51 protein-coding genes (2 of these 51 only partly in view) are annotated in these 57,671 nt (G+C 56.1%); 10 read left to right on the top strand and 41 right to left on the bottom strand.

The features are described 5' to 3' along the window. The 6 genes from C814_RS07510 to murA form a co-directional block, all read right to left on the bottom strand. On the bottom strand, positions 1 to 704 hold the 5' portion of the coding sequence (locus C814_RS07510; protein ID WP_016315037.1) for a DNA gyrase/topoisomerase IV subunit B. Its footprint begins 1,279 nt before the window's first position; only the first 704 of its 1,983 coding nucleotides appear in the window; the start codon lies at positions 702 to 704; its stop codon lies beyond the left edge, outside the window. Between the two features lie 293 nt (positions 705 to 997). Continuing rightward, on the bottom strand, positions 998 to 3,223 hold the full coding sequence (ppk1, locus tag C814_RS07505; protein ID WP_016315036.1) for a polyphosphate kinase 1: 2,226 nt from the start codon (positions 3,221 to 3,223) through the stop codon (positions 998 to 1,000). Positions 3,224 to 3,301: 78 nt separating this feature from the next. After that, positions 3,302 to 4,420 carry a cell division protein FtsZ gene (ftsZ, locus tag C814_RS07500; protein ID WP_016315035.1) on the bottom strand — a complete coding sequence of 373 codons (1,119 nt, stop codon included), beginning with the start codon at positions 4,418 to 4,420 and terminating at the stop codon, positions 3,302 to 3,304. Positions 4,421 to 4,612: 192 nt separating this feature from the next. Next, positions 4,613 to 5,839: a cell division protein FtsQ/DivIB gene (locus tag C814_RS07495; RefSeq protein WP_016315034.1), complete on the bottom strand. Its 1,227-nt coding sequence runs from the start codon at positions 5,837 to 5,839 to the stop codon at positions 4,613 to 4,615. A 315-nt stretch (positions 5,840 to 6,154) separates the two neighbouring features. After that, a complete protein-coding gene (locus C814_RS0103705; RefSeq protein WP_022788204.1) occupies positions 6,155 to 6,502 on the bottom strand; it encodes a hypothetical protein in 348 nt (115 codons plus the stop codon). 112 nt (positions 6,503 to 6,614) lie between these two features. Then, positions 6,615 to 7,868 (bottom strand): UDP-N-acetylglucosamine 1-carboxyvinyltransferase, encoded by a 1,254-nt coding sequence (gene murA / locus C814_RS07490; protein WP_031219419.1) that lies wholly within the window; start codon positions 7,866 to 7,868, stop codon positions 6,615 to 6,617. A 543-nt stretch (positions 7,869 to 8,411) separates the two neighbouring features. Between murA and C814_RS07485 the strand changes: the two genes are divergently transcribed. From C814_RS07485 to C814_RS07470, 4 genes are all read left to right on the top strand, one after another. Beyond that, positions 8,412 to 9,452: an ABC transporter substrate-binding protein gene (locus tag C814_RS07485; RefSeq protein ID WP_016315032.1), complete on the top strand. Its 1,041-nt coding sequence runs from the start codon at positions 8,412 to 8,414 to the stop codon at positions 9,450 to 9,452. Positions 9,453 to 9,486: 34 nt separating this feature from the next. Next, positions 9,487 to 10,374, top strand: coding sequence for an ABC transporter permease (locus tag C814_RS07480; RefSeq protein WP_016315031.1), 888 nt, complete (start codon positions 9,487 to 9,489; stop codon positions 10,372 to 10,374). Next, entirely contained in the window at positions 10,367 to 11,161 is a 795-nt protein-coding gene (locus C814_RS07475) for an ABC transporter ATP-binding protein (protein ID WP_016315030.1), read from the top strand. The genes C814_RS07480 and C814_RS07475 overlap by 8 nt, the downstream gene beginning before the upstream one ends. Positions 11,162 to 11,576: 415 nt before the next feature. Further along, complete coding sequence (locus tag C814_RS07470; protein WP_016315029.1) at positions 11,577 to 14,228, top strand: calcium-translocating P-type ATPase, PMCA-type; 2,652 nt, start codon at positions 11,577 to 11,579, stop codon at positions 14,226 to 14,228. Between the two features lie 52 nt (positions 14,229 to 14,280). Here the strand turns inward: C814_RS07470 and C814_RS07465 are convergent, their stop codons facing one another. Then, positions 14,281 to 14,502 (bottom strand): hypothetical protein, encoded by a 222-nt coding sequence (locus C814_RS07465; RefSeq protein WP_016315028.1) that lies wholly within the window; start codon positions 14,500 to 14,502, stop codon positions 14,281 to 14,283. A 118-nt stretch (positions 14,503 to 14,620) separates the two neighbouring features. Beyond that, the gene (locus C814_RS23390) at positions 14,621 to 14,785 is read right to left on the bottom strand and encodes a hypothetical protein (RefSeq protein WP_016315027.1); all 165 of its coding nucleotides are present in this window, start codon (positions 14,783 to 14,785) and stop codon (positions 14,621 to 14,623) included. A gap of 272 nt (positions 14,786 to 15,057) precedes the next feature. Here C814_RS23390 and C814_RS07460 point away from each other — a divergent pair, with 272 nt between their 5' ends. Beyond that, positions 15,058 to 16,542: a DUF1846 domain-containing protein gene (locus C814_RS07460; RefSeq protein WP_016315026.1), complete on the top strand. Its 1,485-nt coding sequence runs from the start codon at positions 15,058 to 15,060 to the stop codon at positions 16,540 to 16,542. A 90-nt stretch (positions 16,543 to 16,632) separates the two neighbouring features. Here C814_RS07460 and C814_RS07455 read toward each other — a convergent pair whose 3' ends face one another. From C814_RS07455 to citD, 7 genes are all read right to left on the bottom strand, one after another. Next, positions 16,633 to 17,574: a D-2-hydroxyacid dehydrogenase gene (locus C814_RS07455; protein ID WP_016315025.1), complete on the bottom strand. Its 942-nt coding sequence runs from the start codon at positions 17,572 to 17,574 to the stop codon at positions 16,633 to 16,635. 207 nt (positions 17,575 to 17,781) lie between these two features. Further along, positions 17,782 to 19,176, bottom strand: coding sequence for a citrate lyase holo-[acyl-carrier protein] synthase (gene citX, locus C814_RS07450; RefSeq protein ID WP_016315024.1), 1,395 nt, complete (start codon positions 19,174 to 19,176; stop codon positions 17,782 to 17,784). A 12-nt stretch (positions 19,177 to 19,188) separates the two neighbouring features. After that, positions 19,189 to 20,229 (bottom strand): [citrate (pro-3S)-lyase] ligase, encoded by a 1,041-nt coding sequence (gene citC / locus C814_RS07445; RefSeq protein WP_016315023.1) that lies wholly within the window; start codon positions 20,227 to 20,229, stop codon positions 19,189 to 19,191. 159 nt (positions 20,230 to 20,388) lie between these two features. After that, positions 20,389 to 21,756 carry an SLC13 family permease gene (locus C814_RS07440; RefSeq protein WP_016315022.1) on the bottom strand — a complete coding sequence of 456 codons (1,368 nt, stop codon included), beginning with the start codon at positions 21,754 to 21,756 and terminating at the stop codon, positions 20,389 to 20,391. Positions 21,757 to 21,786: 30 nt separating this feature from the next. Then, positions 21,787 to 23,346 carry a citrate lyase subunit alpha gene (gene citF / locus C814_RS07435; RefSeq protein ID WP_016315021.1) on the bottom strand — a complete coding sequence of 520 codons (1,560 nt, stop codon included), beginning with the start codon at positions 23,344 to 23,346 and terminating at the stop codon, positions 21,787 to 21,789. Next, positions 23,343 to 24,257, bottom strand: a complete 915-nt coding sequence (locus C814_RS07430) for an aldolase/citrate lyase family protein (protein WP_016315020.1) — start codon at positions 24,255 to 24,257, stop codon at positions 23,343 to 23,345. Before C814_RS07430 ends, citF begins: the two co-directional genes overlap by 4 nt. Then, positions 24,254 to 24,556 carry a citrate lyase acyl carrier protein gene (gene citD, locus C814_RS07425; RefSeq protein ID WP_016315019.1) on the bottom strand — a complete coding sequence of 101 codons (303 nt, stop codon included), beginning with the start codon at positions 24,554 to 24,556 and terminating at the stop codon, positions 24,254 to 24,256. Before citD ends, C814_RS07430 begins: the two co-directional genes overlap by 4 nt. 220 nt (positions 24,557 to 24,776) lie before the next feature. On the opposite strand from citD, the gene C814_RS07420 reads away from it, so the two are divergent. Then, positions 24,777 to 25,688 (top strand): LysR family transcriptional regulator, encoded by a 912-nt coding sequence (locus tag C814_RS07420; RefSeq protein ID WP_016315018.1) that lies wholly within the window; start codon positions 24,777 to 24,779, stop codon positions 25,686 to 25,688. 51 nt (positions 25,689 to 25,739) lie between these two features. Here the strand turns inward: C814_RS07420 and C814_RS07415 are convergent, their stop codons facing one another. Continuing rightward, positions 25,740 to 26,684, bottom strand: coding sequence for a LysR family transcriptional regulator (locus C814_RS07415; protein WP_016315017.1), 945 nt, complete (start codon positions 26,682 to 26,684; stop codon positions 25,740 to 25,742). Between the two features lie 219 nt (positions 26,685 to 26,903). Here C814_RS07415 and C814_RS07410 point away from each other — a divergent pair, with 219 nt between their 5' ends. The 3 genes from C814_RS07410 to C814_RS07400 all read left to right on the top strand — a co-directional run bounded on the left by C814_RS07410 (position 26,904) and on the right by C814_RS07400 (position 30,116). Then, positions 26,904 to 28,304 (top strand): YfcC family protein, encoded by a 1,401-nt coding sequence (locus C814_RS07410; protein WP_016315016.1) that lies wholly within the window; start codon positions 26,904 to 26,906, stop codon positions 28,302 to 28,304. A gap of 104 nt (positions 28,305 to 28,408) precedes the next feature. Next, complete coding sequence (locus tag C814_RS07405; protein WP_016315015.1) at positions 28,409 to 29,584, top strand: M20 family metallopeptidase; 1,176 nt, start codon at positions 28,409 to 28,411, stop codon at positions 29,582 to 29,584. 271 nt (positions 29,585 to 29,855) lie between these two features. After that, positions 29,856 to 30,116 carry a hypothetical protein gene (locus tag C814_RS07400; RefSeq protein ID WP_016315014.1) on the top strand — a complete coding sequence of 87 codons (261 nt, stop codon included), beginning with the start codon at positions 29,856 to 29,858 and terminating at the stop codon, positions 30,114 to 30,116. Positions 30,117 to 30,263: 147 nt separating this feature from the next. On the opposite strand, the gene C814_RS22015 is transcribed toward C814_RS07400, so the two are convergent. The 12 genes from C814_RS22015 to C814_RS07345 form a co-directional block, all read right to left on the bottom strand. Beyond that, complete coding sequence (locus C814_RS22015) at positions 30,264 to 31,541, bottom strand: hypothetical protein (RefSeq protein ID WP_016315013.1); 1,278 nt, start codon at positions 31,539 to 31,541, stop codon at positions 30,264 to 30,266. Between the two features lie 433 nt (positions 31,542 to 31,974). Continuing rightward, complete coding sequence (locus tag C814_RS07390) at positions 31,975 to 33,462, bottom strand: lactate racemase domain-containing protein (RefSeq protein WP_016315012.1); 1,488 nt, start codon at positions 33,460 to 33,462, stop codon at positions 31,975 to 31,977. 12 nt (positions 33,463 to 33,474) lie between these two features. Then, on the bottom strand, positions 33,475 to 34,632 hold the full coding sequence (locus C814_RS07385; protein WP_016315011.1) for a class II fructose-bisphosphate aldolase: 1,158 nt from the start codon (positions 34,630 to 34,632) through the stop codon (positions 33,475 to 33,477). Between the two features lie 25 nt (positions 34,633 to 34,657). Beyond that, complete coding sequence (gene nagA / locus C814_RS07380) at positions 34,658 to 35,818, bottom strand: N-acetylglucosamine-6-phosphate deacetylase (protein ID WP_016315010.1); 1,161 nt, start codon at positions 35,816 to 35,818, stop codon at positions 34,658 to 34,660. Positions 35,819 to 35,958: 140 nt separating this feature from the next. Continuing rightward, the gene (locus C814_RS07375) at positions 35,959 to 36,774 is read right to left on the bottom strand and encodes a sugar phosphate isomerase family (RefSeq protein WP_016315009.1); all 816 of its coding nucleotides are present in this window, start codon (positions 36,772 to 36,774) and stop codon (positions 35,959 to 35,961) included. Positions 36,775 to 36,896: 122 nt separating this feature from the next. Continuing rightward, entirely contained in the window at positions 36,897 to 37,562 is a 666-nt protein-coding gene (locus C814_RS07370) for a response regulator transcription factor (RefSeq protein ID WP_016315008.1), read from the bottom strand. Beyond that, a complete protein-coding gene (locus tag C814_RS0103700) occupies positions 37,559 to 39,562 on the bottom strand; it encodes a sensor histidine kinase (protein WP_016315007.1) in 2,004 nt (667 codons plus the stop codon). The genes C814_RS07370 and C814_RS0103700 overlap by 4 nt, the downstream gene beginning before the upstream one ends. A gap of 191 nt (positions 39,563 to 39,753) precedes the next feature. After that, positions 39,754 to 40,857: an aliphatic sulfonate ABC transporter substrate-binding protein gene (locus C814_RS07365; protein ID WP_016315006.1), complete on the bottom strand. Its 1,104-nt coding sequence runs from the start codon at positions 40,855 to 40,857 to the stop codon at positions 39,754 to 39,756. A 214-nt stretch (positions 40,858 to 41,071) separates the two neighbouring features. After that, positions 41,072 to 41,863 carry an ABC transporter ATP-binding protein gene (locus C814_RS07360; protein WP_016315005.1) on the bottom strand — a complete coding sequence of 264 codons (792 nt, stop codon included), beginning with the start codon at positions 41,861 to 41,863 and terminating at the stop codon, positions 41,072 to 41,074. Then, on the bottom strand, positions 41,839 to 42,627 hold the full coding sequence (locus C814_RS07355; protein ID WP_016315004.1) for an ABC transporter permease: 789 nt from the start codon (positions 42,625 to 42,627) through the stop codon (positions 41,839 to 41,841). Before C814_RS07355 ends, C814_RS07360 begins: the two co-directional genes overlap by 25 nt. Positions 42,628 to 42,766: 139 nt before the next feature. Continuing rightward, complete coding sequence (locus tag C814_RS07350) at positions 42,767 to 44,038, bottom strand: glucose-6-phosphate isomerase (protein WP_016315003.1); 1,272 nt, start codon at positions 44,036 to 44,038, stop codon at positions 42,767 to 42,769. Then, on the bottom strand, positions 44,035 to 45,213 hold the full coding sequence (locus C814_RS07345; protein ID WP_016315002.1) for a diphosphate--fructose-6-phosphate 1-phosphotransferase: 1,179 nt from the start codon (positions 45,211 to 45,213) through the stop codon (positions 44,035 to 44,037). Before C814_RS07345 ends, C814_RS07350 begins: the two co-directional genes overlap by 4 nt. 74 nt (positions 45,214 to 45,287) lie before the next feature. Between C814_RS07345 and C814_RS07340 the strand changes: the two genes are divergently transcribed. Next, the gene (locus C814_RS07340; protein WP_016315001.1) at positions 45,288 to 45,512 is read left to right on the top strand and encodes a hypothetical protein; all 225 of its coding nucleotides are present in this window, start codon (positions 45,288 to 45,290) and stop codon (positions 45,510 to 45,512) included. 162 nt (positions 45,513 to 45,674) lie between these two features. Here C814_RS07340 and C814_RS07335 read toward each other — a convergent pair whose 3' ends face one another. The 13 genes from C814_RS07335 to metG form a co-directional block, all read right to left on the bottom strand. Next, positions 45,675 to 46,217: a hypothetical protein gene (locus C814_RS07335; protein WP_016315000.1), complete on the bottom strand. Its 543-nt coding sequence runs from the start codon at positions 46,215 to 46,217 to the stop codon at positions 45,675 to 45,677. Between the two features lie 4 nt (positions 46,218 to 46,221). Continuing rightward, the gene (gene rsmI, locus C814_RS07330) at positions 46,222 to 47,067 is read right to left on the bottom strand and encodes a 16S rRNA (cytidine(1402)-2'-O)-methyltransferase (protein ID WP_016314999.1); all 846 of its coding nucleotides are present in this window, start codon (positions 47,065 to 47,067) and stop codon (positions 46,222 to 46,224) included. Positions 47,068 to 47,134: 67 nt separating this feature from the next. Continuing rightward, positions 47,135 to 47,893 carry a tRNA1(Val) (adenine(37)-N6)-methyltransferase gene (locus C814_RS07325; protein WP_016314998.1) on the bottom strand — a complete coding sequence of 253 codons (759 nt, stop codon included), beginning with the start codon at positions 47,891 to 47,893 and terminating at the stop codon, positions 47,135 to 47,137. A gap of 594 nt (positions 47,894 to 48,487) precedes the next feature. Beyond that, positions 48,488 to 48,658 (bottom strand): DUF362 domain-containing protein, encoded by a 171-nt coding sequence (locus tag C814_RS07320; protein ID WP_016314997.1) that lies wholly within the window; start codon positions 48,656 to 48,658, stop codon positions 48,488 to 48,490. Between the two features lie 176 nt (positions 48,659 to 48,834). Continuing rightward, positions 48,835 to 49,713, bottom strand: coding sequence for a PSP1 domain-containing protein (locus tag C814_RS07315; RefSeq protein ID WP_016314996.1), 879 nt, complete (start codon positions 49,711 to 49,713; stop codon positions 48,835 to 48,837). A 90-nt stretch (positions 49,714 to 49,803) separates the two neighbouring features. Then, positions 49,804 to 50,772, bottom strand: a complete 969-nt coding sequence (locus tag C814_RS07310; RefSeq protein WP_016314995.1) for a DNA polymerase III, delta' subunit — start codon at positions 50,770 to 50,772, stop codon at positions 49,804 to 49,806. After that, a complete protein-coding gene (locus C814_RS07305; RefSeq protein WP_016314994.1) occupies positions 50,772 to 51,095 on the bottom strand; it encodes a cyclic-di-AMP receptor in 324 nt (107 codons plus the stop codon). Before C814_RS07305 ends, C814_RS07310 begins: the two co-directional genes overlap by 1 nt. A 415-nt stretch (positions 51,096 to 51,510) precedes the next feature. Beyond that, on the bottom strand, positions 51,511 to 53,217 hold the full coding sequence (locus C814_RS07300) for a flagellin N-terminal helical domain-containing protein (RefSeq protein ID WP_016314993.1): 1,707 nt from the start codon (positions 53,215 to 53,217) through the stop codon (positions 51,511 to 51,513). A gap of 373 nt (positions 53,218 to 53,590) precedes the next feature. Next, positions 53,591 to 53,833: a carbon storage regulator gene (locus tag C814_RS22755; protein WP_016314992.1), complete on the bottom strand. Its 243-nt coding sequence runs from the start codon at positions 53,831 to 53,833 to the stop codon at positions 53,591 to 53,593. A 361-nt stretch (positions 53,834 to 54,194) separates the two neighbouring features. After that, complete coding sequence (locus tag C814_RS07295; RefSeq protein ID WP_016314991.1) at positions 54,195 to 55,136, bottom strand: chemotaxis protein; 942 nt, start codon at positions 55,134 to 55,136, stop codon at positions 54,195 to 54,197. 202 nt (positions 55,137 to 55,338) lie between these two features. Then, positions 55,339 to 55,911 carry an RICIN domain-containing protein gene (locus C814_RS0103680; RefSeq protein ID WP_016314990.1) on the bottom strand — a complete coding sequence of 191 codons (573 nt, stop codon included), beginning with the start codon at positions 55,909 to 55,911 and terminating at the stop codon, positions 55,339 to 55,341. Positions 55,912 to 56,079: 168 nt separating this feature from the next. Continuing rightward, positions 56,080 to 56,859 (bottom strand): TatD family hydrolase, encoded by a 780-nt coding sequence (locus C814_RS07290; RefSeq protein ID WP_016314989.1) that lies wholly within the window; start codon positions 56,857 to 56,859, stop codon positions 56,080 to 56,082. A 569-nt stretch (positions 56,860 to 57,428) separates the two neighbouring features. Continuing rightward, positions 57,429 to 57,671: the 3' end of a methionine--tRNA ligase gene (gene metG / locus C814_RS07285; RefSeq protein ID WP_016314988.1), read on the bottom strand. 1,746 nt of this gene lie beyond the right edge of the window; only the last 243 of its 1,989 coding nucleotides appear in the window; its start codon lies off the right edge, out of view; it ends in the stop codon at positions 57,429 to 57,431.

The following is a 57,671-nucleotide window of genomic DNA, read 5'->3' as shown; positions in this document are numbered from 1 at the left end:
CCCGCATAATCGACAATCCCGTTTTCATAGAGAAACTCCTGCTCGTCAAACCCTGAATCGGTCTGGCTGCGCAACAGGAAACGGGTCCCGTCGTTGACGACCGCCTGCCGTTTGATGACATCCTGAAAATATTCGAGCGGGATGTCAATATCGGTGAACACCTGCAAATCCGGCTTCCAGCGGATTCTGGTGCCGGTCTGCCGGCGGCGGGTCTCCTCCTTCTGGAGTCCTCCGATGTTTTCACCCCGCTCAAAATGCAGGGTATATTTCATCCCATCGCGGTAGATTTCCGCATCCATATACTCGGACGCATACTGGGTTGCGCACAGCCCCAGACCATTCAATCCGAGCGAATATTCGTAGCTTTCCCCCTCGTTGGTCTGGTACTTGCCGCCCGCGTAAAGTTCGCAAAATGCCAGCTCCCAGTTGTACCGTTCCTCCCGGGGGTTGTAATCGACCGGAAGCCCCCGTCCGAAATCCTCGATCTCGATCGAATGGTCGAGATAGCGGGTGATGATGATCCGGTCTCCGTGTCCTTCGCGCGCCTCGTCGATCGAATTGGAAAGAATCTCAAACATCGCGTGCTCACAGCCGTCCAGACCGTCCGATCCGAAGATCACCCCTGGACGCTTGCGAACCCGGTCGGCCCCTTTCAGCGAGGAAATACTCTCATTTCCATAATCATTTGTGGCTTTTTTTGGCATTGTATGGCCTCCGTAATAAACAGCTTGTTTTTCATCATTTCACAGGGGCTTTTTCACTCGCAAAAAATGCCCTGTTCAGCCTGTAGATTCTCCCGACAGGCTGCGGGACGGGAAACCCGAATCTGCGCGCTGGGAACCGTAGCGTTATAGCGAATGCACTCCGCAAGATTCGCTGCAACCCACAGTGCAGCGGCAGCAAAAAAAACGAGTAAAACTTTCAAAAGAGAATCGGACCGCCTCTGCAAGCGAAAACGCCCGCCCAGCTCTGCACAGCAACAGCCGGGCGGACAAGGTTATCTCTTTTTGAAGAAATCTCTCAGGCGGTCCAGCACAAACCGCTCTCTGGCCTGTTGTTGTGTGGGCGTCCTCTTTTTGAGCGCTTTTGTGGCTGCTGCGTGTTTAGACTTGGGTGCGGATGGCTTCTGCGAACTTTTTGGCGGATTTGCCGCATGTTCCGCGCGCATATACGCCGCTTTGTACAGGTCGATCTGGCTATCTATCGGGGGCTTGTCGTTTTTGACCAGCTGATACTCCCCATTTTCCAAGAGCCGCTTCCCCTTAACGTTGTCTGAAAATTCCAGATTCAGCATTGCCATAATCCGCTGTTTCAGTTGTTCGTTGTAGATCGGCGCAGCGACCTCGACCCGGCGTTCCATGTTCCGGGTCATGAAGTCAGCGGACGAGATGTACATATGGCTGCGCTCGGGCGGGCCGAACACATAAACCCGGCTATGCTCCAGAAACCGTCCTACAATGCTGACAACCTCGATGTTATCGGTATAACCGGGCACTCCCGCGCGCAGGCAGCAGATGCCGCGAACCACCATCCGGATTTTGACCCCGGCTTTTGACGCCTCGATCAGCGCATCAATCAGGTCCTTATCGGTCACCGAATTCACCTTGACGAGGATTTCAGCCGGCTGTCCCTCCCGCGCATACCGGATCTCCTGTTCGATATACCGCAGCACTGCCGGTTTCATGGTGAGCGGCGAGGCGAGCAGATGGGTGGTCGTTTCGGCGGGATGGTCGGTCAGGATGCCGTTGAAAATCCGCAGTCCATCCTCTCCGAACTCCCGGTCAGCGGTAATCAAACAGAGGTCTGTATATTGCCGCGCGGTCGATTCGTTGTAGTTGCCGGTTCCGATCTGGGTGATAAACTGCACCTTATCGCCCTGCTTGCGGGTGATGACCAGCAGTTTGGAATGCACCTTATACTCTCCAAGCCCATAGGTCAGATTGACCCCCGCTTCCTCCAGCCGCCTGGACCAGATGATATTATTTTCCTCATCGAACCGGGCGCGCAGTTCAACGACGACATGGACCTCCTTGCCGTTTTCAGCGGCCTTGATGAGTGCCGCCACCACCTGGCTCTGACGCGCAACCCGATAGAGGGTCATCTTGATGCTCAGGACACTTTCGTCCGAAGCCGCCTCGAGCAGCAGGTCGATGAACGGCTTCATCGTTTCGAAGGGATAGGACAGCAGCACATCATGATCCTCGATCTGCGGCATGATCGGCTTGCCATGCTCGAGCATGACGCTCTTCTGGGGAGTGAGCGTCGGGTAGAACAGCTCCTTTTCCCCACGGCGCTCATACCGGGCACAGAGCGAAAAACCGAATGACATATCGAGCGGGGTACGCATCTGGAAAACCCGATCATGGCTCAACTCGAGCTTTTTACAGAGCTGGTCCAGGATGGCATGGTTGGCGCCGCCCTGAATCTGGAGCCGGACCGGCATCAGCTTGCGGCGGTTTTTGACCATCTGCTCCATGACGCTCCGATAGTCGATGTCGTGGTCGTACATCGCCTCATCCACATTGATGTCCGCATTGCGGGTGACCCGCAGGATCGTCTTGGCTGTGACGACATAGCTTTCAAATACCTTGTCGCAATATTTGAGCACCAAATCTTCAATCAGAACGAATTTGTCCTTGGCAAACGGGAGGAACACCATCCGGTCGAAGCCGGTCGAAACCGGGATCATTGCCAGCTTGACAAATTCCCCTTTGGTTTGGAGCTGGGCGCAGATGTAAATTTCCTTGTTGCGCAAAAACGGGAACGGATGATGCTTGTCGATGATCTGCGGAGAGAGCATGGGCATCAGCTCATGGGTAAAATACCGTTCAAGATACTCGGCCTTTTCCCCGTCGAGCGTTTCGGGGTCGAGCTGCTCGATCCCGTGTTCCTGTGTGAGATCCCGCATCAGCAGCTGGTAGACCTCGTCTTTCTGGGCGGCTAGCGAGCGGGTCTGCGCGAAGATCGCCTGAAGCTGTTCGGCAGGGCTCATCCCCAGCTTATTGTCGGTCTCATCCGGCTCGAGCAGCGCGGCATCGGTCAGCGTGCCGACCCGGATCATATAAAATTCGTCCAGATTGCTCCCGAAAATCGAGATGAATTTCAGCCGTTCGAGCAGTGGGATTGCGTTGTCCCGCGCCTGCTCGAGTACCCGCTGGTTGAATTTCAGCCAGCTCAATTCCCGATTGTGATAGAGCAGCGGCAGATTTCCCTGATTGTCCATTGTGAAGTTCCCCTTTATTCGTTGCTGTCCAAACTGCAAAAAAGGGCATCGCCTCCCGACAATACCCTCTTTTCTGTTTTAGTTGCGCTTGTTGTTGAAGATCGACAGGATGTCAAAGAAGTTGTCGTCGTCCTCATTGGAGGATACCACAGGCGGTGTTTCCTCCTGTTGCTGCTTCTCCGGAACCGCTGCCGGCTTTTTCCCGAACCCATAGGACGGCAGCGCAAAGTTTTTGTCGTTGTCGAAGCCGGTCGCGATCACAGTGACACGGATCTCGTCGTTGAGGGTTTCGTCGAAGGTGGCGCCCCAGATCAGGTTGACATCCGGATGCGCCGACTCATGGATCATCGAAGAGGCGGTATCGATGTCATCCAGATCAATGTCAGGTGATGCAGTGATATTGACGATCACGCCCTTGGCGCCGTTGATCGAGGTTTCGAGAAGCGGAGAGGCGATTGCCGCTTCTGCCGCCAGACGCGCCTTGTCCTTGCCGGACGCCGCACCAACACCCATATGCGCATAGCCCGCGTCCTTCATGATCGCAGTGACATCAGCGAAGTCGAGGTTGACCACACCGGGGATATTCACCAGATCGGAAATGCTCTGTACGCCCTGTTTGAGCACATTGTCCGCCGCAGAGAAGGCATTCTGGAGGGTGATCTTCTCGTCCGAGATCAGCTTGAGCCGTTCGTTCGGGATGACCAGCAGCGCATCGACATGTTCACGCAGCGCGGTAACACCCATCTCCGCCTGCTCCATCCGCCGGCGCCCTTCAAAGTTGAACGGCTTGGTGACAATGCCAACTGTAAGTACACCCATCTCGTGCGCAATCTCCGCCACAACCGGGGCGCCGCCGGTACCGGTGCCGCCGCCCATGCCCGCTGTGATAAATACCATATCGGTGCCCTTGAGCGCGGCTGCGATCTCGTCCCGGCTCTCCTCCGCCGCGCGCTGGCCCTTTTCAGGATTGCCGCCCGCGCCTTTGCCGCGGGTGAGTTTATCACCAATATGCAGTTTATAGGTGGCCTGCGACCGAAGCAGCGCCTGATTATCTGTATTGATCGAGATGAATTCCACACTCTTCATCCCCGACTGGACCATCCGGTCGACCGCATTGCCGCCACCGCCGCCCACGCCAACTACCTTGATTGATACGACATTCTCCGATTCACTTGCCATATCGAAGTTCATTATCATCGCTGTTCCCCCTGTATCCGTTCCATACCTTATTTTGGCGGCATGGCTGTTTTTATGTCTAAAAAGGCGCTTCTACCCCGTCTTAGTCTACTATCGTCCCCATTTTAACAGATTTCCGCCGGTAACGCAATAGCTTTCCGGGCCAGTTTCTCAAATTGTGACAAATTCCCAGCTTTCAGCCCTTTCCGGCACTCACCCAACCGGGACTGTGGCCAGCTCGTCCCGCGAGGAGGAGGACGCCTGTTCCGGCGGCCCCGATGCCGCGGACGAGGAAGATGCCGCTGCCTTTGCTGCGGCGCTGTTGGCGGCCGCAAGCGCGTCCGGGTCGAGCGCAAGCTCAGGATTGCTGCTGTCCTGGAACCAGATGGTGGTTTCCGGCTCCTCTTCCTCCTGCGCCTCTTCGATAAACTTGCGGCGGGCGTCGATCTCGCTTTGGATATCGCCGGGACGGCTCCAGATTTCCGCCGGGGTCGAGCTGCCGACCATCGTGACATCAAGGGTACCCTCAAAGTCATCCGCAAGATTTTCCAGAGCGACCTTCTCGACCGCCTGCAGCTTCAGCGCGAGGTGCGCCTCGCTCCCCAGCTCAACCATGATCCGCCCATCATAGACGATCATCATGTTGAGCGGGTCGGAAAAGTCGATCAGGGTGATGTTTTCAAAACCGGTCTCTTCCACCGCGTCGACCAGATAGGTCAGCATCTTGAAGCCGTCCTCCTCCGCTTCCGCCGCCTCCTGACGCCGGATCCGGTCCCGCTCCTTGTTGCTGATCTTCTGGCGTTTCGCCTCTTCCTCGCGTTCGGCGGCCTCCGCCTGGTCGAACGCATTGGTCTGCTGGACCTCTTCGGGATAGATGATCTCCCCGCGCTCAACTACGGTGCCCAGCCTGCGTCCAACCGCCGGCGAACTGATATACATGCCGGTCACAACGGTCATCGCTTCGGGCAGCGAAACTGCATTCGCCTCGAGAATCCGCCCGCTCCGGCCGATGATCAGGTATCCCACCGAGGTATCCACCGCGCCGAGCGGGGTTGCCTGGGTGATCTCCAGCACCAGCTTTGCCGGGAACACCCGCTTGAAATGCACCTCTTCAACGTAGGGGAACTTTTCAATCAGGCGCTCTTCCACCTTTTTTACGCTGACCCGGAACAGATTGTCCCCGATCTGGACCCCGCTGCTTTCGATCAGCTCTTCATCGGCATACATCGCGTTCCCGGAGACCTCGACCGCTTCGATCTTGAAAAACACGGTGAGCGAGAGCACCGAAAAGATCGACAGCGCAACAAGCATCAGCAATATGTAGTTGAGGGTCTGCCGGCCTGTGCGCCTGCGCCTGCGCCGGCGCCCGGAAGCTGCCGCCTTCGCCCGACTGGGGGAGGAACGGCGCACCGGTCCGAACGATAGGATTTTCTGCTTCATGGCTGCCTCCGGCGGTTCCCGCTTCAAAAGGACGGGAACTGTTGCTGATAAAGATGATCCGGCCGAACCATTTCAGGACAACGGATCATCCTGGTAAATGGCGGACAAACGTCAGCAGGCATGTAAAACATGCCTGTCGGCCATGAAATCCGAATCAAAGCCGCTTTTCGCCGCTCCCTGCGGCCATTCTGCCGCAGGCTTCCAAAGAATCCCCATAAAACTTTGAAAGTAATTCGATTATAACGGAATCCGGGTGAGAAAAACCGGCGTTTCTGTCGAACTTCGCGCCTAATTTTAAAAAATATCTTCCAGCCCTCAAAGCGGACTGAATCGGCGGCTTTTATGAAAACTGGTTTCAAAACCAAAACGGTTTTGAAACCCGCAGCACTGCTGCGGGTAAGTATGGCTTCCAGGTAACCCCGCTGTCTGTAACGTGTCTAAAAGCCTATTCCATCTCTTTTTGCGAGGGATTTTTACCACCCGAAAAAGCAAAATCCCAAAAAGCGCTTCGTATGGAGAAGGAGTTCTTCCATAAATAGGGACCCCAAAACCATCTAAACCATGCGTTTGGTCAAAAACGACCGTTTGCGCGGCGGAGATATGCCCGGAACCCATCAAAATCTTCCCACACTTTCCCTGCCGCCGCCCGCTTTCCCAAAACATCCAGCAGAGGGAGCCTCCTTGTTTGCGCCAGTTTTCTGTTCTATTATAACACGCAGGAGCAGGCGGCGCAATCCGCTCGAAAAAAATTCAAAATTTCAGGCATTGAATTTGGTTATGCCTCCCGCCGCACCTGTGCCCCGATCGACGCAAGGTTCTCTTCAAACCGTTCGTAACCCCGGTCAATATGCCCGATCTCGAGCAGTTCACTTTCCCCCTGTGCCGCCAATGCCGCCACTGCGATTGCCGCCCCGCCGCGCAGGTCGGTGCAGTGTACCGACGCACTGTGCAGCTCCCGTACCCCGTGTACCAACGCGATCCGCCCTTCTACCTTGATATCCGCGCCCATCCGCGCAAGCTCGGGAACCTGCTTATAACGGGACTCAAAGATGTTTTCGACAAACATGCTGCTCCCGTCCGCAAGGCAGGCGGCCGCCATCAGCGGGGACTGCGCATCGGTGGGGAAGCCCGGATAGGGCATGGTCCGCACACAACGGAGCGGATGCAGCCGCTTGGGAGCTTCGAGCCGGATGGTCTCGGCTGTTGTCTCAATGCGGCAGCCCATCTCTTCAAAGCAGGGCAGAACCGCCGAGAGATGTTCGGTGCAGACCCCGGTCAGCAGCAGCTCGCCGCCGGTGATTGCCGCACAGCTCAGGTAGGTTGCCGCAGCGATCCGGTCGGAGATCACCCGGTGTTCACAGGGCGACAGGCTGCGAACCCCCTCGATCCGCACATCCCCGTTCTGCGCAATCCGCACCCGTCCGCCGCACGCATTGAGAAAATCAGCAAGATCGGAGATCTCCGGTTCACGCGCCGCATTCCGAATGACCGTCTCCCCTTCGGCCAGCGCAGCCGCGATCATAACGTTTTCGGTCGCGCCGACACTCGGGAACGGCAGCGTCACGATCCCGCCATGCAGCCGGTCCCGAACCCGGCAGTCGAGATAGCCGTGATCCTCCCCAATCTCGACCCCAAGCCGTTCAAGTGCGGCGAGATGCAGGTCGATCGGGCGCGGCCCAAGCTCGCATCCGCCCGGCAGAGAGATCCTCGCCCACCCGCATTTTGCGATGATCGCCCCCAGAAAGACGATTGACGAACGCATCCGGCGCATCAGCTCATCCGGGATACAGCAGCAACAGTCCCCGCCGCCAGACACCACCACCGATTCCCCCTCACGATGGGCGCTGGCCCCAAGCTGGGCGAGGATATTGCAGGCGGCTTCCACATCGGTCAAACGCGGGCAGTTATGTAATACGCATTCACCCGGCAGCAGTGATGCCGCCAGGATCGGCAGGGCGGCATTTTTCGCGCCGTGGACCCGCAGCGTCCCGGACAGCCGGCTGCCGCCGCAGATTTTCAGTTTTTCCATCTTCACGCACCCTTTCATCTGCGGATACGCCCCCCTCGTTCCAGGGGCTGTTTCCATCGTTCAAACAGAGCTTCAATCCTGCCTGATTCTGAACCATCCTATGCTGTGCACAAAATTCTGGTTCCGGGAACGCTTTCGGGCTTCACCGCATAAAATTTCAGAAAGGGGTTGACAATCCCGGCCGTTTGTGCTTAAATAGGGGACATAAACCAGTGACGGAGAGATAAAACCGTAAGCGCACGCACAGAGAGCTTGGGAAGCTGAGAACCAGGCCGGAACGCGGGACGGGCAAATGGACTCCTGAGGGCGCGGTGAAAGGCGAATCTGCTGAGTATCCTGCGACGCGTGCCGGCGTTATCGGGCAAAGGGTGTGTTGGCACTCTGATGAGGTGGGCGTTTTTACGTCAATCAAGGTGGTACCGCAGGTTTTACACCTGTCCTTGTTGGAAGGGCAGGTGTTTTTGTTTGTTCTCCGGAAACTGCAAAGCCTGCCGTACCTCCACCAACATATAAATCATTTTATATGTAAAGGAGCACTGAACCATGAAAAAGTTTTTTGCAGCAGCAATCGCAGTCCTGATGACCGCTTCCCTCGCCGCCTGCGGCAGCACTCCCTCTTCTTCCGCGGCGGAAAACGCCGCCCCCGCTTCCTCGGCAGCATCCACAGAATCCGCACCCTCTGATGCAGGCTCGGGCAACACCTACCGGATCGGCCTGGCACAGATCATGGAACATACTTCGCTGAACCAGATTCGGGATTCGTTCACCGCTGAAATGGAAGCGCTCGGTTACGGGCCGGACAAGGTGGAAATCGACTACCAGAACGCACAGAGCGACCAGTCCAATCTGAATTCGATCTGCCAAAAATTTGCGGGCGACGGCAAAGACCTGATCGTCGCGATCGCCACCCCGACCGCGATCTCTGCGGCGGCAGCAGCCCCCGACATTCCGCTGGTCTTTTCGGCGGTAACCGACCCGGTCGCGGCCAAACTGGTCGAGAACCCTGACGCCCCCGAAGGCAACATCACCGGTACCTCGGATGCGATCCCGGTCGACCAGGTGTTCGAGCTGATGAACCAGCTTACCCCCGGCGTCGAGACGGTCGGCCTGGTCTACAACCTGGGCGAGGTCAACTCGGTCGCAGTAATCGAGCAGGCCAAAACCTATCTTGACAGCAAGGGGATCGGATATGTGGAAGCCACTGTGACCAATACGAGCGAGGTACAGCAGGCGGCACAATCCCTGGTGGGCAAATGCCAAGCATTCTATACCCCGATCGACAACACCGTCGCAACCGCAATGCCGGTTTACGCGGAGGTGGCGAAACAGGCGGGCCTCCCGATCTATACCGGCGCAGACTCGATGGTCATTGACGGCGGCTTCGCAACGGTCGGCATTGATTACACCCTGCTCGGCAAACAGACCGCCGCAATGGTGGTGAAGGTGCTCGAAGGCACCCCGATCAGCGAGATTCCGGTTGAGACACTGAGCAACTTTGCCACCGTTGTCAACACCACTACCGCCGAAGCGATCGGCGTAACCCTCCCCGGGGACCTCCTCTCCTCCGCCATCGTCGTGGAATAACCATCTGCTGATTTTTTGAGAAAAGAGTGATCTTATGTCCTTATTCGCCTTGCAGGGCGCGGTCGAGCTGGGCCTGATCTATGCGCTGATGTCGCTGGGGCTGTTCGTCTCCTATCGGATTCTGGATATTCCCGACCTCACGGTCGACAGCAGCTTCACGCTGGGTGCGGCAGTCGCTGCCATGCTCACGGTGGCTGGCCACCCCTACCTCGGGCTGGGTCTGGCGGTCGCGGCGGGCACGCTGGCGGGCTGTCTGACCGCTTTCCTACAGACCAAACTGCAAATCCAGCCGATTCTGGCGGGCATCCTCTCGATGACCGCGCTCTATTCGATCAATCTGCATGTGATGGATGGCAAGGCACAGGTTTCGATGCTCAAAACCGCGAGTCTTTACACCCTTTCCAGTGGGAAGTTCTCGAAACTGCTCGTCTCGGGCGCAATCCTGCTGGCAGTCTGCCTGATGCTGGGATTTTTCTTCCGCACCCAGCTCGGGCTTTGCATCCGGGCGACCGGCGACAATGAGGATATGGTCCGCTCCTCTTCGATCAACACCGAGCGGATGAAATTCATCGGGCTTGGGCTGGCAAATGCGCTGGTCGCGCTCTCGGGCGGGATGCTCGCGCAGTACCAGAACTTCGCCGATCTGAGCATGGGAATCGGCATGGTGGTCATCGGGCTGGCTTCCCTCATCATCGGCGAGGTGATCTTTGGCCGGCCGAACATCCCGCGCAACATCCTCGCGGTCGTTCTCGGGTCGATCATCTACCGCACGATCATTGCGTTTGTCATGGCGCGTGGGATGTCCCCCAACGACCTCAAGCTGATCTCCGCGGCAATCGTCGTGCTGGCAATCTCCTATCCGGCAATCCTTCAAAAGGTCCGGGTGCGCAAACTGATGAAGGAGGCGAAGCTTGATGCTTGATCTGAAAAACGTCAGCAAAACCTTTTTCCCGAACACCCCCAACGAACGTAAGGCGCTCGTTGACATCAACCTGCATCTCGCGCCGGGCGACTTTGTGACGATTATCGGCGGGAACGGTGCTGGCAAATCGACCCTGTTTAACTCGATTGCCGGATCGTTCCTGATCGACCGCGGCAATATCCTGCTTGACGGCAAAAACATCACCTTCCTGCGCGATTACCAGCGCGCCCGGACGATCGGCCGGCTGTTTCAGGACCCGCTGAAAGGGACCGCCCCAAACATGACGATCGAGGAAAACCTGGCAATGGCCTACCTTCGCGGGATGCGCAAAGGCGTGCACTTCGGGATCAGCAAAAAGGATTCAGACTTCTTCCGGGAGCAGCTTTCCGAGCTGGGCCTGGGACTGGAAGACCGGCTGAAAACAAAAATGGGGCTGCTCTCGGGCGGACAGCGGCAGGCGGTAACCCTGATGATGGCAACGATCGTCACCCCAAAATTACTGCTGCTCGATGAGCACACCGCGGCGCTTGATCCCGCTACTGCGGAGAAGGTCGCCGAGCTGACCCAGAAGATCGTCGCACGCGGCAGCATCACCACTATGATGATTACCCACAATATGCAGCAGTCGCTCGATTGCGGCAACCGCACAATCATGATGGATAACGGCCGGATCATCCTCGACCTGCAAGGGGACGCACGCTCCAAACTGACCGTCCCGGATCTGCTGGAGCTGTTCAAGGACCGCAGCCATAAGGCGTTTGACAACGACCGTATGATGCTCTCGTAGGGCGGCATGTCCCCTGCCCCCGCTTCGCAAAGGAACGTTTTGCCTGCTTTTTAAGCAACCATCATAAAAAGTTTCGCCAGCCTTTTCAAAGGCTGCGGTTTCCAAAGGCAGCGCCTTTGGCCGCGCTCCGCAGAGCGCGGAACATCCTCTTGGGTGCCGGGCACCCGCCTGAGAAGCGCATTTTTTGGGGTGAATTGGCTCTGACTTGCAGTCAGAGCCAAGAGGGGGCTTTTTACAAGAGAAAAAGCCCCCTTCTCAAAAGATATACATAAACACCATGTGTTTCCACCAGCAAATCTATGCACTGCGGCCCGCCGGACAGCTTTCCGCTGTCCGGCGGCCTTTTTGCGATTCATAATGTTTTCGTTCCCCGCATAAGGTATACAAGCCTATTCAAAAGAAGGGGGACGAAAAAATGGGGCAGCAATCCGCAAGACTGACAGCCCACTCGATCGGGGGGCTGAGCAAATCCGAAGTGGAGCGCGCTCGGAGGGAGCATGGGGAAAACCAGTTTACCCGGAAACGCCGCAGAGGGTTCTGGCAGCAATTTCTCGAGAGCTTCGGAGACCCGATCATCAAAATCCTTCTGGCAGCGCTCGCGGTGAATCTGCTCTTCCTCCTGCGCAGCCAGAACTGGTTTGAAACTGTCGGTATCGCACTGGCAATCTTCCTGGCAACCTTTGTCTCCACCCTGTCGGAATATGGGAGCGAGTCCGCCTTCCTGAAATTACAGGAGGATGCCGCTAAAATCCAGTGCCGGGTCAAGCGCCGGGAAGGGGTGCTCTCGGTTCTGATGTCCGAGATCGTAGTGGGCGACCTCGTGCTGTTGCAGGCAGGAGAACGGGTTCCGGCAGATGGTATTCTGATTTCAGGCGAGCTGCGGGTCGACCAGTCCGCGCTGAATGGGGAAAGCAAAGAGGCGGTAAAAATTCCGCTCCAAAACGGAGCGGACGACTGGGACCTTACCGTAAAAAACCAACTCTTCCGCGGGAGCGTGGTCACTTCGGGCGAGGGATTGATGGTGGTACGAAATGTCGGGGACCACACCTTCTACGGCGGGGTTGCACAGGAACTACAGGAGGAAACACGGGAAAGTCCGCTCAAACTCCGTCTGGCAGGGCTGGCCCGGACGATCAGCGGACTGGGGTACAAAGCCGCTGGCCTGATCGCATTCGCCGACCTGTTCCACGCCATCGTGATCGACAACAGATACAGCATCCCGCTGATCCTCGCAGAACTGCACGACCTTGGCGGGATGCTCGCCAACTTCCTGCATGCGGGGATTCTGGCGATCACTGTCGTGGTGGTGGCGGTTCCCGAAGGACTCCCGATGATGATTACTGTCGTGCTCTCCTCCAACATGTTCCGGATGCTCCGGGACCATGTGATGGTGCGCAAACTGATCGGGATAGAGACCGCCGGGAGCCTCAATCTGCTGTTCACTGACAAGACCGGCACCCTCACCCGCGGTAATCTGAGCGTCTCCACCCTGATTTCCGGGGACGGAAAGCGATACAACAGCGTCCAGTCGCTCAAAGCGGCGCCAGGACTGTTTGAGCTGGTCTGCACCTCCGGGTTTGTCAACACAGCGAGCATCGTCTCACAGGGACGCGCCATCGGCGGCAATGCGACCGACCGCGCATTCCTGGATTACCTCCTAGCCGTCCAGCCGCAGCCCCCCTCCTGTTCCAAAGAACATGTTCTCCCGTTCGACAGCGCCCGGAAGTTCTCGTCAGTGCGCCTGGGCGGCGGACGGAATCTGACCCTGTTGAAGGGCGCACCCGAAAAACTGCTTCCGCACTGCAAGCGCTGCTACACCCCAGACGGCAAAATCCGCCCGCTCCCCAGCCTTGCAGCGCTCCAGCAGACGTGGAATCAGCTTGCAGGGGAGGCGATGCGGGTTCTGGTCCTCGCGGCATACGACGGCGCATGGAGCGAAGAGATTCCCCATGATCTGATCCTGATCGGGCTGGCTGGCATCCGGGACGAGCTGCGCCCCGAGGTGCGCAAAGCGGTCCGGGAGGTGGAAAGCGCGGGCATCCAGACGGTCATGATCACCGGCGACAACCGGGAAACCGCAGTTGCGATCGCGCGGGAAGCCGGTTTGCTTCGGTCGAACGAACCAGACGCAGTACTCACAAGTGCGGAACTCGCTGCGCTTGACGACAGCCGCCTCAAGGCAGTCCTGCCGCGCCTGCGGGTGGTCGCACGCGCACTGCCCACTGACAAGAGCCGGCTGGTGCGGATTGCGCAGGAACTGGGGCTGGTGGTCGGCATGACCGGAGACGGGATCAACGATGCGCCCGCCCTCAAAAAATCCGATGTCGGATTCGCGATGGGGAGCGGCGCAGAGGTCGCCAAAGAGGCCGGTGATATCGTCATCCTGGACAACAACTTCGCTTCGATCGCCAAAGCGGTGCTCTATGGCCGCACGATCTTCAAAAGCATCCGCAAGTTCATCGTCTTTCAGCTCACCATGAACCTCTGTGCGGTCGGGGTCTCGCTGATCGGGCCGTTCATCGGGATCGACACCCCGGTCACAGTGGTTCAGATGCTCTGGATCAATATTATCATGGATACGCTCGCCGGGCTGGCGTTCGCGGGGGAACCGCCGCTCGCCGAATACATGAAAGAGCCGCCCAAAAGCCGCAGCGAACCGATCATCAGCGCCGAGATGCAAAACCAGATCATTGTCACCGGGCTGTATACAGTCGCCCTCTGCGTATCGTTCCTGCGTCTGCCTTTCTTCCGCAGCCTGTTCCGACCGGGGGATGCCTATTTCATGACCGCCTTTTTTGCCCTTTTTGTTTTTTCAGGCATCCTCAACAGCTTCAATGCCCGCACCCATCGGATCAATCTGTTCGCCCATCTCGCAAAAAACCCGTCGTTTGCGGCTGTCATGCTGTTGGTCGCAGGGGTACAGCTTCTGCTCATCTACTACGGCGGAACCCTTTTCCGCACCGCTGGGCTTACCCTGCCCGAATTGAAAGCTGTCTGCCTGATCGCTTTTTCGGTGGTACCGGTCGATCTTGCGCGCAAGCTCTGTCTGCGGCTTCGCAGAAGATGACAAAAGCCTGTGCATGGGGTTCCCATGCACAGGCTTTTTTTCGTGAAGCGGATCAGACCAGCTCAATTGTATATTCGAACTGGTACTCCTGCTGGAGTGCTTTGACCTTCTCCTCGTTGTCCTCAATAAATGTCTCGGTATAGACCGATTTCCCCTGTTTTTTGTAATCGTTCAGGATTGCTTCGAGTTTGTTCCAGCATTCCTGCTGGCGTGCCTCGTCTTCCTCCTTGATGTCAATTACAAACTCTCGATGTTTCGGAATTCTCGCTTTCATCGTTTCACTTTCCTTTTCTCTCGGGCGGCAGCCGCCCGGGTAATGTCCTTATTTTATCGTCTGGAACGGTCCAGGTCAAGCTTTTTTTCACAGCCTGTTCTGCCTTTGGAGCAGACGTTCAGCGCTTCCCCTTCAGATATTCCGAAAGTGCCTGCGCCATCACACGCGCCTGCTGCTCGCTGAGCTGTTCCGGTTCAGGCGCCCCTGTCTGCGGCAGCGAAACCGGCTTCTGTGGTGCGGATGGCTTGCCGGCTGTCTGTTTTTTGCGGCGGAAAAGCCCCATTTCAGCACCTCCTTTTTGCAAAAATGGTCTGTGTCCCTGTGTGACTCCATGCCAATCTGGTGTATCTCCCTACCCTCATCAAGCGGCCGGATTCTTTTTTGATTATAGCACGCCTGCCCGCCGGTGACAAGAGAGACAGCGGAAATCCTCCTGGATGGCAGAACAGCCCGCCCCCTCCCATGCCATCAAAAATTTTGATAGCATGCCCCTTGATTTTTCAGGGCTAAAGAGCTAAAATAATGTCTGAATATTTCGTACGGAGGGGTCGAAAAATGGTAAAGGTCGGGTTTGATAAGGAAAAATATCTGAAGCTACAGTCGGAACACATCCTTGAGCGGATTCAAAAGTTCGGCAACAAGCTCTATCTGGAATTTGGCGGAAAATTATTCGATGATTTCCACGCCTCGCGGGTGCTGCCCGGGTTTGCCCCTGACAGCAAAATCAAAATGCTGCTCCAGCTCAAAGAGAGCGCAGAAATCGTAATCGTTATCAACGCCTCGGACATCGAAAAAAACAAGGTCCGCGGTGACCTCGGGATCACTTATGATGTCGATGTGCTCCGCCTCATCGACGCATTCCGCGCAATCGGTCTGTATGTCGGCAGCGTTGTCATCGCACAGTTCGCCGGACAGCCGACGGCAGATGCATTCCGAAGCCGGCTGGAAACCCTGGGGGTCCAGGTTTACCTCCACTACCCGATTGCCGGATACCCCTCCAACATCCCCCTGATCGTCAGCGACGATGGCTACGGCAAAAACCAATACATAGAGACCTCCCGTCCATTGGTTGTGGTCACCGCGCCCGGTCCGGGCAGCGGTAAGATGGCGGTCTGTCTCTCCCAGCTTTACCACGAACACAAGCGCGGGATCAAGGCCGGGTATGCCAAATTTGAAACCTTCCCCATCTGGAACCTGCCGCTCAAACACCCGGTCAACCTCGCCTATGAGGCGGCAACCGCTGATCTCAACGATGTGAACATGATCGACCCGTTCCATCTGGAATCCTATGGGGTCACCACCGTTAACTACAACCGCGATGTAGAGGTATTCCCAGTGCTGAATGCGATCTTCCAGCAGATCGCTGGGGAAAGCCCCTATAAATCTCCTACCGATATGGGGGTGAACATGGCGGGCATGTGCATCACCGATGACGAAGCGGTCGTGCAGGCATCCCGACAGGAGATCATCCGCCGCTATTATCAGACGCTCGCTTCCCATCGGATGGGGATGGCAAGCGAGGAAAGCGTTTATAAACTCGACCTGCTGATGAAACAGGCGGAGGTCTCCACCAAGGACCGCCCGGTCGCACAGGCGGCTATCGACCGTTCGGCCGCAACTGGGATGCCCTCCACCGCGATCGAACTGCCCAACGGCAAAATTATCACCGGCAAGACCACCGATCTGCTCGGTGCTTCGTCGGCAGTCCTGCTCAATGCGCTCAAAGAACTGGGGGGGATCAGCCACAACATCCACCTGATTTCACCGATCATCATTGAGCCGATCCAGCATCTCAAGGTCGACCACCTGGGCAACCACAACCCCCGGCTGCACAGCGATGAAACGCTGATCGCGCTTTCGATCTCGGCAGCAACCAACCCCACCGCCGAACTGGCGATGCAGCAGCTCGATAAACTGCGTGGGTGTGAAGCGCACTCCTCTGTCATCCTCTCACAGGTGGATGTGGCTGTGTTTAAAAAGCTGGGGATGAACCTCACCTACGAGCCCCAATACCAGACCAAAAAACTCTATCATAAATAGGAAATCCGCGTTTCAGGGATTTCAAAAGAGAGCCGCCCAGATGCTGGGCGGCTCTCTGTGTTCTGGCTTTCTGGAGCTGTGTAAACGGAATCAGCCGAGCTTGAGCGCTTCCTTGACCTTTGCGATGATCAGTTCAGCGATATCACGGGAAGCATCGACGGTCTGCGCGCCGATGTGAGGAGAAACAATGAAGTTGTCGCACTCAAAAAGCGGGGAGTCGAAGCCTGCGCCTTCGGTGAGTCCGCCGCCAGCCAGCTCGTTCTCCATAACATCCGAAGCATAGCCGCCGATTTTGCCAGCCTTGAGCGCCTCATACATATCCTTCTCGTTGACGATTCCGCCGCGGCCCATATTGAGGACAACCGCATCGTTTTTCATCTCAGAAATCGACTTCGCATTGAACAGGTTTTTCGTCTCTGCGGTGAGGGGCACATGGATGGTCACATAATCCGAAACCTTGAGCAGTTCGTCCACGCCCATGCCGGTAGCGCCCTCTTTTTCGAAATCCTCGGGCTTGAGGAACGGATCGTAAGCAACAATGTTCATCTTGAATGCGCGTCCCAGCTCACCGACACGGCGTCCAATGCGCCCGAAGCCCAAGATACCGAGCGTTTTGCCGCGCAGCTCACGCCCAACAAATTTATATTTATCCCACGATTTGTTGACCTTGACATCATGGTTCGCCGGAATGGTGTGGCGGGACATCTCGAGCATCTTTGCGAGGGTCAGCTCAGCAACTGCGTTGGCGTTCATGCCGGGCGCATTGAATACCTGAATGCCCTTTGCTTTGGCGGTCTCGGTATCGACATGGTTGAGGCCGACAGCGCAGACACCGATTACCTTGAGGTTTGCGGCAGCATCAAGGATGGTTTTGTCAATCTTGGGGTCGACACGCATAATCAGCACGTCATAATCCGGAATCAGCGACGCAAGTTCCTCCTGGGAAGGGAGCATTTTGGTATCTACCTGCATATACTTGCCAAGCTCTTCCGAAATCGAACTGTGGACCGCATCAATAATGAGACATTTCATGGGTAAAACATCCTTTCCAACTTTTTTGTGGTTCTTCTTCACAACATACAGAATTCCTGTTCGGAGAGACGGGACAATCGCCCGGGACACGGAGCAGCTAAAATTTTACAGTCACCTCCAATACTGACAAAATCCTGCCTCCATGTCGCCCCGCTCTTTACCAGTTTACCATCTTTTGCAACATTAAACAAGACAACTCTGAAAAAATCATGGAGATGTTTTTTCGCAGGGTTTGTGCAAAATTTCCTCATTCTCCCAGCCCCACAAAAACAGCGATGCAGACAGCAGATCGGCACACCCTCCCGGAGAGAGGTTCTGTTGGATAAACGCCTGGTCCAAAGCTGCAATATCCTCCATTTCCGGCAGAGGGCTGCGTTCCAGCAGCCGGGCACAGTCCTCCGCCGCTCTTTTGGCAGCAGACTGCCCACCCCGGGCGATCATATTGGTGTCGGTTACCTTCGCGATCAGGTGAAGCAGCGCGACAGCCCCTGCATCGTTTCGGCTTCGGCCGGAGTCCAGCGCCCTCTGGAACGCAGGGAGGGCAATCTCAGAGACCCCCGGAAAACCCCGGGCCGCTTCCCCTCGGACCCCGGCCAACCCCTGCCGCAGATAGAGCTTTTGTCCAGTGGTATGGGCAGTTTCATCGCTCAGGCCCGCAAAATCCGCTTCTACCGCAGCGGTCGCCATGGCGGAACATTCCGCCAGTATGGCTTTTGGATCCCGGCAGGGATTGTCCGCCCGCCACAGCCGCCCCACAGCACCGCAGATGGTTCCCAGTGTAAAAATCGCTCCTTTGTGGGTATTGACGCCGCCTGTAGCGGCAAACATGGTGCGTTCCGCACTCTGACCGGCCTGTTTCAGGGCCTGAAAGGTATCCGGCGGGGTGCCTTTTGCCGTATCCTGGCCGATTTGCACACAGCGGGACCAATAGGGGGCCAAAGCTGCGGCACTGGCAAGAAAGGTGAAAAGGTCCATATCCCGGTGGCTGCCGTTGTTTGCCCGATCTACGAGGCCCGGCTTGGGCGTGATGCAGACCTCTTCCAGCAGGGCTCTTGTCGCCAGTGCAGCGACAGTTTCCCGGTCCGCAGCGGCGAAGTGCTCCTCCATGATGCGCAGAGTCGCCTTTTGAAGCGTTTCCACCGAATGGACCCGCCGGGAGGCGCACCCTCTCCCCTCCGCACCGCAGACGATGCAGTTGCGGGAGCCGCCCCCAACCTCTTCCCGATCCAGTTTGCGGCCATCCGGAGCCAGGACATCCATATCGAACAGCCTGCCCAGCCCGGTACTGTCTTCGATCGAAACACATAGCGCCTTCACTTCCCGGGCTGTTCCTTTCACTGCATACCGCGCCTCACAACCGGTGGGAGCCAGCAGCTCCTGACGATCCAATACAGGGAGTTTCGCTGCCTGAAAACTGGCCTCCAACTGTCTCTGTCCCGCCCGGAACGACCGCCGGATCAGGGGGGAATCTTTGACCGGTCCGGCGATGTTCAGGGTGAAGGAGATGACCGGTACCCCATATTTTTCAAGCAGGGCGTTCTGATGCCATACCCTGTTTTCCCTGGCCTCCAACACTTCTGTCAATGTCACTTCCCGTTCCATTGTCCGCTCCTTTCAATAGTGGATCACATCTTCACAGGCCCGGATGGCAGCAATTACCGGCTTGGCCTCGGGCGAGGCAAAATAGTCCCAGGTTGTTTTGGGCACCAAAGGACCGATCTCCCCCAGCCGCCCATCATGAATCCATCTTCTGACTGTACTGGCGCTCACCGGCTGCCCATCGTGTTCCAGACGCGGGATCACCCGGCACTGGATGCCAAGTTCCGGCAGGCGCCGGACCATCTCCCCATTATACAGGGCTGTGACGCGGCTGCTCTTCTCCTCCCCTACATAGCGGTATCTGATATTCAGGCGGGGGGCGATCTTTCCAAAGACCTCCAGGTCTAAAGCAGCATGGGTATGGATGACCGAATCCGCATCCTTTAAAAAATAACTGGGAAAGGTGGCCCCGCTGATGATGTAGGGGCCAGATTCATGGCAGATCACATTAGATAGGTGGGACACCCCCGCCTGTACCAGACGCCGGCGGACAGTGGAAGGGATGGGGCCGGCCTCTTCACTGAGGACAAACAGATGAACCGTTTCATGTGCCGCTGCGGCCCGCTCCACCAGATGCAGGTGGCCCAGTGTGAAGGGGTTCGCATTCATAACGACCGCGGCCGCCTCCCCTTCCCGCCGCATCTGTTCCAGTGCTGTGCAGTAGTCGGAAAAGCCCCGGCGGCGGTTCTCCAGAAAGACCAGACGGTCCTCTACCCGCGCAATCTCATAAAACCCAAGATCACAAAAAAATCTGGCACTCTGCGGCTTGGTGTATAGGAACAGGTGGGTATTCCCGCGTTCCGCCTGAACCTCCATCAGGTGGCTTACCACCTGGTTGAGCAGCCCTTCCCCCTGGCGCCTCCGATCCACCGCCAGGCAGCGGATGGTATTTCCAAAACAGCTTCCTGTGGCAGCCAGCTTCCAATCCGCATCAAAAAGGCCGCAGGTGTAGTCCAGATTCCCGTCCCGGCAGATTCCCTCCTGCTCCAGAAGTGCGTCCAGCTGCCGTTGGGCGCGTGTGTCTTTTGGGGAAACCGCAATCAATGTATCTGCCATAAAATTCACCTCATATCAGCAGTGTGGGATCGCCGCAGGTTGGAAAAGAACCATCCTGATGTTTTCCAGCGTTTTCATTATAACAGAGGGCGGTTGCTAAAAAAAGTCCCCTGACGCAGCAACCGACGAACGCCAGGGGAAACAAGAAAAGGAGAGCGCTTACAGAGGCATGATACCCAGCAGAATAGCCACCAGCATACACAGGATGGAGAAGCCCCAGACATAGGGGAAACTGTTCTTGATATGGTCCTTGATGTCCACATCGGCCAGGCCAACGCCCAGGAGGGTGGCGGGTACCATAGGACTGATAAAGGTGGCGCAGTTGCGGCAGACCACCATTGCCACAGCGATAGGCAGGGCGGCGATGCCGAATCCTTCGCCGATACCGATCATAACAGGGAGCATACCGTAGAAGTAGCTGTCGGTATCGAAAGCCAGCGCCAAAGGTACAGACAGGATGCCGATTACAATGGGCAGGTGACGGCCCAGGAAAGCGGGCAGGACCATCTTGATGAGGTTGGACATGCAGGTGACTACACTGGCAACCTCCACGTCATTGACCGTGACGCTCTTGACCAGCACGCCCATGAGAACAGCGGCGCCCATCAGGGTGGAGCACATCATCAAAGCGGGAGCGGCATGGCTGTTGATGATCTGTTTGTGGGCCTTGGCGGTAAACCCATAGTTGATCAGCAGTGAAGCGGCCACGCCCAGCATGAAGGGCACATAACTGGGGAATTTATCCCAGATCAGCAGGGCGATTACAGCGACCGTGAGCAGGACATTGACCGCGAAAAGACCGGGGCGAGACAGCTCGTTCTTCGCTTCCTGGGCAGCATCATCCAGCACCACCTCGCCTTCCAGCTGGGCCAGGCTGCCGTTGAGGCCCGCACCCCGTTTCCGCTCCTGAACACCGGCCAAAACAGCATGGGCCAGACACAGAGCGATGCCAAATGCCTGGATGGGGAGCAGCGTGCTCCAAAGCTGGCTGGCCTCTATGCCCAGCACAGTGGCAGCGCGGGCGGTGGGACCGGACCAGGGCATCAGATTGAGTACGCCCATCGCCAGCACACTCACACGCAGCAGGGTAGCGGGGCGCATGTGCATCTTCCTGTAGACCGGCAGCATGGCGGGAACCACAATACAGAAGGTGGAGGCCCCGCCACCGTCCAGATGGCCGATGAGGGCGATCACAGTGGTCATGACGGTAACGCCTACAACACTGTTGCCCACCACCTTCATCAATTTTCCAATGATAACATCAAACATACCAGCATCTGTCATAATCCCAAAATATAGTACGCTGAATACAAACAGAGCCGCAGTAGGGGCGGTGGACCCAAACCCGGATTTGATGAGGGAGCCTACATTCCCCATGGTATAGTAACCGCCCAATACGAGGACAACCGCCAGGGTAAAGGGGAAAACGATAAAAGCAATGCTTGGAAGGGTACGGCTCTGGAACAGCGTCACCACGATAGCGATGATGCACAGGAAGCCGAGAATACCTACCATAGTCTCAGTCATAATCTGTAACCTCTTTCTGTTTGATTTCTGTCAGCCCAGCGTAAACGGCCTGATCTTCCGCACGACATCCAGAATGGTCCCATCCCGGGCTTCCAGTACGGCTACCACCTGTTCCTCCCATTCCAGATCGTCAGGGGTCCCCACCAGTGCATACGCCTTCTCTTTTAACGTCTCAATGCCCACATGGGGAATCCCAGCCGCGTCCAGACACTGGATCAGGTCCGGCCGCAGAGGGTTGACAGCGATGCCGTAATCGGTGACCAGCACATCCACACAGTCCCCGGGGGTCGTGACGGTGACCACATGCTCACAGACGGTGGCCATCCGCCCCCGGATCAGAGGAGTGACGATGATACAGCACTTGCTCCCGGCTGCCGCATCCGGATGCCCGCCGGGGGCGCCGCGGAGGACACCGTCCGAGCCGGTGAGAACATTTACATTGAAGCTGGTGTCGATCTCCAGCGCGGCCAATACCACAAAGTCAAGCTTGTTCACGAAAGCCCCTTTGTTTGCGGGATTGGCGTACTGGCTGGCGCTCATCTCAAAGTGTCCGGGGGTCTGGTGGATCGAGTTCACCCCATCCAGATCGAAGTCCTGAACGTCAATCACCTTGCCTACCTTGCCCTTTTTCAGCAGTTCCACCATAGGCCCGCAGATACCGCCGATGGCCCAGCCCATCCGGATTCCACGGTCATCCATATACTGTTCCAGAAACAGGTTGGCCGCGAGGGAAGGCCCGCCCACGCCGGTTTGGAACGAAAACCCATCCTTGAAGTAGGGGGTGGAGGCGATCACCTTTGCGACATCCTCTGCCATCATCAGGTCACGGGGATTCTGGGAGATGCGTGCTGCGGCCGAGGCGATCTTCTGCGGGTTGCCGATCGAGTCCACCACCACGACCGCATCCACGTCGATGGCTTCTACGCTGGCGGGCATGTTGGGAAAATCCACCAGGCAGTCGGTGATGACCACCACATGATCGGCATATCTGGCGTCGGTCATGGCGTAGCCGAGGCTTCCACAGTTGGACTTGCCGCCGATCCCCCGGCAGTTGCCCATACAGTCGCTGGTAGGGGCGGCGATAAAGGCGATGTCGATGTGCACTTCGCCCCCCTCAATCGCCCGGGGACGTCCGCCATGGCTGCGGATCACCGCGGGGGTCTTCAGCTTTCCAGCGGACACGACCTCCCCCATCCGGCCCCGGATGCCGGAAGTCTGGATCCCCACCACCTTACCCGCCTCGATATAATCGGCAATAGGGTCGTGGGCCGAACCCAGGCTGGTGGCTGCGATGGTCAGTTCTTCCAGTCCCAGCTGCTCAATAGCGGTCTGCATCACCATGTTTACCACATAGTCCCCATCCCGGAGATGGTGGTGGAACGAAAAGGTCATACCATTTGCGGCTTTGCACTGCCGAAGCGCCTGTGCGATGGATTCCACCACCTTGCTTTCCTGCGGCTTCTCGCAGCGCCGGGTCTTTGGGGCGGCTTTCTGGATGTATCTGCCGTCCATGTGGTTTTTCCCCTGATAAACTTCCCGCCCCCCGGTCAACAGGGCATCGGGAATTTCCCTTCCAACTGCATTTTTCATATCAGATCCCCCTCATACATACCACAGGCCCGCGCCAGACGCAGCGTACGTTCGGCACCGGGAATAAAGGCAATGTCGATCATCTTGCCGTCCACAGTGAACACGCCCACCCCGGCGGCAGACTGCTCCCGGTAGGCCAGCAGGATTTTTTCCGCCTGCATGACCTCTTTTTCAGTGGGGGCAAAAACCTGATGGACAAACCGAATCTGTCTGGGGTTGATGAGGCTTTTTCCATCAAACCCCATTGCCTTGTTTTGCAGGACTTCGGCCTCGAACCCTTCCTGATCGTCCAGATTGGTGAATACGGTGTCAAAGCACTGGATTCCCGCAGCGCGGGCAGCCAGCAGCATCTGTCCGCGGGCGAACAGCATATCCACACCATCCCGCTGCGGGGTGGTCTGCATACATTTCCGGAAATCACCGCCCGAGATCGCCACCCCAAACATCCGCTCGGATGCGGAACAGATTTCGTAGGCATTCAGCACCCCCTTGGGGCTTTCCAGCGCGGCCATCAACAGGGTCCTCCCCTGCTCCACACCAAACTCCCGCTCGGTTTCCTCCACCGCGCGTTCTATGGTGTGCACATCATCGGCGCTCTCGCACTTTGCGATGCGGATTCCGTCGGCTCCGCCGGCCACGCACACCCGGACATCCTCCCGCCAATGGGGGGTATCCAGACCATTGATGCGTACGATCACCTCGGTGTCACCATAGTCGATCGACCGTAAAGCGTGGTATAGGGAGAAACGTGCGGCGTCCTTCTGGTTCTCGGCCACCGCATCTTCCAAATCCAGCATGATGGAATCAGCGCCATAGATATAAGCATCTTTGATCAGCCCCGGTTTCTGTGCATTCATGAACATCATGGTGCGGCGCAGCCGGAACCGTTCGGGTCTTGGACGGGGAATCATCTTACCGCACCTCCCCAGGGGATATTTGCGGCCGACTGGCCGCAGCTGCGGAACACCGCACATTCCACCCTCGCTTTCAGGGTACAGTCCAGCGCCCCTTTATCCACGACGGTTACACGGGCGCTGGCAACGCCCAGCCGTTCCAACGTCTCCAAAATGGTGGATCTGATCTGCCGCCCATACTGATTCATGACGCTGCTGGTAAGGGTCAGCTCAATACCCGCTGTGCCCGGCTCTATTGTCACTTGCGCATCGCTGGATTCCATTGTTCCGGCAATGGCTGGCTTCAAAATTTCCATCTCCTGTGCCTCCTTATAAAATGGGGTCTTTCCGCTCTTTGATGGCAATAGTTTAACATGCATCCTCATTAGGGACAAATAGAATTTTTCTGCATTTTATATAACTTTTTTCTTATGAAACCCGCTATAGATTGACTTATATAGAGATTATGTTATGATGTAAAGCAGATGCAGGCCATACCATTTGGACGTTTTGCAACAAACCGGGGAGGATTTTTCTATGAACCTGAAACAGGCCCATTATATCCGCACCATCGCGCAGGAAGGCAGTATCACCGCCGCCGCAAAAAAGCTCTATATCAGCCAGCCTTCCCTGAGCCAGATGCTCAAACAGGTGGAGGCCGAACTGGGGGTCTCGCTGTTCGACCGGAGCGTGTCCCCCTTCCGGCCCACCTTCGCAGGGGAAAAATATCTGCAAACTGCCGGGATCATCCTGGCCGCCAGCCAGCGCCTGGAAACCCAGATCCAGGCGATCCGGGAGGAGAACAGCGGCCGGCTCCGGCTGGGGATCAGCGTCCAGCGCGCCATGCAGGTGCTTCCGCTGGCTCTGCCATGGTTCATGGCCCAGTTTCCCCATGTGCTTCTGGAGATCACCGAGCGGGGAAGCGCCCATCTGGAGGAACTGGTCCTCCAGGGCCAGGTAGACCTGGCTCTGGCCGCGATCGAATCTACCAGCCCCCGCCTATCCTACGAGCTGATCGAACGGGAAGTGATCGGCATTCTGGCAGGGAAACGCTCCCATTTGGCTGCCCGCTATCCGGACGGGACCCCCATCACTTTGGATATGGCTGGAGAAGAAACGTTCGTAAGCCTGAAAAAAGGCCACAGCGTCCGGGTGGTCCAGGATGACCTGTTCCGGCGTTGTGGCCTGATGCCGCATATTCTGCTTGAAACCGATTCTCTGGAGGTCGCCCGGCGGGTAGCCTTGGGGACCGGGAGCTGTATGCTCTGCTCCAATATTTATGTAGACGGCCCAACCCGCCGCCATGGGGCCTTTTATCCGCTTCTGGATTACGAGAACCACCGGCATTTTTATGCCTGCTATCCCAGAGAGGAAAAACTCCCTCGTTATTCTGTCGAGTTTATCCAGATTGTAACCCGCGTGCTCCAGCAGGAAGACTTTTATCATTGATGCGCTTGTTTCCAAGTCGTCCGGCGGTCACCGAAAAAAGTTGCACAAAATTCAAAGAAAGAATTTGTGGAGCGGGTTTTCCTCCATCCCCACCAGTTCCCTGATAAGTTCTATCAAGTGGACTGCATGTTCCGAGGGCCTGCTGCCCCTGGGGTACGCCGCCGAAAAATCGGCGGACAGCTGCCGCTCCCCCACCGAGAAAACCTGGGGTGTCTGAATAAACCGCATATCCCGCAGGTAGCTTTTCAGGCAGAAGGAAACACCAAGGCCGCTTGCCGTCATCTGGGCGGCTGTCTCGATATTGCGGATCAGAGTGGTGCGATGGGGGGTTGCCCCTGCCTGCCGCAGCAGCTCATCGGAATATTGACGCAGGCTCTGGTCGTTGTGCTGTAGGATAAAAACTTCCTGTTGAAACAGTTTCAGGTCGATCCACGGGCAGGCAAACCCCTCCCGGTATTTCGCATAGCCGCACAAGGGGTGGTCCCTTGGCGCCAGAAAAAGCACCGGATCGTGGTCTAAAAGGGTATATTCGAACTTTTGATCGGGCTGGACCGCATTGCACAGCATCAGGTCAAGCTGGTCGGTGCTCAGAAGCTCCCCCATGGTTTTGATGTTGCCTTCATAGATCACAAGCTCTACATGCGGATAGAGGTTCTGGAAGGTTTTCAACACCGATGGCACCAGCTGTGGAGAGCGCCGTATGGGGAAGCCCACCCGCAGGCGTCCCCGATGCCCATGCAGCACAAGGTCATGCTGGATGTCAAATTCTGCCCCAAGCGCCAGTATTTTTCGGGCTTTTTCCAGATATACCTCCCCCAGATAGGTGGGCACCAGCCTCTTCCCGGTACGTTCAAACAGCGGGTATCCCAGCCCGTTCTCCACAGAGGACAAATAGGAGGACAGGGCTGGCTGGGTCACCCCGAGACGGTTTGCGGCCCGGGTCATGCTGCCGCAGTCGGCCAGTGTCACAATATAGTGCTGCTCCTTCAGATTCATAAAACAGCCTCCTCCGCGTACCAACCATAAGTTTTTCTTATACCACCTAAAAAGCGAGATGATTTGCGTTATTCTGCCATTCCATTATACTGAATGTCAGGAAAAGCGGCAAGGCTTTTCTGCGTTGGTGTCCTGATAAAGCTGTCAGGCTGGGAACCTCTGGTTGGGAAGCGGTGAGTCCCCTGCCCGGCAGGACCAAGAAGAGGAGGAAAGAAACTTATGGAACCAAAAGCAAAAAAAGCATTTAAAATGCCACACACACTGGTCATCATCTTCGTCATCATCCTGGCTGCTGTTGTGCTGACCTGGCTCATCCCGTCCGGCGAATATGTGCGGGTTGAAGACGCGGCTACCGGGAAAAAACTGATTGACCCGAGCAGCTTCCATCTTGTGGAGAGCACACCCGTCACCCCTTGGGCCATCATGGACTATGTGGTCACCGGGTTTTCCAAATCCATCGACCTGATTCTGGTCATCCTGTTTGCAGGCGGCGCATTCCATATGGTGACCGAGAGCGGCGCGCTTCAGGCATCGGTGGCCAAGGTGGCAAGAAGGTTTTCCTCGCGGCTATACATCTTCATCCCGATTCTGACGCTGGTGTTCACAGCCATCGGCACCTCCCAGGGCGTGAACCTGTTTATCCCCTTTGTTCCCATCACCCTGATGCTCTCCTACGCACTGGGGCTTGACTCGATTGTGGGCGTGGGCATCATCCTTCTGGGCGGCGCTATCGGGTTCTCCACCGGCACCCTTCAGATCAATACCACCCTTGTTGCGCAGGAGATCGCTGGTCTGCAGCCCTACTCCGGCATCGGATACCGGTTCGTATGCCTGGTGGTATTCTATATTATCACGAATGCCTATCTGATCCGCTATGCCATGAAAATCCAGAAAGACCCCCAGCTGAGTCCCATGTATGAGCTGGACCAGCAGAACGAGATGAAAAACAATGCGGACCTGGATTCCTTCGGCACCATGACCTGGCGGCGCTGGGCGATCCTGGCAGTCGTGGTCGGCGCGCTCGGTCTCATCGTCTACGGGGGCCTGAACCTGGATTGGGAAATGGCCAACTTTGCGGCCATGTTCCTGTGGTTGACGGTAATTGTCGGCCTGCTCGACAAGAAAGGTCCTTCCGCCATCGCCAAGGGTCTGGTGGTTGGATGCAAGACGATGCTGGGCGCGGCCCTGATTATCGGCCTGGCCCGGGCGATCGCCGCGGTCCTCTCCGCCGGCGGAATCATCGACACCATCGTCTATGCGATGGCGGGTGTCCTGAACGTGGTGCCCTCCTTCCTTCAAGCCCCTGTGATGTTCCTGCTCAACATCGTCATCAACTGCTTCATCACCTCCGGTTCCGGTCAGGCCGCAGTGGTCATGCCTCTGTTCCTGCCTGTGGCCGATCTGGTCGGCATGACCCGCCAGACCGCGATTCTCGCTTTTAACTTTGGAGACGGCTTCTGCAACTATGTCCTGCCTACCTCCACCGCTCTGATGGGGTTGATCGGTGCGGCCAACGTACCCTATGACAAGTGGATGAAATTCATGTGGAAGCTGTTCCTGATCTGGTGTGTAACCGGCTGCATCCTGGTCAGCATTGCACAGTTTATCCGTTTGGCCTGATAACCTGTTTCGAATGAACCTATTGAAAAAAAATCAGAAAATGGTTCTTTTCGGGCCTGCGGCGGGGTTGCCGCAGGCTTGAAAAATCCAAGGAGGATCCAGAAATGATGACAAAAGACGAGCTTTTCCAGACAGTTGAGAGCCAGCGTTCAGCCCTCCTGACCATGGCTGACAATATCTATGATCATCCGGAGCTGGGATTTCAGGAAGTTTCGGCAGAAAAAGCCATCACCGGCTATCTGACCCAATGTGGATTTCAGGTTGAACACGGTGTGGGAGGGATCGCCACCTCCTTTCGGGCAGTTTTTCAGAACGGAGAGGGTGGCCCTCGGATCGGGCTGTTGTGTGAGTATGACGCCCTGGAGGGGCTGGGCCACGCCTGCGGGCACCATATGCAGGGTCCTGCCATCGTGGGAGCGGCTCAGGCCCTGAAGGTATGCGCCGGAGAAATGCCCTATACTGTGGTAGTCTATGGCACGCCCGCCGAAGAGACTACCCATGGAAAACTGCGGATGCTGGAAAATGGCTGCTTTAAAGACATTGACGTGGCATTGATGATGCATGGCTCCCCCACCACCACTGTGGATGTGAAGTCGATGGCTATGTCCAGCTTTACCGTCACCTTTCACGGCAGGAAAGCCCATGCTGCCCTGAAGCCGGAGGACGGCCGCAGTGCGCTGGACGCGCTTCTTGTGGCCTTCCAGGGGGTGGAATTCCTGCGGGAGCATGTCCCGGAGGACACCCGGATGCACTATACCATTACCCAGTCCCCCGGCCCTGCCAATGTAGTCCCGGACACCGCAATCGGGCGGTTCTCCCTGCGCTCCTACTCCCGCAAAGCGCTGGATCAGGTGGTGGAACGGTTCCGGAAAATCATTGAAGGCGCGGCGCTCATTGCCGACGTGACCTACGACCTGAAAGAAGGGGATCGGCTGGCGAATAAGATTCCGGTTCTGAAACTGAATCAGCTTCTGATGGAGAATGCAGAACTGGTTCAGGCACCTAGGCTCAGCCCTCCCCGTGAAAAAACCGGTTCTTCCGATTTCAGCAATGTTATGTATGAGGTTCCGGGAAGCTGTATACGGGTAGCCATGGTCCCGCCTGGGACATCCTCCCATTCGCTGGAGTTCCTCCAGGCGGGTAAGGGGGAAGAGGCGCACGAGGCGGTTGTGATTGCTGCAAAGGTGCTCTGCGGCGTCGCCTGCGATCTGATCCAGGAGCCGGAACGCCTGTCTGAAATCCAGATGGAATTCCAGAACAACAAGTGCACAAACCTGTAACCGGTAAGGGTGGCCCCTGCCCGAAACGCTCTGGTTGCCAGCAGGCTTATCTTCCTATAGGAAAGCCTCATAAAATCCCGTGGATTCGGCCCAATGACAGAATCCACGGGATTGCATCTTGTTGAACCATGCATACAGCACCTCCATAGAGGCAAACTACTCTTTTACGCGGTTTCATGCGTGTCGATGGCAATACCTCTTACTTGCGAATGGGACCCGCTTCTGCTATAATTTCTTATAAAATGCAAAATGCTGAGAAGGAGGGTCATTCATGATTCGCATGATGGTTGCGGGATTCTGGGTCGCACTGATTGCCCATTTCTTTGGTGTATTTTGGGGGCTGGTCGTTTTTGCAATTATGGTTTCCATGTCGCTTGGCCGGGCGATCGAGCAGACGGAACATCTACAGGATGAGCTGCGGAATTTGAGTTGGGAGGTCCGGGTACTGCGGGAGCAGGTGCGAGATATGCGCGGTGAAGACGGTATGCAAAGCGGCTCCCCGCAGCCGATGCATCGCATCGACCCGAAATGAGAGGTGTTTAACAGCTGTACTTCGGCGCAAAAATATCGCTTTTGATAGCAAAAAACGCTCATTGCGATTCTTCAAACAGTCCCTGCGCATTATAATCAAAAATGCCGCCCCGATTGGGGCGGCAGATTGTTTTTTACAAAGATGTACTTATTTGGATTTTTTGTTTGCTGCGATCGCGCCAGCAGCCGCAAGGGAAGCGATCCCTGCCATAACAGCCGCGTTGATCATGTCGCCAGCACCGGTGCCCGGGTTGTTCTTGTCGGTGTTGACGTTGCTGTCAGCATTGCTGCCGCCAGACACAACGTTCTCGTCGATAATGGTGCCGTCTTTGATCGACCTGTCGGTGACAAAGAAGGTATCGAGCTTGTTGGTACGGAACTCCAGAGTCTCATCCGCTGCATTGTAGGACGCGTTCAGCTGGTAGACGCGGCCGTTCGCATAGCGGTAGAGGTTCAGGCTCTCGTAGTCGTCCACGATGTCCGAGACATCCAGCGCGACCTTACCGGTCGAGTTGAAGGACGGTTTGCCGCCGAACCGGAAGAACTTGAAGTCCTGATCCGGATATTTTGCCATGATCTCTTTGACACCAGCGTTGGTGAAGACCATGTTCTTGGTGGTCTCGTCGGTCACATTGACAGTGAACTGCCAGCCGGCACCCGCCAGAGTGACGTTCTTATAATCGTTGAGTTTCGCAATCTTGTTGAACTGCTCTTTGGTGATAACCGGACGGTTGTTGTCGATCTCGACGATATCGCCCTTGTCCAGATCATTGATATAATCGTCGTTGCTCTCGTCATAGCCGTAGGAGAATTTGACCTCCTGGCTGAATACCGAGATATTGTTGGATTTGCGGACCAGCTTGACATTGTACTTCACGTCAACCGGCTTGGTCGGGGTGGTGTCCTTGGTCTCGATGATCAGATAGTAAACGCCTTTGCGCTCCTCGATCTTGAAGGTCTTGACGCCCGAAGCGGTCACGCGGGTGTAATTGAACTTGTAGTCCTTGAGCAGCTCGTCGCTGACTGCGACCTTCGCTCTCTGGCCGCCAAACTCAACGTATGCCGGGAACCGGTACTCTCTGCCCGGCTCGAGGAGGTCTTCACCGAGGACAGTGCCGTCCTCATCCGAGTGGAAGACCAGGGAAGAGGGCTCACCCACCGGGGTCTCGTCCTCAGAGCTGGAAGAGTTGTCCGAAGAGCTGTTGTCCGAAGATGCATCCGAAGAGCTGTTATCGGAAGAAGTGTTGTCAGACGAGGTGTCGGAAGAGCTGTTGTCAGACGAAGCGTCCGAAGAGCTATTGTCCGAAGAAACATCGGAAGAGCTCGACCCGGTGTCGGCCACCTGGGCCACGTCATCCGCAAGGGCGGTCACGCCGAGGGCCATAGTCGCAGAAACTGCAAGCAGCATAGCAATCGCTTTTTTCATGGTTTAGGATCCTCCTGAAAGAAAAGTTTTGATCCGCGGCGTCCGTCGTCCGGGCCGCTTGGAACGTGTCTCAGTATAACCGGGCCACAAGACTTTTTCAAGAGGATTTTGTTACCATATTGTCATTTTTATTGTCTATAATTCATAATTTAATTTAATATATAAAATTAAAATTTGATTTTTTAAACAGTTTCTAAAGATATACAGCCGATTCCACTAAACACTAGGAATAATTCTGCCATTCCTGGGCATACATCCCCGCACAAACCGTTCGGATTCGCGCCTGTTCCGATTTAAAAGCAAAAGGATCCTGTTGTTTTCCACTCGCCCACACCTGATAACAACACCCTCTATGCAGTCTGTTTTCTGCATAGAGGGTGTTCCTTTTCATCAGGACGGCGCTTCCGCAGAGGAGCCGAACCGTTCTCTGTAATCAGCCGCAGCAGGGATGGCTGCCCATATCGGCTGCCGCGCTGTTTTGCGCAGGGTCTTTCATGCAGAGATGCACTGACGCCGTTTTGAAGGTCAGCGGCAGGGCAAGGATGTTCGGGTTCGGCCCGACAAATTTTTTCTTCGCATCCTCAAGCGCTTCCTCAAAGGTCGGACGGGTTTTCAGCCCCATCCCGCGGGCATAGCCCGGCTCCTGTGCGCCCACAAGATAGATCGCCGATGTGTTCATCTCCGCGATATGGCCGCAGGCAATCATGCTGAACCCATGGAACGGATGGAATGCGTTGCAATAGCGGTACTTGCGGATATATTCCTCATTGGTCGCAAAATACTCACCATAGCGGTTCATGTCCGGCAGCGTGTTCATCTGGTCATGCTGGAACATCTCATACATCTCCCGCAGATAAGGCCACAGCTCGTCATGGAAATAGCCGTTGCAGAGGGAGGAGCAGATAATCACACAGTGGTCGCTCATGATCCGTTTGTGGCGGATCACCTGCGCCGAAAGCGCCTGCATCAGCATGATCGGGTTGGTCCCCATCCCTTCCCCGTAGTGGAAGAACTGCGGCATCCCGAACACCAATACATCATACTTTTTCTCCGCCCAGTGGACATAGGTGCGCTTATCCGCATCCTTCCAGCTAATCGGCATCATCTCTTTGGCATAACCGCTGTAGACCGAAATCTGCCTGGATTTGGTGTCGAGCACCGCGTCGCAGCAGAAGAACTTCTTGCCCATGCATTTTTCCATATGCATACCGATTTCGTCAAACTTGGTGCGCATCAGGCTGGTGCCGCTGACCGGGACAAAGTCGGGACGGTGCATGACCTGCGGAACATGGTGGCTCGCGATCGACCGCCAATGGGTGATGCCGGTCGCGCAGTGTTTATAACCGCCCGAGTAGCCGCCGTACGGATTGCCCTGTACATGGCCGATCAGGACCGCAACATCCGCATCATAGACATATTTGTTCATGAGCACCGGGTCCCCCCGCTCGGTGGTGCCGAGATCAACCAGATGGTCGTAGTCCTCGCTGTCATGGTTGATGATCTGATGGGTATACCAGAACTCGTTGAACAGCTTCTCCCCCAGTACCCCGCGAACCTCCTGCTCGGTATTCTTGCGGTGCAGGCCGTTCGAGCAGATCAGCAGGATGTCCTTTTTCTCGACACCGGCCGCATAAAGCTCGTCCAGGATCAGCGGGATGGATACCTTGCGGTGCGCGGTCGGCTGCTCCCCGCCCTTGACCCGGTCGGGGAACACGATGACGCATTTGCTGCCCTTGTGCGCCAGCTGGGAAAGCGGCTCCATACCGATCGGATTCCGGATGCTTTTGAGCGTCTCCTCGGCAATCCGGTCTTCCGGGATACAGGGCGGATCGGGCACCGTCTGCCCCGGGATAAACACATCGGTGGTGTCCGGCAGGTTTGCTGCCATTGTGCCGTGTCCATATTCAAATTCCAGTCTCATCTGTTTTCCTCCTCAAATCCCGGCCTTGCGGTAGCGCTCCGCCATCTCATCCAGTGTCACCCGCTCGACCAGCGGCGCCTTGCCCACGCAGCCAAACTCGACAATCAGTGTCCCGACCACTTCTTTCACGCCGCGCTCGATACAGCCTGTGACCGCAGACAGGTCGTCGTGGTCGATGGTGCCATACATGACCGTATCCATGATCGGCGGCAGGAATACGCGCGGATCGAATGCGGATTTGTTCGACTCGAGAAGCTCGTACATCTTCCCGACCTTTTCGCTTTTTTGCAGCTCGGGGCGGTCACGGAACAGCTCCTTGAGGTTGCGGGTGACCGCAAGCCGGATATCGGTATCCACGTTGATCTTGCCGATCCCGCACTTGGAAACCGCCTTGAGCTGATCGAGCGCGATGCCGTAGGCATTTTTGATCTCTCCGCCGAGTGCGTTGATCTCGTCAACAATATACTGCGGGACGGTAGACGACCCATGGCTGACCAGTACACCGAAGATTCCCTCGTGCATCAGGCATTCCTTTACTGCAATCGCAATTTCCCTGCGCAGCTTGACGTCCTTCCCCTTGCTGGCGCCATGCATGGTGCCGTAGCTGATGGCGAGGCAGTCTACACCGGTCTTTTTGAAAAATTCCACCGCGTCGAGCGGATTGGTATAGGTCGAACTGGCGCTGAACACATGGTCCTCCACCCCTGCAAGCACACCCAGCTCCCCCTCGACAGTAACGCCCCGTTCGTGCGCATATTTGACCACCTCACGGGTGACCTCAATGTTCTGCTCAAACGGCAGGCTGGAACCGTCGATCATCACGCTGGTGTAACCGCCCGCAATCGCCGCCTTGCAGGAGTCGATGTCCCGACCATGGTCGAGATGGAGCGCAATCGGAATCGGGCTGGATTCCCCATACCTTTTCACCGCTGCCGCAATATTTTTTGCGCCGGCCTTCTTATCTTCAAGGGTCGCATTCATAAAATCTATGCGTCCGCCCATGAACCCGTTTGCGAGGTCAGCGCCCTGTAGGATCGCCGCGCTGCGGAACATCTCGTGCACTTCAATCGCGGCTTTCGCCTGCGCGACCGCGTTCACGTTGAACGCTCCCTGTGCGTACTGATATCTGTCGGTTGCTTCCAGAATGGCACGCAGTGGTACCAATGGCATAATGATTCCCCCTTATTGTAATCCTCTAAACGTTCCGGCCGTCCCTGACATAAACAGCCCTCCCACCGACATAGGTGGCCTTTACCTGAAGCGCTTTGTCAAGCACCACCAGGTCTGCATCCTTTCCTGGTTCGAGCGAACCCTTCCGCCCGAATATCCCCAGCATCCGCGCCGGATTCTCAGTGAGAAGCGGGAGCACCCGTTCGACCGGCTGCCCGGTGAAATGGACGAGATTGCGCAGCGCCCGGCCGGTGGTCAGCGTGCTCCCCGCACGTACACCGGTGTCAGCGAGCTTTGCATCCCCATCCTCGACCACAATATCATTCACTCCCAGCTTGTAATCGCCGTCTGGCAGGCCCGCAGCCATGATGCTGTCGGTCACCGCGATGACCCGGTCGTACCCTTTGGCTTTCAGGAGCATCCGGACGGTGGCAGGATGCAGGTGCCGCCCGTCGCAGATCGCTTCACAATAGATGTCCGATTCGAGCACCGCGCCCATAATCGCTGGTTCATGCTGGTGGAACAGCCGCATTGCATTAAAAGTGTGGGTGCAGCTGGATGCGCCATTGCGGATGCAGTGCATACTGGAAGCATAATCCGCGCCCGAATGGCCAATCGCAATCCGGACCTCTTTGGAAAGGGTTTCTACCATCTCAGGAACCCCTTCAACCTCCGGGGAAACGGTGATATACCGCACCGTACCGCCCGCCGCAGCCTGGTATTTGCGGAAGAGGCCAATGTTCCCCTGCTGGAGCAGGTGCTCAGGCATTGCGCCCTTGTACTCCGATGCCAGGAACGGGCCTTCCAGATGCGCGCCGAGCAGCTGCGCCCCTTCCGTCGGGCGTCCGGATGCCTGCCGGATCTGCTCGAGACACCAGGTGGTCTGTTCCTCGGTATCGGTCAGGACGCTGGCGAGCCAGCCTGTTGTCCCTTGCGAAGCGAAAAACTTCCCGATCTTTTCCAGCCCTGCCACATCCGCAGCATTGACATCCACACCAGCAGCGCCGTGGGTATGCACATCGAGAAAGCCGGGCACCAGATAGGCGCCATCAAGATCGACCACTTCGCAGTCTGCCGAAATCCCGATGCCCAGCGCTTCGATCTTCCCATCCTTTATCAGCAGATTCCCTTCTGAAAACCTGCCATCCTTATAGAAACACGCATTTTGAAGCAATACTTTTTCCATGGTAGCTTTCCCTCTAAAATCTCTTGTTTTCCCCTGCTGAAACCTGTCCAGCCCTTTCCTTCGATGCGGCGGAGGTTCTGCTTACCGGCTTCTTCCCCCTCGGAAAGGACAGATAAAACGTTTCAAACCGCCCTGTATCTCTAGAATGGCTGCTGGGCCGCATTGCTGTTGGTCAGGATCATGGCGTCCGGATGGTTCTGGAGCAGGGTTGCCGGGAACTGTGCGGTACGCTCCCCATAAGCCGCGCGCCGGATCACCGAGCGGTGCCAGTCGCGGAAGACGCCCAGCCGTACCTTTTTTGCCGAAAGAATCTCCCTGATTCCGATGGTCACACACCGCTTCGGCATAGCTTCGATCGCACCGCTCAGGTCACCGATCGCGTTGGCGGTCAGCGTCTCGCGGCTGATGTCAAGCACGCGGGTGGTAAGCTGGGCAAATTCCTCCTCGCTCATCCCTTCCTGTGGCTCGTTGAACGCCAGATGGCCGTTGATCCCGATCCCGCCAAATGCAATATCCACCTTGCCAAGCCGTTCGACCAGGGCTGTGAGCGACGCCGGGTCCTGGGGATCGGGGAATACACGCTGTTCCTCCGGCATGAGCAGCTCCGGGTCGATCTTTCCATAGACCTCCCGCTGCATGAATCCGCGGAACGAGAGCTTATGGTCAACCGGCAGATAGCGATCGTTTTCGTCCAGATACTCGTCCATATTGAGGAACCAGCAGTTTTTCAGGGAAAGGCGCCGTTCGTTCACCAAACGTACAAAAATTGGGTACTGCCCCACCGGTCCGACCGGGCAGATATAGACGGTCTTGTCCCCTCTGGCGTTGTTCTCCTCAATGCCCTTGACCATCTCAAGCGCCAGTTCATAAAAAACTTCTCCCGAATCCCCGAGTTTGAGAATCGGCAGCTTTGCATTCTTCCCCAACTCTGCGCTGGGAATCTGATAATAGTTCATCTGTCCAAACACTTCCTTTCATCCCGGGTCTGCCTGAAAACAGCGGAAATAACGCATTTTCACAAAACGCGGCAGGTACCGCCTCCTGCCAAAAACCCTGCTTTCGATTTTTCAGGCAGCCCTTAAAACAGGTGTTCAATTTTGAGGTCGCGGATCATCGAGACGATCTCTTTTGTGCGGCTGCATCCAAACTTATGCAGCAAGCCTTTGATCTGGGTTTTCACCGTCACCACCTCGACACAGCGGATTCGGGCAATGTCATTGACCTTGTTGTCCTGAAGCAGCAGGCGGACAAGGTCCCTTTCCGCAGAGGTGAGTTGGGATACATTGTTGATAAAAAAGAGCAGGCTCTGTTCCGAGCGCCTCAGCCGGGAATACTCCCGCAGGATCGTTTCCTGAATCTTGCTGTTCATCATCGGCTGCCCGTCGTGAGCGGCGCGGACATGCTGTAAAATCTCGTCGTTGGTGCAGCCCTTGACGATATAGTCAACCGCACCGGTGGCCATTGCGGTGGTAATCATCTGTTGGGTTTCATGCGCAGTCAGAAAGATGATCTTCTGATCCGGAATCGCATCGCGGATCCGTTCTGCCGCATGAATGCCCGCATTCAGGTTTTCCATCTCAATATCCATGAGGATCAGGTCGCTTTCCGTCGACAAAGCCAGCTCTACCATTCCGGCACCGGTCGCCGATTCCCCCACCACCTCAATATCCGGTTCCGCCGAGAGCATCTCGCAGATGTCCTGCCGCAGCAGGTCGAAATCTTCCGCCACAAGTATCCGGATCATTTGCTCTGTCTCCTTTGCAGGGCTGTATCTACACGCGGCGTGTAGCGGGGCAGCTGCATGAAAAAGCTGGTCCCCTCATTTTTTACGCTCTCCACCCGCAGTGCGCCGAGATGGCTTTTGACAATCTGGCAAACATAATACAGCCCCATGCCCCAGTTGAAGTTTGTATTCTTATTGGTATAAAACGGGTCGTAAATTTTTTTCTGTTCCTGCCGGGTCATTCCACAGCCGTTGTCCCGCACCTCGAAAACCACCCACAACCGTTCATCGTGTACCGCCAATGCGACCTTCCGGTCTGGCCTGCCGGACGCGACGGTTGCCTCATAACCGTTTGTGAGCAGGTTATAGAGCGCTTCCGTAAGGTGGGTACTGTCCGCCAGAAGGAGCACCTGCGGCACCGGCAGGACTTCGAGCGATACCTCCGGATATTTCTGGGCGAACCGCTGGGCTGCCAGCCGGACAATCTCCTCCGCAGAGGTCGGGGTCAGCGAGATATAGCTGGATTTTACGCTTCTGTAAAGCTCCTCCATCCGCTGGAGCATCGTGTCGTTCATCGTCTCGAGCAGATGCAGGTATTCTTCCAGTTTTTTCTCATCCTGCTCGGGCTTCGCCAGCTCCTGTTCCAGTTTTTTGTAGGCGACCCGCGCCGCGAGAAGCTGGTTCTTGATGCTGTGCACAAAAACCGATACCCCCATGCTCGCGGTATCAAACTTGCGTTCGAGCGAAACCGCCCTGTCGTTCTCCCGGACAGTAATCTGGCTATATTCCCGCAGATTCCAGAATCCCAGCACCAGAGAAAAGGCGATCAAAACGCTCATCCCCTGCCACATCCAGAGCGGGATGTCCGGGTTGGCATAGGACATCCCATTAAACCACATATATTCCGTTGTATAAAGCTGGTAGACCTGAATCGGGTCCTGGAGTCCGAACATCAGGTAAAGCAGCATCATGCTTGCGATCAGTATGACGATAGTGCGGAACTGCCGCCTGTAATAGGCGATTGTAACACTTGCATACTCATGAAGCAGAAGCACCCCCGCCGCCAGCAGATAGAGCACGATCCAAAGCACCATAGCGGTCATCAGAAAACGCTGGAGTACAAACCGGTTGCGCACGATCGTGTAGAAAACCCGGGGATAATAAAGCAGGAGGCTCACGATCGGAAAAAAGCAGATCAATGCCCACCATTTCCGGCATCTGCGCACCAACGGGATCATACTGTAATTGAGCGCGACGAGCAGCAGAAAAAGCGGGAACAGATACCGTCCAATCGCGATCAGATACCCCAACCGGCTCAGCGGGAAGATCAGATAGGAAAGCCGCTTCTGGATGCCACTCGAAAAATAGAGGAATACCTTCTGCGCCTCGCTCATCCCGCCGGTCTTTGCGGTATAGATGATGATGCCAACGAGCAGCAGGATCAGGCTCGCTCCCATCCCAAAGATGAGCAGTGCATAATGATCCCTCCGGTAGGCGAGCAGGATCACCGAAAAAACGGCGATCGAGACCAAAATAATGAACAGCACAACAGCGCCCCCTCCCACATCGACACGGTCCGACCGTCCCTCCAGAGCTTCCGGCCTTTTCTCTGGTTTAACCGGACATCCGGACGGCAGCGGGCTTTGCCTGTGCAGCGTCTCGGCCATAGCCTTGATATAATCGGCCATAGGGACGGGAGCGGGCTTTGCCTGCGTATCGTCCTGGCTATAATCCCGGTATAATAGCTGCTTTGCAGCTATTATATCATAATCACGAAGTGATTTGATATAATCGGCCATAGGGACGGGAGCGGGCTTTGCCTGCGTATCGTCCTGGCCATAATCCCGATATAATAGCTGCTTTGCAGCTATTATATCATAATCACGAAGTGATTTGATATAATCGGCCATAGGGACGGGAGCGGGCTTTGCCTGCGTATCGTCCTGGCCATAATCCCGATATAATAGCTGCTTTGCAGCTATTATATCATAATCACGAAGTGATTTGATATAATCGGCCATAGGGACGGGAGCGGGCTTTGCCTGCGTATCGTCCTGGCCATAATCCTGGTATAATAGCTGCTTTGCAGCTATTATACCATAGTGCCAGCCGGGAAGGCAAACCGGTAAGAGAGGGCATAAAGCGGGGTTTTTGCCCTCTTTATGCCCTCCTGCATTGGCATTTTGGGCCTGCCGGAACAGGTCCGATATGGTTACGCCGCTTTCGCGTTTGCCTCAGCAGCTTCTTCCATGACATCAAACAGAACATAATTGTTGACATCCACGGCTTCGGTCAGACGTCCGCCGTCGATGAACACTTTCTGCTGATTCTCATAGTAGCTCTTGATTGTGCCTTCCTTAACCGCGGAAGCGACAAACTCGCCGGTGAGCCAGTTGCCCTCTCCTACGCAGTCGAGCATTGTCTGCTCATCGACCATGCACTGTTTCGCAACCAGTTTCGCGATCTCGTCGATGTTGGCAGCACGATAGTCCATCGCCATCTGGAGCGCGCGGGTAAACCGGACAAGGATATCGCGATTCTCGTCCGCATACTTTTTGGTGGTAATCATGCTGGACGGGAAGGTCGCCTGATCCAGATAGTCGTTGTTGGTGGCAAGCGTAACCACCTTGTCACCCATCGCGGTTGTGATGGTCATGGTGCCCGGAGACCAGGTCGCGCAAGCGTCGATGTTTCCGCTGATCATAGCCGAAACCATACCATTCGCATCCATCTCCACGATCTCCAGATCAGACTGGGACAGCCCTTCGGAAGCGAGCGCGAGATTGAGGATAATCTCCGCAGAAGTGCCGGCTGTGGTAGCGACTTTTTTGCCTTTCAGGTCAGCGATCGAGTTGACGCCCTTTTCCTTGTTGCCCATAACCGCATCCGCAAGGCTGGTGCAGTCGATCTCAAAGATCATCGCTTCGCCCTCAGCGCAGAGCGCGTGTGCACCATGGCCGATCTGTGCGATGTCGATGTCTCCCGAAGCCATTGCCGAAATTTCGGCGGGGCCTCCCTGGAACTCGACCAGATCAACCGTAATGCCCATCTTCTCAAAGAAGCCCTTGTCGCGTGCGGTAACCAGCAGCGATGCACTGCCCATGTTGGGCATGTAGGCTACCCGCAGCTTGACCTCCTCAAATGTTTCGGCAGGCTCAGCTGCCGGAGCTTCGCTCGACGCTGCCGCAGACGAGGCCGGTGCAGGTGCCGGGGCGGCAGAGGAAGCCGGCGCAGACGACGCGCCAGAACCGCCGCAGCCCGCAAGCATCGAAGCGGCCAGTACGCCTGAAAGGATGACGCTTAAAAACTTTTTCATAAAATTTCCTCCTGACAGATTCTTGTGTTGAAGCGGGAAAAACCCGCCTAAAAGAAAAATGCAGACTGCATTTTGTCTTTTCAGACATGTACCGAACTGTGATTCCATATGGAACCACCGGTCAACATGACGGAGAAGCCGTTACGCTGACCGGGGTTCGACCCATCCGGGAGACAGGAAAGACAGCCTTCGATTTCCGGGGAAATATTGGCCCCTACTTTCTGATCGCCAGATATTCCTGATAAACCTGCGACCAGATATGGTTTTTCAGATCGAGGAACTCTTTGCTCATCTTGGTTTCCTGGGTGCGCGGGTAAGGGATGTTGATTTCGACGACCTCCTTGATCCGGCCAGGGCGGGCGCTCATGATAATCACCCGCTGTGCCAGAATGATCGCTTCTTCCACGTCATGGGTGATGAAGAAACAGGTCTTTTGCTCTTTTTCCCAGGTTTTGAGCAGCTCGGTCTGAAGCTGGGTGCGGGTCTGTGCATCCAGCGCGCCGAACGGCTCGTCCATCAGCAGCACCTTGGGGTTGATCGCATAGGCGCGCGCAATCGCCACACGCTGTTTCATACCGCCCGAAAGCTCCTTCGGATAGGACTGCGCGAACTGCTCGAGATCCACCATCTTGATGTATTTCTTTGCTTCCTGCTCCGCCTTATCCTGCGACATCCCCTGCAGCTTCAAGCCGAACTCGACATTCTTCTGCACTGTCAACCAGGGGAAAAGCGCATACTGCTGGAACACAACGCCGCGGTCCGGGCCGGGGCCGCTCACCGCCTGCCCATCAACCAGCACCTGACCGGAGGTCGGCTCATGCAGTCCCGCGATGATATTCAGCAGGGTGGACTTGCCGCATCCGGACGGTCCAACGACACAGACGAACTCATTTTCATGGATGTCGAGGCTTACACCGTTGAGCGCGACCATCTCACCATTGCGCCCGCTGTATTTTTTTACAACATTGTCGATCTTTACTTTTACTGGGAGATTGTTTCCTGCCATCCCGTCAGCCTCCTCTCCAGGAATCTTACAATTTTTTCAAACAAAATACCGATCACACCAATCACCAGAATCCCCATCAAAACGGTGGACATATCGTAGTAGCCGCTCGCCTTCTGGATCATCATACCCAGCCCGCGGGAGGCACCAGTCAGTTCCGCTGCAACCAGCGTGGTGAGCGAGGCGGAAAGGCCAAGCCGCGCGCCGGTGAGGATGTAGGGAGTGGAGGCCGGAATGACTACCTTAAAGAAGAGGTCGCGGTCGGTAGCACCGAGCACCTTTGCCGCTTTGATCAGGGTGACATCAACGCTGAGGACGCCCTGATAGATGGTCACGACCAGCACGAGGAACGAAGCAATGAAGATCACGATTACCTTTGCCTGCTCGCCAACGCCCGCGCCGACGATTACCAGAGGGATATAGGCCAGCGGGGGGATGTTCCTCACAAACTGGATCCACGGAGAAACCAGATTGCGGAAAGGCGCATACCAGCCCATCAGGAACGCAACCGGGATCGAGACGACAAACCCGATGCCGAAGCCCGCAAGCACGCGGAAGAGGCTGATGCTGGTGTGCTGCCAGAGGGTGCCGTTCGAGAGCGCTTTTACGAACTGCTGTCCAACCTCCCACGGCTCGGCGAATACCACACCGCCTGCTTCGGTCGAAGCGATCACCGTCCAAAGCACGAATGCCGTGACCACCGAAATGACCATCCACACCGCATTGGGAATCTTACTGAAAAACCCCTTGTTTTTTCCGGTATTCAAGGTGCATACCTCCTTTATTTTCTATTCTTATCATACCGCAGAATCTATTTTCCCAACAAGTATGAAATTTTCTCATACTATGCCCATAACTGAAATCTATGGGATATCCCTTTTTGGATGTTTTGTACAACATTTTACATCATACGTTTGGTTTTCCAAGGGTGTGGAACATCAGCCGCTTGTAGGCTTCGACCCCTTCCTGGTCGAACGGGTCCACCCCAAGCAGACGCCCGGAAACCGCGCACGCTGCCATGAAGAAACCGTAAAGCTGCCCAAATGCATCCTCATCCAGCCGGTCGGCGGTCAGACGGATGCAGGGTACCCCGCCCTGCGTATGTGCGCGGATGGTCGCATCCTCTGCCGCGCGGTTGATCTCCGCAAAATCCATCCCATCCAGATAGTCGAACCGATCGCCAAATGCAGGGTCAGGAGCGATCCGGACCGAAGCGCCCGGGTCCTCAACGCTCAAAAAGGTCTCGATCAGATTTCTGCGTCCGTCCTGCATATACTGCCCGATCGAGTGCAAGTCTTCCGAATAGATCGCACTCGCTGGGAAGATGCCCTTTTTCTGCTTGCCCTCGCTCTCGCCGAACAGCTGCCACCACCATCTCGAAAACCAGCTCAGGCGCGGTTCGAACGAAGCCAGCATCTCAATGTCGAAGCCTTTCTGGTAAAGCAGGCTGCGCACCGCGGCATATTCCGCAGCAATCCCGCCATCCTCCGCCCGCAGACGCTCCTGCATCTGCCTGCCTCCCTCCAGATAGGCGTCAATATCCAGACCCATCGCCGCGAGGGGCAGCAGCCCGACCGGGCTGAACGCCGAATATCTGCCGCCAATCCGTTCGGGGAACGAAAGGAAAGTGTACCCGTTCTCCTGGGCGATCTCCTCAAGGCGGGAACCATAGGTCCCGGTCAGCACCACCCGGCGCGCCATCTCTTCCCGGGAATACCGCTCCTGCATCCGCTGCCGCAGGACCCGGAAATGGCTTCCCGGCTCCAGCGTTTCAAAATTTTTGGCGATCACATTGATGTAAACACTCCGGCCCGCCGTTGCATCGAGGATGCGCCCGATCTCATAGGGCGAAAAGGTGTTGCCCGCATAGAGGATTTCAGGCGCGTCCTTGTGTGCCGACCGGATCGACTCGATCACCGCCCGCGCCGCCTGGTTGGAGCCGCCGACCCCCACCAGCACAAAAACATCCGCCTTTTCACAGATTTCAGCGCCTTTTCTGCGGATAAGATCGAGCTGAACCGCCGACTCCTGACAGGAAACCCAGCCCTTTACCCCCGCAGGATCCGGGGCCTCTACCAGGTCCCGATAAAATGCCTGCGCACGCCCCTGTTCCCGCCTGAGCGCATCCGGCTCTAAAAATGTCTGTGCGGAAGCGGTGTCCAGCACCAATCTGCTCATGAGCGCACCTCCTCACGACCGGTGAAACTGATGAGTCGCGGCAGCGGCCCTCCCAGAAGCGGACGGCACCAGTCGAGAAATGCCTGGGTCACCCCGTTGCCCGCCTCGTTGATGAACGAATCCGGCATCCCTTTTTCGTGAAGCATCACCTGTTCAATCTCGATCATCATCGGCTCGATCCGGTAAGGCTCCCCCTCGAGCCGCCGGAATCCGACCATCTTTCCGCTCTCCCCACGTACCACAGCTTCGGCGGCGAGTTTTCCCGCCAGCACCGCCTCTTCCCGGTCACAGGCGGATTGCAGGGCAATCGAAGCACGTCCAAGAAGTCCGGGTTTTTCGCTGCGCGCTTTATATCCCAGCTTTTTGGTGATGAGGTTGGCAAGATGGGAGCTGACATCCCCAAAATAGACCGCGCGTCCCACCTGAAATACCGGTTCCACGATCGGTTTGCCGTCCGCATCGTGCAGCCCTTCGCTCGCGACCACCACGCCGCAGCCCTTCCGGTCGATCAGCTCCTGTACGTCCCGCAGGAACGCCGCTTCGTCGAACGCCCGCTCAGGCAGATAAATCAGGTCCGGACCACCCACGCCGCAATCGGCGGCGAGCGCGGAAGACGCGGTTACCCATCCGGCGTTCCGTCCAAGCGCCTCAATCACCACAATATGGATCGGCAAGCCGCGCACATCTGCACAGACCTCTGCGGTCGAAACCGCCATATAGCGCGCCGCGCTCCCAAATCCGGGGCTGTGGTCGGTCACCGCGATGTCATTGTCCATCGTCTTGGGAATCCCCATCACCGAGATTCCATGCGCACAGCACTGTTCGTAAATCCTTGAGCAGGTGTCCATTGTACCGTTCCCGCCGTTGAGCAGGACATATCGGATACCGAATTCTTCAAATACCGGTACCATCGCCGCATAATCCTCCGGCTCGAGGTGATCGCGGGAAGTCCCGATCGCAGAGGCCGGGCTGGTCAGCAACAGGTCCAGTTCTTCCTGCGGGATTTCCCGCAGATCAAGCAGCTTTTTGTGCAGCAAGCCGCCTGTCCCCCCGATTGCCGCATAGATTCTCCCCACCTCGGGATGTTTTTTCGCCTCCTCAACCGCTCCATAAAGCGATGCGTTGATGACGGCGGTCGGCCCGCCGCCATGTATGATTACCATATTTCCTGACATACCGCCACTCCTTCTTCCTTGTAAAAGGCTTTTCTGCTTTTCCATTATAAGGGCAAAAAAGGGTGGAGAACAGTATGAAAAATGATCCTCCCTTTCCTGGAGGGTATCGGTGCTGTTTGAAAAACAGAACGATCCTTTTCAAGACTGCGGCGTTCTCGCTTCGAGGGCTTCTGCTGACGCCCTTGCTTTCGGGTTCCATAGAGCGCGCGCTGGCGGGCCATAAAAAAGAGCAGATGCAAATGCATCCACCCATTTTTCAGATTCTGCAAACTTTCTCCGGCCTGTTGAAGGAGTCATAGCGCATAGAAGCAAACGATTCTTGTGAAGCCTGCGAAAAAAGCCACCGAAGGCGGCTCCGTTTCACATGATGGGATATTAGCAAGTATGCTTGTGGGCAACTGCCCGCTGGTTGAAAACAGGTCTGCTGCTGGGGATGCCGGCGATTGCGTGAATCCTGCTTTTTATCCCCTGCCAAGGCGCCGGCGCGCAGTGCGCGCACGACTGCGCGGAAGCGGTTCCAGCGCCATCACAAAGGTCAATGGAAACCGCACCAGCTCCCGGAAAAACTGCTCCATTGTGGCGAGATGCCGCTCCTTCCCCATCACCGCGTTGAAAAAGCGCAGGACCTCCCCCTGCTCCTGTGTAAACGCCGCAAAATGGATGCCGCGACCGGTCCAGTAGGTGACAATCCCCGCAACCGCACCGCGCGAAACCGTCTGCGCTCCGGCCAGCGTGAATGCCTTTCGCAGATGGAACCCTTTGCGGCCCAGATACCAGCAAAGGTAAAACATATTGGTACCCAACAAGCCGCCCAGCATTAGGCTTCTTTGCAGTTCCTGCCGGATGGTTTCATACGGGATGGTTCGTCCTGCCGCCTTCAGTGCGTTATAGGCCGCAATCCAGCCGCAGCCGTTATAGGAGGAGTCGTAATTTCCATAAGGAAGCATCCCGGTCTTGGACTGGTCGATCAGGTACCCGTCGGATGAAAATGCCTGCTCGCACATAGAATCACCCCTCCTGTTCTGGTACGGGGACATTGAGTGAATGCTTATAAAGCTCCCCTTTTTTATATCCGGTCTGCCGTGCGGCTTCTTTCGCGGCATCTGACAGCGACATCCCGCCCGCCGCCAGCGCCTGCACCAGCTCGACTGCCTCTTCCAGTGTGGGAGGCTCGTCCAGCCGCACCTGCGCCCCCTCAACAACCAGTACAAACTCCCCTCTTGGCGGATGCTCCGCATACCACTCCACCGCTTCCGACAAAGTGGTGCGCCGCACCTCCTCATGCAGCTTGGTCAGCTCGCGCGCAAGTGAAATCCGCCGGTTTCCAAACGCTTCAAGCAGGTCGTTCAAGGTCGCCAGCAGCTTGTGCGGGGCCTCATAAAAGATCAGTGTCCGGGGATCGTCTTTGACCTGTGCAAGATGCGCGGTTCGGCTGTTGCGTTTGACGCTCAAAAAACCCTCGAATGCAAACCGGGAGGTTGGCAACCCGGAAACGGCCAGCGCGGTGACCGCTGCACTCGGGCCAGGCACCGCTTCGACCGGGACTCCCGCCTCGGCGCAGAGACGCACCAGATCTTCCCCCGGGTCGGAGATACAGGGCATCCCCGCATCCGTGACGATCGCACACCGTTCCCCCGCCAGAATCCGCGCGACGATCACCTGCCCGCGCTCCCGCAGGTTATGCGCATAATAGCTTACCAGCGGTTTTTTGATCCCGAAATGGTTCAACAGTTTAAGGGTGACCCGGGTGTCCTCGGCGGCAATAAAATCTACGCTGCCCAGCACCTCGACCGCCCGCGGCGAAAGATCACCCAGATTCCCAATCGGGGTTCCAACCAGATATAGCCTGCTCATAGATCCCTCTCCTTATCCAAAGGATTGCCTGCGTTTTTCGCCTTGCAGGACGGCAAAATATCCCTGCTCATAAAGAATGGTTCTGCTCCTTTTTATAAATCCGCAAAACCTCCTGTGAAAAACCGCCTTCCCCTTCGATCAGCAGCGGCGGGTCGACCCGCAGAAACGGTTTCCCACCCTTGCGGCCCTCCAGCAGAAGCAGCCAGGGCGGCGCATCCGGACGCTGGTGCACAAACCGGAGGCGTTTCGGCTCCATTCCCCTGCTGCGCATCCCGTCGATCAGGTCTGCAAGCCGCTCCGGGCGCTGGCAGACACAGAGCCGCCCTCCAAATTTCAACAGGTAGCTGGCAGCGTCGCAGACATCCTCAAAGGCGCAGAGGGTTTCGTGACGGGCAATCCTGTCCGCATCGCTCCCGCTCAGAATCCCATCTCCAACTGCTTTATAAGGGGGGTTACAGGTGACCAGGTCGAACGATCCACCTTCAAGCCTGCCCTTGAGCTGCCGCAGGTCCGCATGTACTGGAAAAAAACGGCTGTCCGGCAGTCCGCCATCCTGTAGGGAACGCTTCATCTGGGTGACCGCCAGTTCCTGTACTTCGACCGCATAGACCCGCTTGGGTGCGTCCTCCGGGTTCCGGAACCAGAGCGCAGGGATGATCCCACAGCCGCTCCCGAGGTCGCAGACTGTATCTCTACGGCGGGGAGCGGCGAAATCCGAGAGCAGGAACGCGTCGGTACCGAATCTGTGCGTTCCTGTGACGCACAGGCGCAGGTGCTCTGCCAACGGTTCAAATGTAAAATCGTCCAGTTTGATCCATCCCTTCAAGCCTGTCCAGCATCTAAAGTTTTACTCAATTTTTTTCAAAAAATTGCGGGGCCGAGGGGCAGTGGGACAGCGGAAGTCTGGTTCCAGACCAGACTTCCAGACGCAAAGCGCCTTCCTCGGGGCTTCTCGGGCTTTCAGCCCGAAGCGCGGCATACGCCGCGACGCCCCTGCGGGCTGTCTTGCGGGTTAGGGGTCAGCGACCCCTCCCCGCAGGCCCCACCCCGGCAAGCTCGGCGAATTTCTTATTTTCTCAATTTTTTTCAAAAAATTGCGGGGTCGAGGGGCAGAGCCCCCGACGCGCTCCGCACTGCGAGCCGCAGCGAAGCGTTTCGAGCGCAACCCGCCGAAGGCGGGCTCTTAGCGCGAGATGAGCGCGGAATGCTTTATCCTGTGAAGCGCTTTTTTCGGGTGAATTGCCGCGAAGCGGCGAGAGGGGGCTTTTTGCAAGAGAAAAAGCCCCCTTGCATAAATAAAATACCGAACACGTTCGAAAAAGGCTTCACAGGCCGCCAATTCCTGTTCCCAGGGCCAAACAGAAAAAGCCCTCGCCGCAAAGCGAAGGCTTAATCCTTATGTAGCGAACTCAGCTTGCGATTATTCGGGTTTGATCGCGTTGCTCGGGCACTCGCCAGCGCAGGAACCGCAGTCGATGCAAGCCGAAGCGTCGATCTCGTATTTGCCATCGCCCTCAGAGATAGCGCCAACCGGGCAAACATCTTTGCAGCTGCCGCAAGAGATGCACTCGTCAGAAATTGCATATGCCATGGGGAACACCTCCATTAAAAAATTTGTTTACAGGAAAGCCCGCCTGTACGGCAGACAATACAACAGCGCAACCGCCATTATATCTACTTAGTATTTTACCACAGCTTTTGAAAAAAACAAGTGGCAGACTGTAATTTTTTTCTGGGAATCTGTCCGTTTTTTCTCTGGATAGACCGTCATTTTTTCCGGTCGGGACGTCTATGCTCCTGCGCAGGCTCTTCATCCGTTCCCTCCCGGGCAGGCCGGTCGCCCCGCACCAGTTTGACCTCGCTCTTGTTGTAATATTTTGTCGCAGCCTGATCCTTCTCTGACGCGACCTTGAGCATCCCGGTCAGGAGATTGACCTCGGTTACGATGCCCCGGCCATCCTTGGTGCGGACGGTTGACCCCACCCTTGGTGTGGAGTGGAGCAGCTCCTCATAGGCATCCTGCTCATATTTCAGACAGCACATCAGCCGCCCGCAGGTGCCGGAAATCTTGGTCGGGTTCAGAGACAACCCCTGCTCTTTTGCCATCTTGATCGAAACCGGCTGGAACTCCCCCAAAAACGAGGAACAGCAGAACTCCCGCCCACAGATGCCAAGCCCGCCGAGCATCTTTGCTTCGTCGCGCACCCCGATCTGCCGCAGCTCAATGCGGGTGCGAAAGACCGAAGCGAGGTCCTTGACCAGCTCACGGAAATCGACCCGCCCGTCTGCGGTGAAATAGAACAGGATTTTGTTGTTGTCAAAGGTGAACTCGACATCCACCAGCTTCATCTTGAGTTTATGCTTCGCAATCTTCTCGTTGCAGATCTCAAACGCCTGTTTTTCGCGGGCCGCGTTATCCCGCACCCGTTTCAGGTCGGATTCAGTCGCCGCACGAATCACCTGCTTGAGGGGCTTGACCACCTCTTCGTCGCTGATCTTGCGGTTGTCCATCGCAACCTCTCCGCATTCGATTCCGCGCGCTGTCTCAACAATCACGCGGTCCCCTCTTGAAAACTGCAGGTCCGCTGGGTCAAAATAGTACACCTTTCCCGCGCTTTTGAACCTGACTCCGATTATCTCAGCCATAAAGCTCCCCCAACCCAATGATAAATTTATCTGTTTCATATCTTTGGCAGAGGGCTTTCCCTCCTGCCAAAAAATATATCCCGGCTCCTGTCACCCGCCGACCGCAGCCTTGATCCGTTCGACCATACAGGCGCAGAGCAACGGGACGCTGACATTCCGCCGCGCCTGTTCCGCAGCCTGTGCCGCTGCTTCAGCCGCACAGATCGCCTGTTCACAGGTCAGGCGGTTGGTCAGGCGTTCTTCCTGCCCTCCTGCGGCCGGACGACGGTAGCGGGCCAGCGCGGCCTGTGCAAATCCCTCTTCCAAAAGCGGGAGCAGGTCAAGCAGGCTCTGCCGGTCCTTGTCATAAGCTGCCAGGATTTTCAGCGCCTGATAACGGTCCCCGAAAACCAGGATCTCCCGCAGCTGGCGCGCATCCGCTGCCGCTTTCGACGGTTTCGCCGAGCCAAGCAGCTCGAGCGCCCGCCCGATATTCCCGCCCGCTCCCGCAGCGGCGGCCCGCCGTTCCTCCTCCGGGGCATCGGGGGCGAGCGTTTCAAGCGCCTGCGCGCACTGTTCGACCGACGGAACCTCCAGCTCGATCGCTGTCACCCGGGAAAGAATGGTCGGCAGCAGCATCGAACGGTTCTCGCAGAGCAGCACAAACCGCGCATGCGGGGGCGGTTCCTCGATGCTTTTGAGCAGGGCGTTCTGGGCGGCGGCATTCATCGCGTGCGCCTGCTCTAGGATGTATATTTTACAGGTACCCTCGTTTGGTGCAATATATGCGTCCTGCCGGATCTCCCGCACAAGGTCGATCGGAAATTCCTTCTTCCCTTCGGGCACCCCATAGTACCGCACATCGGGATGGACCCGCTTCCCAACCTTCACACACCCGGCGCACTGCCCACACGGCTTTTCCTGGGCGGTGCAGAGCGCATATCGGGCGATGATTTCCGCCGCGAGGTGCTTTCCCGAACCGGCGGGGCCTTCGAGCAGGATTGCATGCGGCAAACGCCCGCCGGCCCCAAGGCTGGCGAGCGCAGCGGAAGCTTTGCGGTTATAAAGCAGACCTGACATCAGAGTTTCTCAAACCGCTCGATGTTGGTGACAAAGATGGTCGCGCCGCCGACCTGCACCTCCACCGGGAACGAGGTGTACATCCCCACCCCATAGGACGCGGAGGACGGTACCATCTGGGTTCGTTTTTTGGAGTGCTTTCCGATAATCGAGATCACTTCATCCACCTTGTCATCATCTGTACCGATCAGGAATGTGGTATTTCCCGCCATCAAAAAGCCACCGGTTGTGGCCAGCCTTGTCACCGAGAACCTGTTCTTGGTCAGCTCTTTGGAAACCCTCGAGCTGTCGTCATTGGATACGATCGCAAAAATCAGTTTCATATTGCCATCCCCCTTTTCCTGCTGTTGATCCTCATCGTTCCACCATAGCAGCAAACGCCTTTGTGACGCGCTTCATGCAGCTGTTTACACGTTACAGACAGGATACCGTGATTGAAAAGCAACTGGCCTCATTGGCCAATGGGGCGGGAACGGTCAGAAGTACACCTGCTGTTCTCACCATAACCCGGCGTCCGATCTGTTCTAATGACTATGATACCATAAATCACCGAAAGATGCCAGAGTTTTTTGTTGGTTTTTTCAAAACAGGCGATACAAACGCATCCACAGGCTGGCGGATCGCAATCGAAACCAGTGGGCCTGCCCTGAACCTGCGTAGGAAAACGCCGACAGCCGGACGGTAAAAACCGTCCGGCTGTTTTGAAGAAAAGACACAGAAAAATGCTTACAACAATCCTTACTGGAGGAGCTGGAGCACGCTCTGGGGCTGCTGGTTAGCCTGCGCGAGCATCGCCTGTGCAGACTGGGTAACCACGTTGACCTTGGTGTATTCCATCATCATCTTGGCCATATCGGTGTCGCGGATACGGCTGTTCGCGGCCTGGATGTTCTCGGAGGAGGTGTCCAGGTTGTTGATGGTGTATTCCAGACGGTTCTGGATCGCACCAAGCTCCGCACGCTGGGTGGAAACGGTGTCAATCGCGTTTTTCACCGTTGCGATCGCATTCTGCGCGCCTTTCAGTGTGCTGATGTCAACCGAACCGACACCGATCGCGGTCGAAGTCATGCTGTTGATCGTGAAGGTCAGCTGATTATAGCTGTCAGCGGTATCACCGATCTGGAGGGTGAAGGTGCTTCCGCCGCCTGCTGCACCATTGTTATCTGCGCCAGCCGCAGTTGCCGCTACGCCGGTATCGAGAGGAGCATCCATCTCGCCAGTTAATGCAGTACCGGTCGTAGCAGAGACTACCACTTTTCCAAGTGCTGTACCATCCGCAGTAGTGAATACCAATTCTTTGTCCGTACCAGCATTGTCTGCGCCAACGATACTATTATTTGCTGCATTGCCGGTGCTGCCAAGCAGAACATTGCCAGCCTTCAGCTCGTATCCGTCACCTGCCTGATTCAGCTCAATCGTGATATTGCCGCCAGTCACAGTAGGATCTGCTGCCGCAGCCGCATCAAGCGCCGCCTGGATCGCATCCGCATCCAAACCGCTAGCATCTGCGGAAGCACCGTTACCATCTGCGTCGTCGAAAGTGAGTGCATTCGCTCCGCTGAAGTCCGGCTTTTCAGGGGCATCAGCCGCAGCCGCTTTAGCAGCACCGGCAGCCTGCTGTGCCTCGATGGTATAGCCGCCATCGACATCAATATTGGTGCCGCCGGAGAGGGTCAAAGCATTTGTACTGTCACCTGCTGTAAAGGTAACCGTCGTACCGGTAACAGATGCTGTAAATTCTACATCCGTACCAGTATCGTCTTGGACGGTAAAGGTCTGGCCATTGAGCGCCTGCGCAAACTCTGCATCGGTCATGCCCTCGGTGACGTCGACGGTTCCGATTACCACATCTCCGACCTTGATGTCGACAGCACCGGCCGTTGTTCCTGAGAAGCCAGCGACATCAATGTCAAAGACAGCAGCAGTACCAGCAACACCCTCTGTAATGTTGGTGATAGCGGTCGAAGTCGGATCATCGAACGTTGCACCCGCAGTGCCGCCGGTTCCAGCGCCGCTGCCGCCGGTTCCATCAAGCAGGTGGATGTCGTTGAAGGTGGTCGCCTGCGCGATACGGTCAATTTCCTCCTGGAGTGCGGAAACCTCGTTCTGGAGCGCATCCCGGTTGAGGTCGGCGTTGATGCCGTTCGCCGAACGGGTTGCCAGCTCGACCATACGGTTGAGCATGTTGTGGACCTCGGTCAGCGCGCCTTCAGCGGTCTGCACGACCGAAATACCGTCCTGTGCGTTCAGGGAAGCGGTGTCCAGACCTTTGATCTGGGCTTTCATCTTTTCCGAGATCGCCAGACCGGAAGCGTCGTCGCCCGCGCGGTTGATGCGGTAACCAGAGGACAGCTTCTCCAGCGCCTTGGAAACCTGGTTGTTGTTCACGCCCAGCTGACGCTGTGCATTGACTGCCATAATGTTGCTTCTTACTACCATTCCCATGGTGAAACCTCCTTAAATTCTGCGGGCGTTATCCATTCCGCCCGTTTATTCTATTTTTCAAGCCTGCCCGCTCCGCGGCGGCGGACAGACCGGAAAACAAATTCATCTGCGCGTTCCGCGCGGGGGCTGTATCTCTGCGTGTGGCAGGGTGCTTTTTCACTTGCAAAAAGCACCCTCTTGCCGCCCTTTGGGCGGCAATTCACCCGAAAAATGCGCTTCACAGGATAAGGTGTTCCGCGCTCATCTCGCGCTAAGAGCCCGCCTTCGGCGGGTTGCGCTCGAAACGCTTCGCTGCGGCTCGCAGTGCGGAGCGCGTCGGGGGCTCTGCCCCTCGACCCCGCCACCTTTGAAAAGGTGGACGAAACTTTTGGTTTCAGCGTGACGCTGATTTCGGGCCTGTTGCACAGTTTTTGCGTGGCCGGCTGTAATGTCGGCGGTCATTCTCGATCACTGCCGGACGCGGGTGGGTGCGCTCATAGACCTCCCCCCGCACGATCGGCATTTCCTTCGGCGCGTCGATCGCCAGCTTGATATCGCCGTTCAGGCGGATCACACGCACAACCACCCGGTCGTCGATCACGACATATTCCCCGATATTCGTCCCAAGCACGAGCATACGGTTACCTCCTTGTAACGCAAAAAAGCCTTCCGGGGGTGTGACAAAAGGTATAGCCAATGTCACACCTCGGAAGGCGCGGATTTCTCCTAAAATATGAGATATTATTCCTATATCAGGGAAAATATTTATACAAAATGTAAAATCTACGTCTTATATACGGAAAATTTCCAGAAAAAACAAAAAAAGAGAACTGTGACAAAAAGTATAGGTTTTGTCACAGGTCTCTACTCTTTATTTTCGCACGCTCCCAGGGAAACTAAAGTGGTTTTGCAAAAAAATCTTTAAAAAGTTTCCGGGTACAAAAAACACCGCCCGGCCCCAAAACCAGACGGTGTTTAAACAAACGCTTCTGAAAAGATCAAAGCTCCGCGTATTCTGACGGAGTATTATCCGTAAGCCGGTCAATGATCGAAACCAGATTGGCGATTTCCGGCTTTGTAATCTGCTCATCTGCGCCAAGCTGCTCACCCTTGATTCTCATTTCCTCATTGATCAACGAAGAGAAGAGAACCACAGGCAGAACCTTCAGAGTCGGGTCCTCCTTAATCAGCTTGGTGAGACGATGCCCATCCATCTGGGGCATCTCAATATCAGTAACCACCAGGTTGACATGCGTATCGATCGGATCGCCCGACTCCTTGGCTTCGCAGAGATAGTCCCACGCTTCCTGGCCATTATCTGTCTTGATCGTATTGATATACCCTGCCCGATGCAGGCACTCGACAATCATTTTGGAAAGCAGCATCGAATCTTCCGCAATCAGAATCTTCCTGTCCGAGCGGAAGCGAGGGCCAAGATCGTCAATATCCTCGAGCTGGATACCGGTTTCCGGGCAGATTTCCGCAATGATCTTTTCGAAATCCAGAATTGTGATGAGATGATCCCGGAATTCCGCAATACCGGTCGCAACCCCTTCATTCCCACCATAGATAATTTTATCCGGTTTCTGGATCTTGCGCCAGGAAATCCGGTTGATGCCAACTACCCCATGCACATGGAATGCAAAGTTCAGTTCGTTGAAGTTTGCAATGATAAAAATATCGTGGGAAATATCCTGAGACGGAGGCAAACCAAGATATTGTGCCAAATCGATGACCGTAATAACGGTGTCGCGCGGTTTGAAGATGCCCTCGATCACCGGGTGGGCATTCTGCATTAGCTTGACAGGGCTGTATTTCATGATTTCACGTACCTTGGCGACATTGATGCCAAAAAGCTCACCGTCAATCGTGAATTCCATGATTTCAAGCTCATTGGTACCGGATTCCAACAGGATTTCAGTTTGGTTAACGTTGCTCATAATGACCCTCCCGTGAGCTGCTGCGGCGCGACGGCACAACAAACAGGCGCCCTACCGCAAGGAAAGCTGAAATTGAAATATGATTGCTTCTATTTTACCACATCCCCAGTAATAGTCAAATAGAAATCCGGTAAAAAATCGAAATTTTATACTTTTTTTGAACGACTATCCCCAAAAACATGGGAAAGTGGCAAACAACAGCTTATTTTGTTTTCCGAGAACGGCGGGTTCCGGTTTTTCCGGCAGCTTTTTTTGCCGGCGCTTTTTCGGATTTCGGCGCTGCCGCAGGTTCGCTGTTTTGGGGCGCTTCCGGTTTGTCTGCTTTCGGCGCCGCAGGCTTGCGCACAGAAACCGGCACAAGGTCCCAAAGCTGGTTTTCCCCGTTCACATCGTCCCAAAGCTGGATAGGGGCGCCCGCTGCCGCTTCCATCCCAGCATCCATGCAGCGGCCGGATTTGCAGGATTTCAGTTTGCAGCCTGCATCCGTCTCCTCGGTCTGCCAAAGCTGGCTGTCACCGTTCACATCCTCCCAAAGCTGGAGCCGCGAGCCGTTTTCGGTGCCAGCCTGCATGACATCAAGCAGCCTGCCGGAAGCCTTATGCGCCAGCTTGCAGCCTGTCTCTGAGGAGATCAGCTCCCACTGCTGGGAAACGGAATTGTCAGCATCCTGAAGCAGGACCGGGCATCCATTTTCTGCGGAAGGGTCTGCAGCGCCAAGGACTTTTTTGGTATTGTGAAGCACAATGGTATAGACGTTTTTCTTTGATGTAGGCATCGGGATTCACTCCTTAAATTCTAAAAATACGATCCGCAAAGACGGCGGCGAAAGGTTCCGCACGAGGTGTTTCCGGCAGGCGTCCTGCCTATGACAGCGGATATCCAATAATGATGCACAAGACTATTATACTCTTTTTAGGCGAAATGTCAAATACAGGACATCCTGTCATCTTTGCACATCGGTCAATCGGTAGACCCGTTCGGCATTTTCACAGGTCCGGTCGAGCAGCTCCTGGGCCGGAATACCGTGAAGTTCCGCCAGACGTTCTGCTGTATGGGAAATCATCGCGGAATCGCACCGCTGCCCCCGGAATGGAACCGGGGACATATATGGACAGTCGGTTTCCACCAGCAGCCGGTCAAGCGGGACAGCCGCTGCCGCTTCGAGTGTCTTACGCGCATTCTTGAAGGTCACCGCACCGCCGAAGCCCAGATACATCCCCAGTTTCAGAATTTCTTTTGCCATCTCCGCACTGCCGGAATAACAGTGTACAATCCCTTTCGGACGGTACTTTTTCAGCAGCTCCATGGTGTCGGCGTGGGCTTCCCGATCGTGGATGACCACCGGGAAACCGAGGTCGCAGGCCAGCCCAAGCTGGGCCTCAAACACCTGTTTCTGTACGTCGCGCGGGGAGAAATCATAATGATAATCCAAGCCGATCTCACCGATCGCGGCAACCTTGGACCGGCTGGTATAACCAGCAAGGATGTCGAGATCACCGGGGATGAACGAACTGGCGGCATGCGGGTGGACACCTACCGAAGAGGAGAAAAAAGGGTACGCTTCGGTTAGGGCGATGCCGGTTTCACAGGAACGCATATCACAAGCGATGTTCACAACATGACAAACCCCTTTTTCAGGCAGCGATTCGATGATCTCTGCGCGGTCTGGATCAAACTTTTCATCGTCATAATGGGCATGGGAATCGAAGATGTTTTGGTACATGGGTATCCTCCCAATCAAATTTTTCAGTTTTTTCTTTCAAAACCCGGAATCTGTGCAGGCAACTTTCTTTCTTAAAACCTGCCTAAAATCGAAAGTTTTACTCGATTTTTTTCAAAAAATCGCGGTTTCCAAAGGCAGTGAGGCAACGGAAGTTTGGGTTCCAGCCCAAACTTCCGGGGCGCAAGCGCCCTTCTTCGGGGGACTTCTCGGGCCTTCGGTCCGAAGCGCGGCATACGCCGCGACGCCCCCTCAGTTTGCCTTGCGGGCGAGGGGTCGGTGACCCCTCCCCGTAGGCCCCTCCCTTCCGGGCCGGGTGCCGCTTTTTCCCAAAACTAAAGTTTTACTCGATTTTTTTCAAAAAATCGCGGTTTCCAAAGGCAGCGCCTTTGGCCGCGCTCCGCAGAGCGCGGAACACTTTATCCTGTGAAGCGCTTTTTTCGGGTGAATTGCCGCGAAGCGGCAAGAGGGGGCTTTTTGCAAGAGAAAAAGCCCCCTGCAAAAAATTTGAAATAGGATTCTCCTCAAGAGTAACAGACTCCGGGGATGGCATGAGCCATCCCCAGAGTTCATTACCGAACTACCGAACCGCAGGGGACCGAAGCATCCACAAAGATCACTTTGACCTCGTTCTCCCCTGCGTCTGCCGCAAGGATCATCCCGTTAGACTCGACCCCACGCAGTTTGGCAGGCTTCAGATTCGCCACGACAATCACTTTTTTACCCATCAGGTCGTCCGGCTCATACCATGGATGAATCCCCGAAACCACCTGCCGGGGAGTTCCTGAACCATCATCCAGCTGGAGGCGGAGCAG

The sequence above is a fragment of the Anaerotruncus sp. G3(2012) genome (assembly GCF_000403395.2).
Taxonomy (GTDB): domain Bacteria; phylum Bacillota; class Clostridia; order Oscillospirales; family Ruminococcaceae; genus Anaerotruncus.
The sequence above is the reverse complement of the archived record's forward strand: the minus strand, read 5'-3'. Positions and strand labels throughout refer to the sequence as shown.

Coding starts and splice junctions, on each gene's coding strand:
- ppk1 (WP_016315036.1), bottom strand. CDS start 3,223: ATGGACAATCAGGGAAATCTGCCGCTGCTCTATCACAATCGGGAATTG.
- ftsZ (WP_016315035.1), bottom strand. CDS start 4,420: ATGATAATGAACTTCGATATGGCAAGTGAATCGGAGAATGTCGTATCA.
- C814_RS07495 (WP_016315034.1), bottom strand. CDS start 5,839: ATGAAGCAGAAAATCCTATCGTTCGGACCGGTGCGCCGTTCCTCCCCC.
- C814_RS0103705 (WP_022788204.1), bottom strand. CDS start 6,502: ATGTTTTGGGAAAGCGGGCGGCGGCAGGGAAAGTGTGGGAAGATTTTG.
- murA (WP_031219419.1), bottom strand. CDS start 7,868: ATGGAAAAACTGAAAATCTGCGGCGGCAGCCGGCTGTCCGGGACGCTG.
- C814_RS07485 (WP_016315032.1), top strand. CDS start 8,412: ATGAAAAAGTTTTTTGCAGCAGCAATCGCAGTCCTGATGACCGCTTCC.
- C814_RS07480 (WP_016315031.1), top strand. CDS start 9,487: ATGTCCTTATTCGCCTTGCAGGGCGCGGTCGAGCTGGGCCTGATCTAT.
- C814_RS07475 (WP_016315030.1), top strand. CDS start 10,367: ATGCTTGATCTGAAAAACGTCAGCAAAACCTTTTTCCCGAACACCCCC.
- C814_RS07470 (WP_016315029.1), top strand. CDS start 11,577: ATGGGGCAGCAATCCGCAAGACTGACAGCCCACTCGATCGGGGGGCTG.
- C814_RS07465 (WP_016315028.1), bottom strand. CDS start 14,502: ATGAAAGCGAGAATTCCGAAACATCGAGAGTTTGTAATTGACATCAAG.
- C814_RS23390 (WP_016315027.1), bottom strand. CDS start 14,785: ATGGGGCTTTTCCGCCGCAAAAAACAGACAGCCGGCAAGCCATCCGCA.
- C814_RS07460 (WP_016315026.1), top strand. CDS start 15,058: ATGGTAAAGGTCGGGTTTGATAAGGAAAAATATCTGAAGCTACAGTCG.
- C814_RS07455 (WP_016315025.1), bottom strand. CDS start 17,574: ATGAAATGTCTCATTATTGATGCGGTCCACAGTTCGATTTCGGAAGAG.
- citX (WP_016315024.1), bottom strand. CDS start 19,176: ATGGAACGGGAAGTGACATTGACAGAAGTGTTGGAGGCCAGGGAAAAC.
- citC (WP_016315023.1), bottom strand. CDS start 20,229: ATGGCAGATACATTGATTGCGGTTTCCCCAAAAGACACACGCGCCCAA.
- C814_RS07440 (WP_016315022.1), bottom strand. CDS start 21,756: ATGACTGAGACTATGGTAGGTATTCTCGGCTTCCTGTGCATCATCGCT.
- citF (WP_016315021.1), bottom strand. CDS start 23,346: ATGAAAAATGCAGTTGGAAGGGAAATTCCCGATGCCCTGTTGACCGGG.
- C814_RS07430 (WP_016315020.1), bottom strand. CDS start 24,257: ATGATTCCCCGTCCAAGACCCGAACGGTTCCGGCTGCGCCGCACCATG.
- citD (WP_016315019.1), bottom strand. CDS start 24,556: ATGGAAATTTTGAAGCCAGCCATTGCCGGAACAATGGAATCCAGCGAT.
- C814_RS07420 (WP_016315018.1), top strand. CDS start 24,777: ATGAACCTGAAACAGGCCCATTATATCCGCACCATCGCGCAGGAAGGC.
- C814_RS07415 (WP_016315017.1), bottom strand. CDS start 26,684: ATGAATCTGAAGGAGCAGCACTATATTGTGACACTGGCCGACTGCGGC.
- C814_RS07410 (WP_016315016.1), top strand. CDS start 26,904: ATGGAACCAAAAGCAAAAAAAGCATTTAAAATGCCACACACACTGGTC.
- C814_RS07405 (WP_016315015.1), top strand. CDS start 28,409: ATGATGACAAAAGACGAGCTTTTCCAGACAGTTGAGAGCCAGCGTTCA.
- C814_RS07400 (WP_016315014.1), top strand. CDS start 29,856: ATGATTCGCATGATGGTTGCGGGATTCTGGGTCGCACTGATTGCCCAT.
- C814_RS22015 (WP_016315013.1), bottom strand. CDS start 31,541: ATGAAAAAAGCGATTGCTATGCTGCTTGCAGTTTCTGCGACTATGGCC.
- C814_RS07390 (WP_016315012.1), bottom strand. CDS start 33,462: ATGAGACTGGAATTTGAATATGGACACGGCACAATGGCAGCAAACCTG.
- C814_RS07385 (WP_016315011.1), bottom strand. CDS start 34,632: ATGCCATTGGTACCACTGCGTGCCATTCTGGAAGCAACCGACAGATAT.
- nagA (WP_016315010.1), bottom strand. CDS start 35,818: ATGGAAAAAGTATTGCTTCAAAATGCGTGTTTCTATAAGGATGGCAGG.
- C814_RS07375 (WP_016315009.1), bottom strand. CDS start 36,774: ATGAACTATTATCAGATTCCCAGCGCAGAGTTGGGGAAGAATGCAAAG.
- C814_RS07370 (WP_016315008.1), bottom strand. CDS start 37,562: ATGATCCGGATACTTGTGGCGGAAGATTTCGACCTGCTGCGGCAGGAC.
- C814_RS0103700 (WP_016315007.1), bottom strand. CDS start 39,562: ATGGCCGATTATATCAAATCACTTCGTGATTATGATATAATAGCTGCA.
- C814_RS07365 (WP_016315006.1), bottom strand. CDS start 40,857: ATGAAAAAGTTTTTAAGCGTCATCCTTTCAGGCGTACTGGCCGCTTCG.
- C814_RS07360 (WP_016315005.1), bottom strand. CDS start 41,863: ATGGCAGGAAACAATCTCCCAGTAAAAGTAAAGATCGACAATGTTGTA.
- C814_RS07350 (WP_016315003.1), bottom strand. CDS start 44,038: ATGAGCAGATTGGTGCTGGACACCGCTTCCGCACAGACATTTTTAGAG.
- C814_RS07345 (WP_016315002.1), bottom strand. CDS start 45,213: ATGTCAGGAAATATGGTAATCATACATGGCGGCGGGCCGACCGCCGTC.
- C814_RS07340 (WP_016315001.1), top strand. CDS start 45,288: ATGAAAAATGATCCTCCCTTTCCTGGAGGGTATCGGTGCTGTTTGAAA.
- C814_RS07335 (WP_016315000.1), bottom strand. CDS start 46,217: ATGTGCGAGCAGGCATTTTCATCCGACGGGTACCTGATCGACCAGTCC.
- rsmI (WP_016314999.1), bottom strand. CDS start 47,067: ATGAGCAGGCTATATCTGGTTGGAACCCCGATTGGGAATCTGGGTGAT.
- C814_RS07320 (WP_016314997.1), bottom strand. CDS start 48,658: ATGGCATATGCAATTTCTGACGAGTGCATCTCTTGCGGCAGCTGCAAA.
- C814_RS07315 (WP_016314996.1), bottom strand. CDS start 49,713: ATGGCTGAGATAATCGGAGTCAGGTTCAAAAGCGCGGGAAAGGTGTAC.
- C814_RS07310 (WP_016314995.1), bottom strand. CDS start 50,772: ATGTCAGGTCTGCTTTATAACCGCAAAGCTTCCGCTGCGCTCGCCAGC.
- C814_RS07305 (WP_016314994.1), bottom strand. CDS start 51,095: ATGAAACTGATTTTTGCGATCGTATCCAATGACGACAGCTCGAGGGTT.
- C814_RS07300 (WP_016314993.1), bottom strand. CDS start 53,217: ATGGGAATGGTAGTAAGAAGCAACATTATGGCAGTCAATGCACAGCGT.
- C814_RS22755 (WP_016314992.1), bottom strand. CDS start 53,833: ATGCTCGTGCTTGGGACGAATATCGGGGAATATGTCGTGATCGACGAC.
- C814_RS07295 (WP_016314991.1), bottom strand. CDS start 55,136: ATGAGCAACGTTAACCAAACTGAAATCCTGTTGGAATCCGGTACCAAT.
- C814_RS0103680 (WP_016314990.1), bottom strand. CDS start 55,911: ATGCCTACATCAAAGAAAAACGTCTATACCATTGTGCTTCACAATACC.
- C814_RS07290 (WP_016314989.1), bottom strand. CDS start 56,859: ATGTACCAAAACATCTTCGATTCCCATGCCCATTATGACGATGAAAAG.